Consider the following 57671-nt stretch of genomic DNA (forward strand, 5'->3'; position numbering starts at 1 on the left):
GGGTCCGCATCGTCCCGCTCAGGCCCGCCAGAAGACCGCAACGAACCCCACTTCGGCCCTTCCCGGGCAGGAACGAACCGGAGACGCACGACATGATCACGGATCGCTCGCGCTTCACGCTGGACAACCGGCTCCCGGCCGACCACCTCACCAACGCCCTGCGCAAGGACGTCACCGAGGGCCTGACGGCCCGTCCGAAGACACTGCCGCCCAAGTGGTTCTACGACGCGCAGGGGAGTGAGCTGTTCGAACAGATCACCGGGCTCCCCGAGTACTACCCGACCCGCGCCGAGCAGGAGATCCTCACCCGCCGCGCCCCCGAGATCGCCGCCCTGACCCGCGCCGCGACCCTCTTCGAACTCGGCTCCGGCTCCTCGCGCAAGACCCGGCTGCTGCTCGACGCGCTCACCGCTGCGGGAACGCTCTCCTGCTACGCACCGCTCGACGTCAGCCCCAGCGCGCTGGAGCAGGCGGGCGCGGCCCTGGTCCGCGACTACCCGGGGCTGCGCGTGGCCGCGACCGTCACCGACTTCGAGGCCGACCTCACCCTCCCGCCGGACGCGCCGGGGCCCCGGCTGATCGCGTTCCTCGGCAGCACCATCGGCAACCTCGACCCGGAGCAGCGCGCCGCCTTCTACCGCTCCCTGCGCCGCACGCTCAGCGCCGACGACGTCCTGCTCCTCGGCGCGGACCTGGTCAAGGACCCCAAGGTCCTGGTCCGCGCCTACGACGACAGCGCGGGTGTGACGGCGGAGTTCAACAAGAACGTGCTCAACGTCATCGACCGCGAGCTGGAGGCCGACTTCGACCCCGACGCCTTCGCCCACGTCGCGCTCTGGAACGACCAGGAGGAGCGCATCGAGATGCACCTGCGCTCCCTGCGCGCCCAGTCCGTCAAGGTCCCCGCCCTCGACCTCTCGGTCGACTTCGCACCGGACGAGCTGATGCGCACGGAGATCTCGTGCAAGTTCCGCCGCGACTCACTCACCACGGAGCTCGCCGCCTCGGGCCTCACCGTCCGCCACTGGTGGACCGACGAGGCCGAACGCTTCGCCCTCCTCCTGGCGGTCCCCAGCCGCTGACCGCCGCTCCGCTTCTGCACCCGCAGCAGGACAGGAAGGACCCGGCCGGACATTCCGGTCGGGTCCTCTTGTTCTCCGGGAACTGTGCAGGTCCCGTATTCCGTTTGACATCCGACTGCCCCTGTTGCCAGTGGCACACGTTTGGTAATGTACACGCCAGCGCAGTTCAACCCCCTGAACTGCGGAAACGCCGCCATGATCGCGCAACAGTCCCGGGGTTGTTTCAGTGCGCCCCCGGCAGGAGCCCAGGACCGCCGGTGGTGGAGAGCCGTGGGCACAGCGCCCGCGGCGACGGCTGGTGATCAGCCAGCGAGTGGAGCTTGGAGACCCGAGGTCGCCGCGCCACTCCTGATCGGCGGCACCCGGCTCCAGCTGACCCGTTCCGGATGCGGTGGAGATTTTCCCTGGCAGGCCACCTGGCCATGTGTCGACGTGTTCGGCCGGCGTCATCCGGACTCTGGCCGTGCGCTTGCCGGTCACGTAGGTGTGGATCGCCCTGCGGTCTTGTGCAGGTGCCGGGCGACCCCGGAAGTAGTCCACCCCCAGCGGTGGAGCGCATTCGCGCCCACGTCTTCCTCCTGAGTCAACATGAGCGGAGAGGGCTCCCTCGAACTGGCGCGTGGTCAGAGACCGCCAGTGTTCGGGGGAGCCCCGCCCGTTCTACGGGCGGGACACAGGTGGGGAGATTCACAGAGCCGGGCTGAGGAACTTCACCGGCTCTGGCCGGAAGTCCGTGAAAGGCCAGGTCAGCGGCTGGCATGCTGAATCGTTTCCTCGCGGCATCTCCTCGGTATGGGCCTACGCGCGATCGAGGATGTGCTGTTTCCCGGAGTCGATGTTGATTTGGAGCGGCTGATCGTCAGCCCGCAACTACTGCTGATCGAGGCGGCGGCACGCGGGAGGCCGCCGCGGTGCCCGGACTGCGCGACGCTCGGCCGACGCGTCCACTCGTCCTACTGGCGGATGCTGGGCGAGCGTCCCGCGATCGGCCGGAAGCTCGCGATACGCCTGCGGGTCCGCCGCTACTTCTGCGACCGCAAGCGGTGCGGCCGGCTGACCTTCGTCGAGCAGGTCGAGGGTCTGAGCGAGCGCTACCGCCGCGCCAGCCTCGGGCTCAAGCAGTGGTTGCGGGCGGTCGCGGTCGAGCTCGGCGGCCGGCCAGGCGAGCGCCTGTGTCGTGCGCTCAACCTCCAGGCTGGCCGCACCCGCCTGCTGGAACTGCTGGAGGCGCCCGAGGTCCCGGCCCGCGCGCCGCGGGTGCTCGGCGTGGACGAGTTCGCGTTCCGCAAGGGCCGCACCTACGGCACCGTGCTGGTCGACATCGAGGCCGCCACCGTGGTGGACGTGCTGCCGGACCGCACCTCGGAGACCTTCGCCGCCTGGCTCCGCGATCACCCCGGCGTCGAGGTCGTATGCAGAGACCGGGCCACCGCCTACACGAAGGCGGTCAAGGAGGCGGCACCGGACGCGATCGAGGTCGCCGATCGCTGGCATTTGCTACAGAACCTTGGTGCCGCAGTCGAGAAGACCTGCCAGCAGCATCGCGCCTGCCTGCGCAAACAGGCCGAGCAGGACGAACCGGCCGAGGCCCCGGTCGTGGTGCTGCCCATGACCGTGCTGCCGAAGACGCCGATCGTCGACCGCACCCGCGACCGGTATCAGGATGTCCACAGGCTGCTGAAACGGGGCTGGACGATCAGCACGATCGGCCGCCACCTCCAACTCGACCGCAAGACCGTCCGACGCTTCCGCGATACACCGCTGGACGAACTCCTCGCCTGTGCAAAGGACTTCGGCGCACACCGCCGCGAACAGTTGCGGCCGTTCATGCCCTACCTGCACATCCGCTTCGCCGCCGGGATCACCAGCGGCCGGCAGCTCTTCGACGAGATCGACGAACGCGGCTACACCGGCAGCATCCAAGCCCTCCGCCAGTACCTGGCCCGGCTGCGCGAAGGGACCATCGAACCGGTCCGCGCCGACCTGCCCAGCCCCCGCCGCATCACTTCCTGGATCATGCGTCTCCGTGACGCGCTCACCGAGCTGGAGGAGGAGCGCCTGCAGGACGTGAAGATCGCCTGCCCGGACATCGCCCGCGCCTGTGACCTGGCTCGTTCCTTCCACGACCTGCTCACCAACCGTCGTGGCCAGCTCCTCCCGGAGTGGATTCGCCAAGCCGAACAGAACGCTCCGGCGCCGGTCCGGTCCTTCGCAGGGTTCCTGCGCCAGGACCTCGACGCCGTCACCGCCGGCCTCACTCTTGAGTGGAGCTCCGGGAAGGTCGAAGGGCACGTCAACAAGGTCAAGATGCTCAAGCGCACCATGTTCGGTCGGGCCTCATTCAGGCTTCTGCGGATCCGCATCCTCACGCACCCGTGATCGATGGAGGCGGGGCTCGTGCAGACTCCTGTCATGGCGCACTCGCAGAAGCACATGTACGAGATGGTCGACGCCCTCGTCTCGGCAGGCAACGGCTTCCGTCCACGGCCACCGGGCCTGGGCTCAGACCCGTTCTGGCTGACTGCGGGCAACCCGGTCTGCTACCTGGATGCATCCATCGACTTCGCCGTCGCCAAGACGGTGCCAGGCCAGCCAGTGGATCTTGTAGTTGACGAGGACAACGACCTGATCTTCTGCAAGCTGTGCTGGACGGCGATCCAGGGGCCGACGCACCGCGTCGAGACGGTGTGGAATCACCCGCGCTGAGTTGACCGAACGGCGTCGGCTCGTGCGCCGGAGGCATCACGGACTTCCGGTCAGAGCCACTTCACCCGAGCGCGGTCAGCACTTCAACGCCCTGCTCCGCCGGGCCGCCCTCCGCCACATCCGGTTTCACGATCTCCGGCGCTCGGCGGCCACCCTGCTCCTGGAGCAGGGCGTCGAACTGGTCATCATCAAGGAGCTGCTGGGCCATGCCCACATCGGCGTGACCGCGACGGTCTACGCCCACGTCCGCCTCCGCCTCCAGCACGACGCCATCAACCTCCTCGGCCACGCCCTCCGCGACGCCGCCGAACCCGCCACCGTGCCGGACGGCGACAACGGCCCATCACTTTGTGCAGCACCCGTCCGCTGACGTTGCCGTCAACTACTGCCGTCAGACATATCACAGGCCCCACCGGAGACACGTCTGATGGAGCCTCTGATGCCTTACTTGCCTCAAGGAGCGAACACGGTCAATCGAGCGTAAATATTGTCAGCGTTGGCCCATATGAATCGGGGCTGGAGTCCAATGCAACCCGGAACCTCTTGGCCGGAAAAGCTTCGCGTGCCGCCGAAATCCACATATTAGCGATCTTCGGTGCAATCGCAGAAACTGCTCGATATTCTGCGTCGGATTCCAACCTGAAGAGATCCCATAGGTGCACTTCATTAACCACGCCCTCGATTGAGGCGCGATCGCCCTCCAGGCGCTCAATCCATGCATCGACGGCCTCTTCGTTAAACGCAGACTTTAGAAGCACCATTCCCTGATATTCAACGAAGTCAGGCCGGAAAATCTCAACCAGGGCAAAGGCGTGCGCCACTGGCACATGCGCTGCACAGAAGGTCTTCGGGTCGAAGTCCCCAACGATGTCAACCCAGGCTGCAATCTCTGGAAGCTCCGTCGGATCCACGCGGCTTCCCTCCTCGTTACTCACTAGCAGAATCCAACCTGAGGAATATCGCCCTCTCCCGTAGGAACCGCAGTCTTTCCTTGCACGGCATAGATCTTCCCATCAGCCCCGACATTGTGCGTGAAGGTCTGCAGATGCGGAGTTTCCACCGCAGGGTTCCCGTGTGCCGCTCCAACTAGGTCAACCCGGTACAGAATGATGCCCTGGCTGTCATAGACTGCATAGTTGGTCATTTCTCCATGGAAGCCTAGTCGATAGAGAACTCCATTTTCAGGCCCACCCGCACCAAAGGCACCTCCGACTGGGAACTTTCCTCCCCCCGTCCATTCCTGTGCATTAGACCACGGGTTCACTGGCGAGTCATTGTGGACCAAGATCGGGACACTGCCCGCCACAACATAGTACGTGTGGATGTCGGCCACGGTGAGGTTGTACGTGACGATGTGGCCGGTGTAGTTCCGGATCTTGGTCACGGTGGCGACGGCTCCGCTGGGTTCGCGAAGGTGGTCGCCGAGGCGGAGGTCTGCTGCGTTGGTCCAGCGTTGGGTGGTGTTGTCCCAGTAGGGGTGGTGCTGGGTTGAGGTAAGGCCTTGATCGCCGTGGGTCGTGTGAATGGTGAGGTCGGTGAAGTCGGTGTCGGTGAGGGTCTTGATGACTGCTGTGACGATTTCCGGCTGCGTGCGGCCGGTGAGGGGGTCGGTTGCGGTGACACTGTCGCCGACCCTGATTTGGCTGATGGGTTTGGATCCCCCGTCGGCGAGCAGTACTGGAGTGGTCGCCGGGAAGCTGTTCGTGGCGCACTCGGCGGTGGCCAGCCCCTTGAGCAGCTGACCGAGTTTGCTACTCCCCGATTCCGCCGCGGCAGTATCGGCCCCTGCAAGGGAGTCCAGCAGCCCTGCTGCCCCATCGGCCGGCCCGCATGCGAGGGCACAGTTCGCGATGTCGCATGCGCTCTGGTCTTTGTCTCCGCTGGCTGTGCACTTGTACCAGGGGATGACGATCGACATGTCTGCCAGCGCGGACAGCATCTTCTGGCCCGCGGCGTTGGACGCGTCCATCTGGGCCTGGGTCATGCAGCCTGTGAACCGGTTGCAGTAGCCCGGGGCTACGACTGGCTTGTTGTAGTAGTCCAGGATCTCCTGGAGGATCTTGTCGATCTTGGCTTGCCTGGCTGCGGCTGCCGCCGCGGCTGCAGCTGCCGCATCAGCCGCGTGTGCTTCGGCCTGGGCGGCGGGGTCGTTGTTGGCCTCCTGCCCCTCCTGCCCGATTGACTGTGCGCCCTCCTGGCCGCTGGTGACCTCGTCGTGGACGCAGGTGGCGTCGCACTCGCCGTTGTTGTCGGGGTTATAGACGTGGAGGCCGTTGGCATCGGTCGAGTTGACGGGGTCGTTGTTGGCGTAGGCGTAGCCGTTCCATTGCTGGGGGCTGGCGCTGGTGTCAAGGATCGGGTCAGGGCTGAGGAAGCGACCTGTTGAGGGCTGGTATTCGCGGGCGCCGAGGTTCGTGAGTCCAGTGGTCGGGTCCTGGGTGCCGCCGACGAAGCCCTTGTCGCTGTATCCGTTGGCCACCGTCCAGTTGGGGCTGGCAGTGCGCGGGTTGCCGAAGGGGTCCAGGTAGCGGCGGGTTTCGGCGAGGTTGCTGTTGTTGTTGAGGTCGAGGCTGGCCGTGCCGTGGGGGTCGCTGGCCTGGAAGTTGAGCAGGCTTCCTTCACGGACGATGGTCAGCCCGTTGGGCTCGTCGTAGGTCCGGGTGTCGGTCAGGACGTTGGTGCTGCTGTTGAAGGTGGCTTCGTCGGCGCCGAGGAAGATGGTGGTGCTGGTGCCCACCGTCCGCAGGAGCGGGTTACCGTCCGCGTCGTAGATGTAGGAGGTGGTGGTAGAGCTGCCGGCAGGCTTGTCGGTTTCGAGGTGGCCTTCGGGATCCCAGGTGAGGTTGGTGGTGCCGGGGGTCGAGGAGATGGCGGTGGTGTTGCCGTCCGCGTCGTACTGGTAGGCGGTTGAGCCTGGGTTGCCGGGGCCGGTGCTGGAGGTGGAGAGGAGGGCGTGGGGTCCGCCGGTGCCGCCGCCGGTGTTGGGGGCGGTGGTGGGGGTGTTGTTCTGGCCGGGCTTGAAGACCTGGTTGGTGGTGATGTCGTCCGCAGTGATGCCGGCGGTGTTGTGCTGGACGAGTGTGGTGCGGTTGCCGGTCTGGTCGTAGCCGTAGCTGGTCCAGTACGGCGCGGGTCCGCCGACAGTCGTCTTCGCTTGGCCGGTCGCGCCGGAAGTCGGCGTGGCGTTGCTGCAGTTGCCGATGCCGGCGATGGACGGTGCTGCGGCGAGGGTGACCTTGCCGGTATCGCTCCAGGCCGTGGTGAGCCGGCCGAGGTAGTCGTACCCGAAGCACTGCAGGTCGGTGCTGGCTCCGCCGTCGGCGACGTCTTGCGCCGAGGTGAGCTGCCCGGCCTGATTGTAGGTGTAGTTGTACTGGTCGACAGAGCCGTTGGTGGAGGTCTGCTTGTCGATGTAGTCGTTGACGACGCGGCCGGTGGCCTGGTCGTAGACGGCTGACGCGACGACCTGGTGGCCCCACGGGTTCAGGGTGGTGCGGACGGGGCGGCCGTAGGCGTCGTAGTCGGTCGCCTCGTCGTAGGTGGTGGTGCTGGAGCCGTTGTCGGTCATGACGCCGTTGACGTCGTAGCCGTAGTTGATGGTCTCCACGGCCTGCGCAGTCGTGGTCGTGGTGCCCACGGTGCGGGCGACTGCACCGTCCTGACCAGCTGTCAGGTTGCCGGTGATGGGGTCATAGGCGGCGCGGGTGGTGTAGGTGAAGGGTGTGCTGCCTTGCCCGACGACGCTTCCGGGGAGCGTGGTGGTGGTGCCTGTGGAGTGGTAGCTGTTGTCGTAACCGAGGGTCGTCTCGGTGTAAGCAGGACCTGTGGCTCCGGCGGTGTAGCGGGTGGCGGAAGCAGCCTGGCCGAGGCCACCGCTGACGGTGTCATAGGTCCAGCCGGCGAGCTGGTTCGCAGCGCTGACACTGCCGTTGTACTCGCCGGTCTTTCGGCCGAGCAGGTCGTAGGTGAAGGCCAGGGTCTGCTTGCGCGCGTCAGTGGTGGACGCGACCTGCCCGTCATTGTTGTAGGTGAGGCTGCTGGCCCCGGTGTCGGGGTCCTGCTGGGAGATGTCGCGGCCACGCAGGTCGTACGTGGCGGTCCAGGTGTCCTTGCCGGTCGCGTCAGTCCGGCTGGTGTTCTGCCCCGCGGCGTTGTAGCCGTACGTGGTGACGTCCGCGTTGGCCTGCACGTCGGTCGCCTTGGCAGTGGTGTACTGCCACAGCTGGCTGACGCGGCCCGCGGCGTCGGTGATCGTCGTGGTGGGTGTGGCGCCGGTGGGCGGATCGACGTCGGTCTGGTCCACGCCCAGGTAGACGGTCTGGGTGGTGTTCTGGACCTGACCCAGCGAGCGGAACGTGGAGGTGACCGGGCGGCCCTGCCCGTCGTAAGTGGTCACTGTCTGACCGGGAACCTGGGTGTCCGCGGTGGGGTAGAGCGCGGTGGAGGGCGCCTGGTCACCGTTGTACCAGGCGTTGTTGGTCTTGATCGTCCAGCCGTGCGAGTCGTAGAAGGTGTCGCTGATCAGCCGGCCGGTGTAGGCGGAGATCGCCGGCGTGGCCTGCGTCTGGACCGTCTCCCCGAAGCCGTCGAGGATTCCGATGCTGACGTTGCGGTGGACCCCGTCGCTCTGCAGCTTCCCGGTGGTCACGGTGGAGGGGGCGGTGCTGCCATTGACGGCGTAGGTGTAGAGGATGTCCGGGGCCGGGCTGGTCGAGGTGGGGTCGGCCGGGGTGGCTGCGGGGGCGCGTCCGGGCTGCCACACGGCGAGGGTCCGGCCCAGGGCGTCGTAGCTTGCCGTCGTGGTGTGGCCGTTGATGTCCGCCGCGGCGAGCGGCAGATCACGGGCGGGGTCGAAGGTGCTCTTGGTGGACCAACCGGTCGCCGACCCGGGGGCGGGCTGGGTGACTGTGACCGTGTCGGGGAGCTCGCCCGGCTTTTCGGAGCCGAAGTTCGTGGTCGTGGTCGCGCCGCTCTGGTGGGCGCTGTCGGTGGCGTTGGGGTCAGTGGTCGAAATGACGCGTCCGTAGCTGTCGTACGCCTTGGACTGGGTGGTGACGTACTGCGCCGTTCCGCTCGAGTCGTAGTGGTCCAGGACCTGCGCACCGGTCGGCGATCCGGTCGCCCCGACCTGACCGAACGGCAGGCCGTCGAAGAGGGTCCGCTGCCCGGAGACCGTGTTGGTGCTGGTGGCGGTCGCGGTGCAGGCCCCACTGCCCTGCAGGGTGAGCTGCTGATCAGCGAGCTCTTCCATCACCGGATTGCTGCCGGTGGCATAGCTGTAGAGCGTGCACGTCTCGGGCAGCCCGTCGGCTGTCGTGTCGACGCTGATGGTGCGGTTGCCGTGGGCCGGGTCGGTGGTGGTGGTGACGGTGTTGGTCCGCCACGTCTTGTCTGCCTTCAGGGCCTTGGATGTGGCCGTGGTGACGGTGGCGGCGTACCGGGCGACCAGATCGGGCATACCCGAGCCGACCACGTGCGTGGCGGTGGTGGAGGGCTGGGTCTCGCGGGTGACCGTGTAGGCGACGATGCTCCCGCCTGCCTGGTTGTAGGTGTCGGTCTCCAGGACCGAACCGGCCAGCCAGTCATCGTCCTGAACCGTCTCACCGAGCGAGTCGGTAGTGGTGACGGTCGGGCGCAGGGCCCCGGTGGCGAGGTGGTCGCCGTTCATGCCCTGCAGGTAGTGGGTGACGGTCTGGGTCTGCGGCCCGTCGGTCCCGTTGCCGGTGACCGTGGTGACTGTGTCGAATCCGCGGAAGTCGTCCCAGGTCCGGTAGCTGGGGTCGGTCAGTTCGCTGTCGTCGCGGTGCCAGGCGGCCTTGCCGTAGGTGTAACTCGTCACTCGGGGCGGGGCGTTCGCGACCAGGTCCTGGGTGCTGACGTCCTTGACGGTGTAGCGGTTGAACCAGTCCTGGACCGGCGCGGAGCCGGCTGCAGAACCCGGTGGCGACCAAAGCACCGAGTAGCAGGCCATCTGGTCGCTGTCGGGTGAGGCCGGCATGACGTTGTTGACGCGAGAACAAGCCGGAAGGTTGTAGTCGATGTGGATGGCTTCGCCGGTCTCGGTGGTGATCACCTGGATCCGGGGCCGGTTGAAGATCGGAGGCGTCGGGGTCACTGTGGTGCCGTCGACGCGGTTGGCCATCATCGCGGGGGTGAACGTCACCGCTGGCAGCGTGAGGGCGGAGCCGCTGGCCTCGCCGAGGGTGTCCTGGCCGGTGCGCTGGATGGAGTCGAGCCACAGCGGCGGCTTCGTCGTGTCGCCCGGGTCGGGGTACGACTGGCTCAGCGTGTATTTGTCGACTGGTGCGGTGGCGCCTTTGTACTGGATGGTGGTGGTGATGGTGGCCAGGCGCTGGTTGGTCCAGAAGCTGGGTCCGATATTGGAGCAGGTGCCAAGCTGCGGGCAGTTCTGGTCGTAGGGGACGTCGGGCCAGTGTGAGGAGTTGCTGCTGTCGAGCGTGGCGATGGTCGTGCCGTCGTTGCAGACGAAGCCTCCGGCGGTGGAGCAGCGTCCCTCGGGCGCAAGGTTGAGATTGACGGTGGCGGCGGGTGCTGCGGTTCCCTTTGCGGCGATTTGCCCGGCGAGGGTCTGGCCGTAGTCGATCCGGATGAGGGAGCCGCCGCGGGTGTAGAGGGTGTTGGTGCCGTTGTCGAGGTTCTGGCCTGCGCCGAGGGCGTAGTAGTTGGTCTCGTCGGCGTAGGTGTATGTCGTCAGGTTGCCGTTGGGGTCGACCGAGTAGGCGAGGTTCCAGCGCCATGGCATGGAGCACCATGAGCCCGTGCCGGACGAGGAGAGGTTGCACGGGTCGCCCGACTTCGGGGAGAACACCGGGACGGTCCATGCGGCGTCGGTGGTCGGGTCGGTGCCGTCGCCGCCGGGCAGATGGTCCAGGCCGAAGTAGTAGACCGTCCCGGAGGTCTCGGTCACCTTGACGTACTCGGTGTCCGTTCCGCCGTTGCTGGTGGGCTGCCCTCCGCTCGACGGCATGAACTCGACCTGGGTGCCGTCGTCGTCCTGCAGGTGGTAGAAGGTCGGCTGGGTCGGGTCGTTGGTGGGGTTGGAGGTGTCGTCGCGTACCAGCGCACCGGAGTGACCACCCAGGGACAGCGTCGCGTTGTAGCCGCCCCAGCACAGGTCGCCCGAGTACTGGAGACCGTCGCTGGAGCAGGGCAGGTAGGAGCGTTCGATGTAGCCGCCTGCGCCCACGTCCCAGCCGTCGCCCACGATGGACGCCTGGCTGTTGGTCGAGGAGGTGCGGCCGTCGACCGACGAGGAGTCGTAGGACAGGGAGACCTGCGGGGCGGTTCCGCCCAGGGCCGGGGGAACCTGGATCGGGTAGCTGTAGCTGAAACCGCCGCTGGAGTCGCCGGCGGTCCACTTCGAGCTCGGCAGCAGGCTGGTGGCTGCGTACGTGCCGGTACCGCCGGAGGGGGTGGAGTCCAGGGCAATGACCTGTGTCGGAGACGCCGCGGTGGCGGCACGCATGGTCACCGGAGCGGCGCCGTGCGACGTCAGGGTGGCCGGCATCTGCACGTCTGCGACCACGCGGCGGGTGGCAGAGTCGTAGTGCGAAGGAAGCGGGGTCCGCTTGAGGCAACCCTTCACGTTCGGGGTCGTCAGCGCGCACGCCGGCAGTTCGACCAGCACGGCGCGCTGCGCGGCGTTGCCGCCGAACGACTGCTCCAGGCTGCTCGCGTCCAGCCCGATCTGCATCTCACCGGCGGGTGATCCGGCGGGCCGGGTGAGCGTGACCAGCATGGCGTCGGAACCGGCCGCGCGGGTCTGGCTCGCGCCGGCAACGGTGACCGATACGGCACCTGTTGCCGGGGCCACCGCGGGCGCGGCAGTCGACCCGCCCTGCGTCGCTGCAGCGCGCTGGGTCGCATTCACGTTCCCGGCGCTGGTGGCGGGTGCGAGCCAGACCGGCAGCGATCCCACCTGCACCGGCGAGGCAGTCACCGTCGTCGTGGCCGAGGCTGTGTCAGCACCGGTCCGGCTAGGCGCCGCGTGCGGCAGAGTGACGGTCGCCTTTCCCGGATGAACCCCGCTGGTCTGCCCTGGCCCCGCCCACTGCTTGGGAACGGGGTAGTGCGGCTTCGTGCGCGCGGGCAGACCGAAGTCGTAGCCCTCGATCGACTTGGTGACCTGGAGCGGCGTGTTGGGCGGGGACCAGATCTTGTGCGGGTCGACGGGAGACCGGGCTGCCAGTGCCTGCGCGGTCGAAGGTGCCAGCAATGCGGACATCAGGGCCAGTGCGCTGGCGGGTCCCACGAAGCGTCGAACGCTGACGCTCCGCCTCGCGAGACTGATGCGCATGCTCCGCTTGAACACGATCCCCCCACAGACTTCAGCCCCGCCTGACGCGAGACCAATTCGCACACAAGAGGACTGAACCTTTGTCACACCAGGGGCACAGGTCAAGACATGTGCCCGTTCTGCACGGAAGGTCCATGTGTGTGTCCTGTGTCACATCTGTCAATGCCTCCGTTTATCTGCGGGAACACCCGATTTGACTCAACAGCAGGCAGTTGACCTGCCTTGACTCCCGGGAGAACTTGTAGGGTCCATGCTTCAATCCGGGGGGAGTCACTACCCATGCCCACCGTTCCGCCCGCCCGCCGGGCCCGTCACGCCAAGCGGCTACGCCGCCTCGGCGTGACCACCGCCCTGGCCGTACTACTCGGCGGCTTGACCACTGTGCCCGCAAGTTGGGCCGACACCTCGTCGGACGCGGATGCCCAGGTCACCGCGGCGATCACGGCACACGCCTCCGACTCCCCGCCACCGACGGCGGTTGACCAGGCTGTCGCCCAGGCCAAGGCAAGCGGTCAACCGGTGCCGGTCAACGCACTGACCACCCCCTTCAGCACGACCGTGGCCAACCCCGACGGATCGCTGACACAGCAGCAGACCACAAATCCGCAGCGCGTCCAGGTCGCCGGCGCCTGGCAGCCGCTCGACGCCACCTTGACCCCGAACAGCGACGGCACGTTCTCCCCGAAGACAGCCTTCCAGCCACTGACCCTGTCGGGTGGCGGCGCCGGTCCCCTTGCGACCTTGTCCACCTCGGACGGGAAGACCCTCGCTCTGACCGCTCCGTTCTCCCTGCCGACTCCAACCGTCAACGGGGACGAGGCCATCTACGCGGACGTCCTTCCGGGGGTCGACCTGGAGGTGCAAGCCAACGCGGTCGGCGGATTCAAGACCGTCCTGGTCGTCAAGAGCGCTGCAGCTGCCGCCAATCCGCAACTTCAGGACCTGAAGTTCTCCACCGCTGCCTCCGGGGTCACCGTCGCCGCCGACGCGGGCGGAAACCTGAGCGCCGACGATGCCAGCGGCCACGTGGACTTCCAGGCCCCCGCCCCGCAGATGTGGGACTCCAGCACCAGCAGCACCACCTCCGCTCACACGGCCGCCGTGCACACCGCAGCTGCGCTCGCGTCCACGGACAGTCCGAGCCCCTCCCCCTCCGCGACTTCCGGCGGCACCACGGACAACGCGACGACGAGCAGCGCGGACGGCCCGGGTACCGGAGCCCAGGTCGCACCGGTCGCAGCCACCGCGACCAGCGGGGCGGTCGACCTCAAGCCCGACCAGGCTCTGCTCACCGGCTCCCAGACCCACTATCCGGTCTACGTCGACCCGTCCTGGATCACCAACAGCCCCTGGCAGCAGGAATACACCTGGGTCCAGTCCGGCTACCCCACCAAGGTCAACAACAACGACAGCGACAATGCCGGGCACCCCGGGGTGGGCACCTGCGGCACCAACTACCCCAACGGAGGATCCTGCAGCGTCACCGACACTCAGCGTTCGTTCTTCCAGTACGACATCTCCGGGTACTCCGACTACGTGGTCGACTCAGCCACCCTGGACACCGTCGAGTACGAGTCAGCTGACCTGTCCTGCACCACCCAGTACACGATCTACGCGGGCGTCGCCGGCGCGATCAGCCCGACCACGGACTGGAACAACCAGCCCGGCTACACGAACTTCGCCCAGCAGAACGTGGGCGGATCCGGCGGCAGCGGCTGCTACAACAACGTCGACGCCCACTTCACAGTTACCAACCAGCTCAAAACCGCTATCAGTGACGGCTGGAACCTGCTGGACTTCTCGGTCACCGGTGACGAGAGCAACACAATGGCGTTCAAGCGGCTCACCGACGGAACCCAGCTGACCATCCAGTACGACATCGGCCCTAAGGTGCCGACCAACCTCCGTACTTCGCCGCGGGAACCCGCCACCCACGCCTCCGACGACCCGGCCAGCACGAAGACCGAGAGCTGCGGCAGCTCCACGGTGTCCAGCATGGGCTGGATCGGCGCTGACGACACGACTCTGATGGCCACCGTGACGAGCCCTGACCAGGCTCAGCTCGGCGGCTGGTTCAACATCTGGGACGACGACACTGCCAACTACCCCAGCGTTGCCTCCACCAAGACCGTGGCCATGGTCAACTCAGGAACCGACGCACAACTCGCCATACCCGCAGGCACGCTGAAGGACGGCCACTACTACACCTGGCACGTCGCCGCCGACGACACCCTCGCACCGACGGTCATATCCGCAGCCTGTTCCTTCCGGGTGGACCTGACGCCACCCACCGTCTCTTTCCCCAACGCGAGCTCAGGCCAGTTCCCGCCCGAGGGATCGGGCCAGGTCAGCAGCGTTCCCGTGGGCTCCACCGGCACCGTTGCTGTCACCCTGACCGATCCTGCGCCCGCCAACTACAGCGGCCTCACCGCAGCCCAGGTCTCCGGCGTCGACTGCGTGCGCTGGAGCTTCGACCCCCAGTTCGCAGGCGCCGCATGGCAGTGCGGGGCGAACATCCCCGCTGGCGGACTGCTGCCCGTCACCCCCGGCCACTGGGGCACCAACATCCTCTACGTCCAGGACGAGGACAACGCGGGCAACCTCTCCCAGGTCGCCACGGACGCCTTCTACGTCCCCTGGAACAGCAACGGGCCCGCCGCCCGCTACGGCGACCTCACCGGCGACGGCGTCCCTGACATCCTGCTGCCCTCCACCGACGGCAACCTCTACGCCCATTCCCTCCCCTCGACCAGCCCCTCCACCACGCAGGCCGCGAGCAGCGTCTCGTCGCCCGACGGAGACAGCTGGGCCAACTACCAGATCGCCCACCGCGGCAGTCTGCGCACCGGTATGAACGTCGACGACGTCCTGGTCCACAAGCCCGGAAACGCCAACCTGTACCTCTACAAGAACCCCGGCAACACGGCCGTGGACGGGATCCTCGACACCCATCACACCATCAGCAAGCCCACCACCTGCAACGACCTCGGCAACACCGGCTTGTGCACCAGCTACAACGGCTCCGACTGGTCCAAGACCGTGCAGATCGCCGCCACCGGTGACATCTCCACCACCAGCCTGAACGGACAGGCCTTCCAGAACCCCACAGGCCTGGTCACCGAGGAGACCAACTCCGCAGGCAACGCCGCCTTGTGGTACTACCCGGTCATCTCCGACAACACCCTCGGCGCCGCCATCCCGCTCTCCCCCACCGGCTGGAACGGCTGGGACCTGATCTCCCCCGGCGACTGGGACCACCAAGGCCGCCCCGGCCTGTGGGCCCGCAACCGCACCACCGGCGCCATCGACGCCTACACCTTCACCACCGGCACCATCAGCACCACGGACAGCTTCGGCAACGCCGTCGCCATCCCCGTCGCCACCGCCATCAGCGCCCCCACCACCCTGACAGGTACCTTCACCGCCGCCGCCTACCCCCAGATCGGCTCCGAGGGCGCCCTCACCGGCCCCACCGGCATCCCCGACCTGTGGACCCTCAACACCAGCGGCACCATCCAGGAATGGAACGGCACCACCAGCGACGGCACCGCAAACACCGCCGTCACCGGCTTCACCACCACCCCCGCCACGGTGGGCACCACCGTCTCCGGCACCGACGAATGGCTGCCCAACACATCCTCAAGCACCAGCAGCCCCTGGGCCGACACCGCAGGACTCAACACGGCCACCCCGACGGGCACCCCCACGCACGGCCCGGTCGCCGACAGCACCGGAGTGTCCCTGCAGGCCGCCACGTTCGACGGCAGCACCAACTACCTGAGCGCCGCCCAGGCCGTCGACACCAGCCACGACTACACGATCTCCGCCTGGGTCAACCTCAACGCCAGCTACAACCCCAGCGGCTACTACACCGCCCTGTGCCAACGTGACGCCACCGGCGCCCGCTGCTCCGCCTACCTGCAGTACTCCGCCGCCTTCCACGGCTGGGCCTTGGTCGCACCAAATACCGACTCCGCCAGCGCATCCAGCTACGCCCATGCCGGGGACAACCAGACCCCGAAGCCCGGCGTCTGGACCCAACTCGTCGGCGTCTACAGCGCCACCAACCACACCATGACCCTCTACATCAACGGACAGATCGCCGGAGGCGGAGCCAACACCACCCCCTGGACCGGAAGCGGCCCCTTCCTCATCGGCGGCGCTGACGGCGGCAACACCCCCGGCAGCATCGCCAACTTCCCCGGCAGCATCGCCAACGTCCGCACCTACCCCCAGGCCCTGCCCCAAGAACAGGTCTCAGCCCTGTACCAGCAGCAGTCCACCTACGGACTCCCGTAAGGCGGCTCTCAGCCGGGCCCGGCACCCGCACCCCATGCGGGACCGGGCCCAGCCCGCGCCAACCCCCATCTGAAGCCACCCACCACACCCGGGAGTCCCACCGTGCGTCGCCGCACCGCCCTACCCGTCACCGCCACGACCGCGCTGCTTGCCGCAGCGCTCCTACTGCCCGCCACCGCCGCGGCAGCAGACCCGGCCCCCACCACAGGTGCCACTCCCGGAACCAGTGCGCCCACAACCGACCCGACCGTGCAGATCACCGGACTCCAAGCGCAACAGACCAACCACGGCTACGTCCTGCGCGCCGCGGTCTCCGGCGAGGTGGACCACGTCGTCTTCACTCTCCACCAGTCGATCCCGACCGGCGGTCCAGGCCCCAGAATCTCCCTCACCGTCAGCCAGCCCTCGCCCGACGGGACCTGGCAGACCACGGGCCCGCTGGGCGTGCCCCACGGCTTCTACTGGCTCTCCGCCTACGCCTACAGCGCCGACGGAACCCCCAGCTACGAGGAGATCCTGGGCGGGAACGCGCTCCCCCTGACCCCGATCCCGGTCTTCCACAACACGGTCTTCAGCACCGGACCGCTGTCCTACGACGCCCCAGCCGAGACCGTCACGGGCAAATTGACCACCTACGACCCCGACACCGGCGACACCGGAGTCCCCTGGACCGGCCCACTCACCGTGCAGGCCAGCGCCGGGAACACCCAGGCCAGCGGCAACGTCGCCACCACAAAGACCATCGCCGCCGACGGCAGCTGGTCCATCTCCTTCCAGCCCCAGCCCAATGGCAACGGTGACCTGCCCGTGAGTGTCCAGGCGGCCCTGCCCGGCCTGCCCTGCCCCGAATGCCTCCAGGAAATCATCACCGGGCCCAGCACCTCCGTCCCGACCGCACTGAACTGGCCGACCCGGATCGTGCTCGACCACACCAGTGCCACCGCCACCGCGGGCACCAAGACCACCGTGTCCGGGGTCATGGAGTACCAGGACACCACCGGCTGGCACCCACTTCCCCACACGTGGCTGTTCCTCGGTAGTCACGACACCCACAGCTCCGTAGCGCAGGCACAGACCGATGCCGCCGGACGCTTCACCTTCACCGCGACTGTCCCGGACACCACCACCAGCTGGGCGATCAACCCGATCTCCAGCATCGCCCCTTACCTCACCCTCAACTCGGCCGACTACACCATCACCGCGGTGGCCGACCAGCCCAGCCTGCAGCTGTCCGGCGCCTCCATCGACGCCAACAGCAACCTGACCTTCCACCAGACCGTCACCAGCGCCACCGGCACCCCCAACGGAACCGTCCAACTCCAGCAATCCGCCGACGGGCACACCGGCTGGACCACCATCACCACCCTGCCGGCCACCACCGCCACCCACACCGTGCGCGTGTCCAACCCACACGGCTACTGGCGCCTGTACACCCCTACCACCCCCGGCTACACCCAAGCGGTCAGCGACACCGTCCACACCTTCCGCTACCAGAGCCGCATCACCGGCGGCCCCACCAACACCAGCGTCCGCCCCGGCACCTGGGTCCACTTCACCGGCACCCTCACCCAGCAGGGCTACGGCCCCTGGGCTCCTTGCGCGGGCCAGAGCGTCCAGCTGTGGTTCCGACCCGCCGGCTCCACGCGCACCTACCTCGAGGGCACCGCACACACCAACACCCAAGGGGCCTTCGCCCTGTGGGTCCGACCCACGACCAGCGGCACCTGGACCCTCACCTACCAGACCACCAGCCCCTGGAACACCAACGCCTCCACCAGCACCACCGTCCACGTCAGCTGACGGCCGACCGCGGCAAGGGGGTGCATCCGGTCAGGACCCGCTATGAGCGCCACCCGTCGCCCCGGAATGTCCATGCCATGTAGTCGGTCCGGCGGGCGGAGAACGGGGTACGCCGCCGTCACCGCCGCTACTGTTCGATTGGGAGCCAGCGGTGGGCGGCAGCGCGCTTGTCCGGGGTCACCCACCAGAGCTTCGCAGTGCGGTCCCATTGGGCCCCGAGCTCGCGCTTCGCCTGGTCCTTGTCAGCGAAGGGCACGTTGAGGTAAAGCCGTCCGCCTATCTCAACTCCAGGTGCCGGGCCGTCGACTGTCAGCGGGACGCCATTACTGCCCGAGTCCAAACCCGCTGCTGTGACGGCAGTCGTCTGCTCGGCGACACCACGATGACCGTCACGTCGGGTGGAGCCGGTCCGACGCTCGGGGCGGGCGCGATCGATGATGCGGCGGACGCGCTGGCACGCAGCCCCGTCAGTGATGCGCATCATGAGGTCAGTCGGTCCGGTACCGCACAAGAGGTTCAGCGAGCCATGCCAGAGAACGGTCTCGTCGACGATGAGCACCTTCTCGTGCATCCTCTCGCGCTGCTCAACCCGACAGCCGGCTGCGCGCAATTCCTCGACCAGCGCCGCCTTCCGGGGCTGGGCGGAGTGATCGCGGGTGAACACCGTCACCTGCACGCCACGGGAGGCGAGCTCGCGAAATGCACTGCTCCAGTACCTCACCGGTTGCGGGTCCAGGAAGGCACAGTAGACCTCGATCGACTTACGGGCTTGGCGGAGGTCCCAGGCGACCGCGCGCTGGACCTCATCAGAGGGGAAGAAGGCAGGCCGAGCCAGCTCATCTTCCGACAGCCCGCCCAGGTCGGAGGCTGCGCGGATGGGGACGAGGTCGTCCACAGGCAGCCGGATCGCGTGCTGTTCGAGGTGGTCCAGCATGTGCACGACTTCGCTGTGCGGAGCCAGGTTCTCGCGCAGATGCTCGGTGTCGGCAACCACGACCAGATGGTCCTGGGCCCGGCTCAGCGCGACGTTGAGCAGGCGGCAAGTCTGGGACGAGAGTCCGGTCCCCGAGTAGAAGTACCCCGGCGAACGCCCGGCTCCGGCGACGGTGTCGATGACGACCAGTGGACGCTGGCTGCCTTGAAAGCGGTGAACCGTATCGACCAGGCCCTCGTACTGCTCGCCGAAGCGTTGGGCCAGGCTCTGGTTGAGCGCCTTGACCTGATCCTTGTAGGGAGCGATGACCGCCATGCGATCGGCTGCTCGTTCGCCAGGTGGCACATCGGCCCAGTTGCGCCCCGGAAGCACGCCGTCGTACTGGAGCCCGCGCACCAGCTGGTGAATCACTGCCTCATGTACGACGTTGGACTTATGGTCGCGGCCTGGGATGCGTCGCGCGGATGTATCGACCAACACCAGTGGACCCTCCAAGAGAGGAGAGGAGGGCAGCCGAGAGCCGTCAGACCGTCCTGTACGCAAGGGCGAGTCCGGGTAGGCAACAGCATTGACGAGACCACAGATTGCCGAGTGCATGCGGTACTGGGTGTTCAGCGCCACCATCCGGGGGTCACCGATGCGCGCAGAGCCGCTGGCGGTGACGAGTCCAGCCGCGTGGAAGGCATCGCGCTCGGCCCACCGGCGCGAATGCTCGCGCTCGGGTTCGGTGGCTTTGCGGTCCTGGCTCCCCTTGGTGATCGCGGGGAGCTGGCGGAAGTCCCCGGCCAAGATCAGACGCTTGTCGGCTAGCCCCGCGACGTACCACGCCGAGGGAAGATCGACCATCCCAGCCTCGTCCAGGATGACTACGTCAACGCGGTCCAACAGTTTGCGGGACTGCACGGCCTTCGCGACCGTGGTGCCCATGACGCGGCAGCGTGACCGGACCGCATCGGCGAGGCCGCGCCGCTGCCGGTCCAGCTCCTCCAGTTCCCGCTGTAGCACGTCAGCTCGCTCGACGAGGCGGGGACGCGGCAGCAACCCCGCCAGGGTCGACTGCAACGCGGCGAGGCGCGGTCCAAGGTCGGCGATCAAGGCGCTGGTGGCGCTCTCCTCCTGCTCGGCCCAGTTCCGCTGGTGCCAGTTGTCGGAGAGCGCCTGGTCGATGGAGTTCAGCTGCCCTTGGAGTTCTTGCAGACGCGCCGCTTTCCGACTGGCCATCAGGCCTGAGGGGATGCCGATCTCGGAGATCTTCAGACGGAGGGCGGTACCTTCGGCGTCGAGCCGTAGTGCTGCTTGGGCTGCCTGCTCCATCGTGGTAATCGCGGTGGAGTTGCGCTTCCACGCTGCTGAGAGCGACTCGGTGAGTTCAGCTGCCTGGTCATGCACCTGGAGCTCATCGCGAACCGTGGTCAGCTGGGACTGCGCCACCACGATCGCCGCATCGATCTGTACCCCCATTCGCCCCGCGATGCGCACCGGGTCGACGAACTCGCCGTAGTTCTGCTCCAGGCTCGCGACCGAGATATCTCCAGCGCGCTGTACCAGCCCGTCCTCGAATCCAGATTCCCCCTGAAGGAGGTCGCAGATCCGCTCCAAGGCTTGGTCCACCGCTACGTTGGTCGGCGCCAAGAACAGCAGGTTCAGCCCCTGGCGGTAGCAGCCCTCCGCGATATGGGAGACCACATCGGTCTTGCCCGTCCCAGGCGGCCCCCAGAGGAACAGGGCACTGCTGCCGAGGGCTTGCTCCACCGCGGTTCGCTGCGCCGGGTTCAGCTTCAGGGTGCGCCAGCGGCTCACCAGGCGGTCCGGGTCCGCCGCCCGGGAAAGCGTCGGCGTGCTCAGGCCCAGCACCTGACCGCTCTTCGCCGGATCCACTGGGCTGCCGGTCTGGCCTGCGGCCTCCAGCCGCTCGGCCAGCACCACCCAGTTCGAGGCGTCGTCCTCGCGCAGCAGCACCGAACTCGGGTTCGGCCCGAGATCGGTTGACGTGGTGACGCGGATCTTGCCGTCCGGCAGTCGTGTGGCGTCAGCGGTCGCCCATGGCTGCTGGCTTCGTTCCGGGCGCACCAGCACTGGCCTCCCGTTCAGGGAGTCTCGCCATGAGCGACAGGTGAATAGGTACTCGGATCGATCCCCGCCGCTGATACGACGACCGCCCTGTAGCAGTACCTTCTCGGCACCATCCCCGGAGTCTCGGCGACACGCGGCGATCTCGGAACGAACCGCTGCGAGTAGATCCCGCAGCGGTCCAGGAAGCTGCTGTTCCATCGTCGCCCCCCATGGCGTCAACTTCCGCTACTCCAACGGATCTTAACCTGGCACAGTGCGCGGTGATGCCCATGCGACGGAGCGTGATCTCGGCCGTCCAATCCAGCGGTCCCTGTCGGTGCCTGCCCGAAGTGCGGGACATGGTCCGCCACCTGCGCAAGTCCACCGCTGTCATCCCATGGGAGTAGCGTTCCTGTCGATCGTGAACGACGCACTCGACGAAGCGAAGGAGGTTGAATGGCACAGCAGCAGAACGGATCTGACGCTCAATCCGCAACCTTGATCAACGATCACCATCTGCCAGAGCTCATGCGACGATGCAGTAACAGGCTGCTCGACGTCGTAGTCCCGGCCCCCAAGTCAGTATCCGTGCTCTGGGGCGTACACAACCGAAAGCGGAAGACCCGACTTATCCACGATGCCCACATGAGTGCTGTCACCCGGGCGGTGGTCGACTTGCAGAAGCAAGCCGGCATGGTTCAGATCGGGGCCGCCTGGTACGACATGCCCGTCACTGTCTACCGGCTGGAGCACTGCACCGGCGTCGCGGAGGAGCCGCACCTGCACACCCACCTGCTCGTCGACACCGAACTCCGAGACGGCCAGCAACGCGGCTCGCTGGACGTCTCCATCCTTCAAGATGCACTTGAACTCGTTGGACTCCAGTACCAGGTCTCTCTGGAGCAGGAACTTTGGCGCCGACTCCAGCTGGGGTTCGAGCAGAGGCGGAGGGGGACCCGCCAACTCTGCGGAATCGACGAAGATCTGATGAAGGCCTTCGCTGATGGCTCCTGCACGATAGGCCTCCGCCAGTTCACTGCAACCGCGTAGGCCTCGCCGCGGCCATCGAGCAAGACCACCGGCAGACCGGCCGCTCGCCCGACTTCAGACGGGAGAACGATCCCCAGCGAGCCGAAGCACTACAACTTCGTTGCGATGGAGGCGAATTGCTCAGAAGGCTCAGCGAAGCTTGAAGACGCCGTGCTGGTGCTGTCCGAGCTCGCGTCCAACGCGGTACGGCATGGATGCACACTGCCCGATGCGAGGCCAGGGTCTTCCTGGAGCACGTGCAGGTTGCCGCATACGTCTCGGGGCGTCACCTGCTGGTGCGCATCCGCGTCGAAGGGGGCACCATTCGTCTGGAGGTGTCCGACCCGAGTCCGGTCCTGCCCGCCCCAGCCTGCGCACTGGCTGACGACGAGGGGCGGCGCGGGCTTGTCATCGTCGATGCTCTCGCGACTCGCTGGGGTGTGCGGCACCGTCCCGTCGGCAAGACCGTGTGGGCGGTGATCGGCGCGGAGGCGCAGTGATCGGCGCGGCCGGTGGGCCGGCGCCCCGTGCCAATCCGCTGCGCTGTCCGCTGCCTCGTAAGTGACGCACGCGAATTGATCAGCGGTAGCGGATCAGCCGGATCGAGATGATCCCCTCGGCGGCGTCGAGCTCCACTGCTCCTTCGCGACTTGGGTCGAGCAGAACCAGTCCCCGCGCCGCCGTGTTGGCGGCCGTGATGAGGCGGCCGACGGACTCGCGCCCACGCCGGTCGCGGCGGCGGACCCAGGCCAACATACGGGCCCCTTGAGGGGCACCGACGACGACCGCGATCGCCGCGGACCAGTCGGGGACCTCCACGATCTCCAAGGGCTGCCCGAGTTGAGCGATCGTCGGCCCGTACCAGGCAGCTGGGCCCGGGGCGGGCGGAAGAGGAAGCTCCTCGACCCCCGGAACGCCTCCGGCCAGCCACTGGTCGAGCCAGCGCCACGGGTCGGTGTTGGGAAGCCCGAACGGAGCGCTGTCGTCCCTGGGGACCAGGACCGCCGCATCCAGCATCCCTTCGTGCCAGTCGCCTCCGGCGAGCAACGTGCGGGTGTTGCAGGCGAAGAGCCAGCCGCGACCGAGGTCGTCGGCCGGGTCCGGTGCCACCAGGGTGACCTGCCCTCGGTAGGTCTCGCCGAGCCACGCCTCCGCTTTCCGGACGGCCGAGGCCAGGTCCGGCGCGAGGCGGCGCCACTCCGGTGCTGCCAGCGGGGAGTCACCGCGCGGCCGGTGGAGGCGGGCGAGGCTGAGCCTGCGCACGCCCGTGGCGTCCAGGCGGGCGAGACCGCCGGTCTGGCCGTCGAGGACCACGACCTTGCCGCCGTCGTTGTAGGCGTAAAGCAGGTGGCCCGTGGCCTCGAAGCCGCCTAGCTCGCGCTGGACCCAGACCACGCCGCGGGTGTCGGCACCGCCTGCATCGACGGCGGCGAGGACCTGGTTCCAATCCGCACAGACCGCGACCTGCGCGCCGGAGAAGTAACGGCGGATCAGACGGCTCCACCAGCCCGGCGCCTCGTGGGCCGGTTGCCAGGGCAGCACGGTGGTGCTGGCACCGCTGATCGCCGCGTCCACGGTCACGAGGCAGCCGCGCGCGTTGACGCGGTCCTCCCAGTCGCGACGAAGACGCGGGCGCGGGTCCCGCTCCAGAGCTGCGACGTCGCCCCACGGGTCGGCGTTTCCAGGATGGAACGGGACGGACCCGTCCTTCGGAACGACGACGGAGGCGTTGAGCATCGGGGTGGTCGGGTAGCCGGGCTGCGCCAGCGGGCGCACGGCGTACCACCAAGCCTGCGCGGTCTCAGCGACTGGATCGGGAGTGGCCAGTTCGACGACCGGCCCGTAGAGCTCGTGCAACCAGGCACGAGCGCAGTCAGTGGGGGCGGCCCACGTGTTCAACGTCCCGCCCCCGGGCCGTACGGCCATACCCCGGTTTCCAGGTAACGGTCGGCCACGTCACTCGGCATCGCGCTGGGGACGAAATCGACTTCTCCGGTGTCCTTGCGGACGTAGAGTGCCCGCGACATCAGCCGTTCCATGATGTCCCCGCTGTCCAGATACTCCTGAGTGTCGAAGACGACTCGCCAGGCCCAGCCATGCTCAGTGATCCACTCGTCCCGGAGCACGATCGTCGGAGGCGCCGTCGGGTAGTGCACCTTCAGGAAGGCCCGAGCCGCTTCCATCGCTTGATGCCTGGTCATGGTTCTTGCTGCTCCTTTGGTTGCGCCAACGTGGTGCGCTTCGAGTGAGTGGGCGGATGGCCCTTATCGGTACGGGATGTACTGCAGATCCGTGATGTCGTTATTTTCGAGCATCGCTAGTTTTCCGGTCTGTCCGTCGAGGTAGATGACTCGGCCACCGTCGTTGATCACATTGAAGATGTGTGCCGTTCCGTCGCCGCGGAAGATGGCAACGGCCCCACGCGCCCCGGGGCCCCGCGCTGCGATGTCCTCGCTGACCGTGTCGTACCCGCTGACCTGACGGAACTGGGCATCCGGGTTGCCGAGCACCTTTTGGTAGAGATCCTGGGTCTCCTTCAACCCGCGGCCTTTCATCAGCGGCGCAGTGTCCACGTCCGTGCCGTCGAGCCGGCGGTCGACGGTGACAACGTTGTTGGTGCAGTTCTGGTCGAAGCCCGGCGTGCCTGCATCGAAGCGTGGCCTGTTGATCTCGTTCATCCACGGGAACTCGTTGTCGATCAGCGCCTGGCCCGCTTCGGGCGACACCGAGCCGGAATGGTAGGCCGGGTAGTTGGCGCGCGTATCCGGTCGCCAGGGCTCAGGCTGCTTGTCGAGAACGTTGTTCAGGTCGTTCAGATCCGCCGCGCTGCTGTCCAGCGCGACGTTCGCGGCTGCGTCGGTGGTGGCCGCCTCTGCGGCTCCAGCTCCGTCAGTCGCCACCGTCTGCACGATGTTGGGAACAAGGTTGCCGAAGGCCTGCGACGGGTCGGAGGTCCAGCCGGACCCGAGCATGGACGCGGTCGCCTTGATCGGGTGCGTGCTCATGTTGAGCAGCCCCGCGGCCGTCGACGAGACTCCGTCGAGATAGGAGGCGGGGTGGGTGAGGTTGTACGGGTCCATCGGGTCCAGCGAGCGCGCGAACTTGACGATCCCGAGGGTGCCCTTGGCGACACCGCCGTAGAAATGCACGTACTCGTTCGGCAGGTCCTGGGCGATGTCGTGCGCGTCGTCGTACATCTGCTGGAGGAAGCTGGGCTTCGCCGGTGCCATTGAAGTGGCGGCCGTGATCTTGGCTGCCGCCGTCTCAGCCATGCCGTCGCGCTGCCGACGGGCCTCGTCGAGCGTGGACTGTGCCGCCTCACGATCCGCTTCACCAGGGTCCTGGAACGGCCCCGGCTGCGTCGGCTTGCTGCCTGGGTTCCGGCCGTTCGCTATAGCCTGGTTGTAGGCACTAGCTTGGGAGTTGTAGGAGCTCACCTCTGCGTCGTAGGCGGTCTTGGCCGTCTGCGTCGCCTGCTGGCCCCGGTTGTAGAGCGCAACGGCTTGCTTGGCCTGACCCTGAGCCCAGGTCACGGTGGACCCGTAGTCCTCCAGGGCGCCGGCGGCATCGCTGCAAGCGTCGGACGCATGGCCCCACTGCGGCGGATGGGGAGAAAACTTCGCACGGAAGTTGTCTGCGGCCTTGCCCTGCCAGTGTTCGGTGTCGAGCTTGGTCAAGCCCTGGTGCGTCTCCTCGAACGCACCCTGGAAGGACCGCAGGTGGCCAGCGGCTGTGGAGATCGCATCGGGGTCACCCCAGATGAGCTCCTTCTCATCGTCGGTCTGGCCGAGCTCAGCTTCCTTGCCCCAGCCCGGGAATCCGGGCAGGCGACCTGCCAACGGGCCTGGGAGAGGACTCATTTGAGTTCCCCGGGGACGCTTTCGATGTCCTTGAGGTTCGACTCCGCTGCGCCCACAGGATTGACCAACGGGCTGCTGTTGGCAAAGTCCTTGCCCTCGTTCTCCCAGGTCGTCTTGGCGTCCTTGGCCGCCTTCTCGAAGGACTTGGCCGAGTAGTCGGGGGTGTTGGCCTGGGCGATCTGGGCCAGCGACATCTGCTCGGCCTGCTGGTCGGAGAGATGCGGGTCGCTCACGGCCGCCGTGACAGCGTCCTTCATCAAGCCCTTGACGTACTGCTCCTGCTCGTAATAGGCGCCGGCGGAGAGGCCGAGCTTTCCGGCGAAGGTGTTACCGTCCTGCACCAACGTGCGGACTCCCCAGCCCCAGCGGTCGCAGAAGCCGGAGAATGCCTGGTGCAGGGCATCGTGACCCATCTGCCCTGCTGAGACGTCGATGTTCCCGAAGCCGCGGCCCTCCGTCGCCTCACCGTCGAATCCGAGCGTCTTCAACTCGGTGATGGTGTCGTTCAGGCCCTTCGCCGTGTCGTTCAGCGCGTTGATGTCGACCTGGTAGTGGTCGGTCACAGCCCCACCCTCCTACGAGCCGCAATGGCCCCGTTCTTCTCATCGACAGCCACCCGATCGGGCACAATTCCCCGGACCGGTGGCAGGAGCAACGGACGGTCGCTTCCGACATCGACCGCTACCCCGCAGGGTGAGCCGGCCTCCGGGGCAGCCACGTCCAGCAAGCGCGCGCCGTCGATGCGCGCGAACTCCCATGGCGCAGCGCCGTCTCCACGTGCCACGGCCCACCGTGCCAGCGCAGCAGGGGTGGTGAAGGCGAGCAGCCAGGTGATCCCACGGTCGTCGACCGCGAGCGGCTCGCGATCCTCCGTCGGGCAGAGCAGGACGGCGCGGCGGAAGGTGTCCATGAGGCACCCAGGGGCGGTCCGTCCCGCGTACATCTCGGCGACCTCGTCCGTGAGTTCGTCGTTCCCCAGACCGTCCAAGGCTCCCCCAGGCCATCTCTCTGTCAATGTCGTCTCGCGCTCCGTGTCTGTGCGCGCACCCACCTTACGTGCCGTCAACGTGCAGGTCAGAGCCCTGCCCCCTGGAGTATCCGTCGCGGGTACGGCCCTGAGCTGCACGTTCGCAACTTGTCCGTGGTCAGGAAAATGAGTACGAATACTTATGTCGGTCCCCGCTCAGCATCCTTAACATCAAGAATCACGTGGGTCTCGTAGGCATGAGGGGGGACAGTGAGCGCACCAACGAGCACGGACCCGCTCTGGCCACTTACTACGGGCTCGGCTGCGCCGACCGCTGGGGGCGCGACGGTCAGCGTCGACCCGGCAGCGTTGGAGGCGGAGAGCAAGGTCCTCCAGGAGGTCGGTTCGGCGATCCCAGGCCAGGCGGTGCGGCTGTACGGTCCGTCCGACGACGCGGTCTTCCAGCTCTACGGGTGGCGCATCGCCGCCGCGCTGGACGCCTGCACGGAGGCGTGGGTCGACCTGCTGAAGAAGTTCGGCACCGGACTCGACCAGAGCGGCGAGAAGCTGCACGCAACGGCGACCAACTACCGCACCTCCGACACCTCGGCCTCGAAGAACTTCCAGAACCTGCTCAACGGCCCCGGCCTCGGAAACGGAGCCTGAGCGCAATGGTCACCTTCTCGGAACTCCTGGACGCCCGGTTCGCCGCCCTCGGGCACGCCGGAGACGCCTACGACGCGCTCTCGGCCGCCTTCGAGGCCCACGTGAGCGAGGTCGCCACCGTGGCTAACGGCCTCGAGCAGAACTGGACGGGACTGGCTGCCATCGAGGCCGCGGCTGCGTTAGGCAAACAGCAGAACGACCTGACAGCGGCTCACGAGGAGATGTTGAGCGTCGGCGTAATCCTCCACGAGGCGGTCGCGGCCTTCACCGCCGCGCAGACCGAGCTGACCGCCGCACTGGAGGCAGCCCGCGCGGCCAACTGCACCGTCGAGCCCGACGGAACCGTGACCGGACCGCCGATGACGGAGGCCGAGCACCACGACATAGACGCTGCGGAGCAGCGAGGCATCCTCGTCGAGCAGATCGCTGCGCGGATCAGCCAGGCCGTCCAGGCCGCCGACGAGGCCGACACCCAGTTCGCCGCCCGGCTCAACGCCCTTGCCGGGAACGGACATGACGGCAGCGGCTTGAATCTCGCCACCGCGAACTCCGACCTGAGCAGGTTGGTACCCGGGAAGTCCGGGCCCAAAGCCGTCAACTCCTGGTGGAACGGCCTCTCGGCCGCCGAGCAGCAGACCTTCATCCACGACCAGCCGGGCGTCTACGGCAACATGAACGGCATCCCGGCGGTCGCGCGGAACGAGGCGAACCGGATCTATCTCGGTCAGCTGCTCAACCAGTTCGAGTCCATGCCGCAGCCGCTGAGCGCCGCCGATCAGCAGAAGCTCGACGGGTTCCAGGCCATCCAGACCACGCTTGACAGCTGGGGGAAGGACAACCCGCCGCTGTTCCTGCTCGGGATCGGCAGCCAAGGGCAGGGTCGCGGGATTCTGGCGATCGGCAACCCGGACAGGTCGACGAACGTCTGCGCCTTCGTTCCCGGGATGACCACGACGCTCACCAGCATTGCAAACGGTGACTTGGCCAGCGCCCACCGGCTTTTTGACAGTGCCGAGCTAGTCGCCCCCTCAAGCACAACCTCGACGATCGTGTGGCTCGGCTACGACCCTCCGCCCGGTGACCCCACTGACCCCCACACGCTCGCCGTCATGGGATCGTGGCGCGGCCAGGCTGGTGGCGCTTCATACGACCAGTTCCTGGCGGGGATCCGCTCGACGCACGGTTCCACGCCGCTCCATCTCACCGCGCTGGGGCATAGCTACGGGTCGTTCACCGTCGGCCAGGCGGCGCAGCGGCCGGGCGGCACTGGGGCCGACGACATCATCCTCATCGGCAGCCCAGGCACCGGGGCGGCGAACGCGTCCCAGCTCAACGTGCCGGCCGGGCACGTATGGGACGGAGCGGCAGCCAATGACGAGGTCACGCAGCTGCCTTCCAAGTTGAACGTCGGTATGGACTCGGTGGTCGGTCCCGTGCTGGGCCCGGCCGGGACAGCCGCGCTCGACAACACCGTCGACCCGAATCAACTGTGGTTCGGCACGGACCCCGCAAGCGGCCAGTTCGGCGCCAACCGGTTCAGCGTCGCGAACGGCGCCGCATTGCCCCTGCTGCAGGCCCACTCCCAATATTTCGACCCGGGAAGTTCGTCCCTGACCAACATGGCCGCGATCGTGACGGGCGACTACGCCAAGGTCACATTGACTCAACCACGATGAACACGAACGGAAAGCCCTTGAACGCAGCAGGCGTTGCGGCGCTCGTCCTGGCAGCGGCCCCCCTCCTTGGCGGGTGCGGCTCGGTGGGTCACGACGTGACCAGCGAGCAAGTCACGCTCACTGCACCGCAGGCACACACGGAGATCGACAAGATCTATGCGGAGACCTTTACGTCGATCACCCCATCGTTGAAGTGGCGGGACGGCTGGCCACAGGTCAACCCCAACGTGTCCGGCCTCACCGGCCAGGCCGACGGGACTGCCACGGTGAGCGAGGACCGGTACAACCTGACGATCGTCGCTGCTGACAAGCGTCCGACCCTGCTCGCAGCGCTCGCGAAGAGCTGGCAGCACCTCGGCTTCTCCGTTACCAGCGACGTATCGGCCCCGATCCCGCGAGTCGACGCCACCGAGGGCGGCGGCACGCGAGCCTCGGTCCAGGTGATGCCCTCCGGCGTTGTCGATTTCACCGTCGTCGTCGGCAACATCAAGGACCCGGGCATCGGCAAAGAGAACGCCCTCTTTGGGCCAGAACCACCACAGCCGACCGATGCCAACGGTGCGCCCGACGTCACCCCGAAGTACGAGGACCCGTACTGGTCCCGCTGAGCGAACAGTCACCCACAGAGAACGCGCAGGAGAGGAGGAGCTGTGAGTCAGGGCTACGAGGTGAACCTCGATCAACTCGAAGTGGTCGTCCGCAGTCTGCGGGCGGTTGCCGACAGCTTGGAGCACCCGAAGACCAGCGCGCGCTACGACACCACCGTGCCGCCCGGCATGCTGGGCACCGGCTTCGACGGTGCCACCTCGCTGACGACCCAGCACGGGACGATGCAAGACTGGCTCGAAGGCGTCATCGGTCAGCTCCAGGACTTCATCAATACGCACGCCAACCAGACCAAGCAAGCCTCCGATGCGTATGGGGAACAGGAGTACCAGACTCGCCAGGATCTCTACTCCGCCGGCGGCAACTAAGCAACGGGACCACGCCCTACGGGGCGTCGACACCAGGGGAGAACAGACGTGGGCGGCGCGCCGTCACAGAACGGACAGTCCGCGGCGGGGAACTACTGTACGGACTTCGAGTCGTCCGGCATCGGCGGACTGATCGGTCTGCGGCAGATGATCCAGGACGCGGATCCCGCCGGGCTGGAGCGCGTCTCGTACAAGTGGCGTGTGATACATGATGCCTTGGTGGAGGCTCAACAAGCCCTGGGCGACCATACGCGAGCTGCGACGGAGCACTGGACCGGTAGTGCGTCGGACGCGTTCGCAGCGAGGGCAGGCGAGCTGTCCCAGTCCCTCGGCAACGGTGCGGGCTACGCGTTGAACGCCGCTAGCGGGACCTCCCTGGCTGCGAAGGCGCTGCGTGATGCTCAGGGCAGGATGCCCAGCGTGCCGAACGCGGTCGACGAGTTCAAGCGGTGGGCCACCAGCGAAACCTCGGACAGCCAGTTCCAGTTGGATCTGGCGAGCGGGATGAGTCGCACGGCCGCGCTCCAGCGCGACGGCAGTCAGCTCTCTCTTCTCGAAGAGCGTCACCAGCAGGCCATCGTGGTCATGCAGCAGTTGGAGGGCGAGTACGAGTCGGCTGCGGCCAAGATAGGCCAGCCGGCCCCTCCGTTGGAGGAGAAGAACTGGAGCGTCTTCCCGCCGCCCCCGAGTAACGAACCGCCTGCGAACGGTTCGCGATCATCTCTCGGCCGGGTCGAGGAGCCTCCAGCTGCTCCTGCCGAGCAGCCACCGGCAGCGTCCAACTGGGCTGGTGGCGGCCAGGCTCGGAGCCGGAACGCCGGGGCACCGGCGGAGTCGGCGACTGCGCAACTCGACGGTGCTGCGGGCAACGGAAAGCCGGCCGGGTCAGGAACATCTCACCTGGGCTCTGGGGATGTGCCCCAAGGCACCGGTCCGAGCGGGCGCCAGCCGGATTCAGTAGGCCCCGGAACGGCGGACTCTCTCGCAGAGAGGCGCGGACTCACGCAGCGCAGCAAGGATTCCCGAGACTCTTACACAGGTGAGGGACAGAAGGATGGTCAAGCACTAGGCACAGAGGAACCGAGCAACTCCTCTTCAGCAACGTCGGACAGTCCGTCCCCCATCGACGACACCGCACGTCCGAGCAATGCCTCTCCGACGGCACGCACGGAGACTTCGACTTCCACAAGTGCTACCGACCCGCTGGGCGCCGAAGGCCCAGGAGCCTCAGAGGGAATGCCCTCCGGAGCTGGTGGAGCGGGCGCGCTGGCTCCAGGCCGAACGGTCAACCGTCGTAGGAGAAGGCGACGTCGCTACGGACTGGACGAGGACGGTCCGATTGGCGAGGAGCTCAACGGCCACGACGGGATCAACGAGCGATTCGAACCTCCGACTGTGGAGCCCTGCGACGGTGTGCAAGGTGGCTCGACTTCGTATCGGCCTCTGCCGCATGACAAGGGGGAGAACTTCTACGTCCCAGTCCACACCCTTGACGGCAGGCGCTCGTCCCCTGGGCAGCGTGGTCCTCAACGGGCAACCGGCGAGGAGCCGGGAGACGGGTCCACGGCGAATCCACGTGTGATCGAATAGCACGCGATGCCAAAGCAGCTAGGGCAAGGTCCGGGCCCGCACGGAACGGCATGGACTGGTTGAGGGAGACGATGCGTAGCACCACCGCACTGGGAGCCGCTCTCGTTGGGCTGGGGCTCCTGTTTGCTGGAGCCTCGCCAGCAGGAGCGGACCAAGTCCGCAGCGCCGAGTGGCCGTTGACCGCCTTCCACGCCGCCGATCGCGTTTGGCCCCACTCCACCGGCAAAGGTGTCGTTGTAGCGGTCATCGACTCCGGTGTGCGGTCCACCCACGAAGACCTCCTCGGCCATGTCCTACCGGGCAAGGACTTCAGCACCGGAGGGGATGGCCGTACCGATCGCGACCCGGACGGCCACGGCACGGCAATGGCCAGCCTGATTGCGGGGCAGGGCCATGGGCCCAATCACAGTGAGGGCATCGAGGGGCTCGCGCCCGGCGCCGAGATCATGCCGCTGGCCGTCGACAGTACCGGGACGAGCAACCTGGACCCCCGGGGAATCCCCGACGCCGTCCTCTACGCCACGGATCACGGGGCGCAGGTCATCAGCATGAGCCTCGGGAGCCCAGCATCGGACGCTGCCCTGGCACAGGCGATCGCCTACGCCGAAGCCCGCAATGTGGTCGTTGTAGCCTCCTCCGGGAACGAAGGCGGTGACCGACTCGACTGGCCGGCTGCCTATCCCGGCGTGGTCTCCGTCGGCGCTGCGGATCGCAACGGTGCGCTCTGGGCCGACTCCAACACCGGCGCGCAGCTCACTCTCACGGCACCCGGTGTCCGAGTGGTTGGCGCCGCATCGAGCAGTGACTCCGCCTACGCGATCGCAGACGGCACAAGCGACGCCACCGCCTACGTCGCGGCGACGGTAGCCCTCGTCCGGTCGGCCTTTCCGCACCTCACAGCGGGACAGGTGATCAACCGGATGATCAAGTCGGCAATCAACCCCGACCGCGTGACCCACGACATCAAGTACGGCTACGGCATCGTCCGCCCCGACGCGGCCCTGACGTTCAACATCCCGCCCGGCCCAGCCTCTGGCCCGCTTCCCCAGGAGACTTCTGCCCCAAGCAGCGAGAGCAGTGCCCCACCATCGAATCTCACCCCAACCCGAAGCACCACGCAGCAGACGTCGGTGTGGCTCTACGCCGGACTCGGAGCTGCCGTCGTCGTGCTGGGTCTAGGCGGAGCGGCGATCGCGTGGCGTCGCACCCGACTGCTCTAGCGCGCGGGAGGGTTCCGGCGGCGATGAGCCTCCGACGGTGTAGGCGGCGCGGTTAAGGATGTCGGAGAAGCCAGTGCCTTCCGGGGCGAAGCCCCAGTTCAGACCCCGTTGTGGACGGCGTGGACAGGGTGGACGGCGATTTGCAGCCAATCTCCGGCTACCACCTCCGCTGCGCCACCTGCGGCCAACCCATGGACCCCGGCCTCACCGCCGCCGGACACCTCACCCACCCCGAGTACTGAACAGCGCCGCGCCCACTCGCTCGCTCGCTGGGCGAGTGGGCGCGGTGAGGGACGGACGAGTGTGTCTGTCTCCAGGTCACTTCCGCTTCGTGGCGGCCTTAACGAGGTCCTCCAAGACCAAACCACCCTCGAACGAGGCAAGGAGGCCACTCAGCGTCACGCCATTCACGACGGGAACCCACTTCGCGAGCAACTCCATGAGGTCGGGCAGCGAGGCTGTGAACACGTACCTCACCGGCCCCTCAAAGGGATCCACCTCGACCATGTAATTCGCTTCGCTGTGGAAGACCCTGATGGCCAGGCCGTTGGAGGTGACATCGCCGGTGGCGAAGAAGTGCTCGTACCCCGCCTTCTTGATCACCTCATCCCAGTCCTCGCCTTCCGTCCCGAACGGGTCAGCGGTCTCCGTCCATTCGCCGTCGCGGTACAGAAGTTGCGCATTTTCCATCTCGTCCCCAAGAGATCACCCGATGCCCAGCATCAGCTCAGCGAAGTAGCGCGCACAGGCGCTGTACGCACCGCTACTCCCTACCCCTTCCGCCGCGCCAGACACCCTGAACGCCCAGAGCCAGTCGCGCGATCACCCCGAAGTGCCTGGAGGACCCCGTCCTTCAGGCACTTGCCTTTTCTGCTGCGAGGAGAGCTGAGAAGTGAGCCCGCGGACCCCGAACGACCACCCCCAGAGGACACCCAGGCAGGAGCGCTACCTGACGCTCGCGCAGTTCTGCCAGCAGTTCGAGATCGCCCGATCGACCTTCTACGACTGGCGTGCCAAAAGCCGCGCGCCGCGCCGCGTGAAACTCCCCAACGGAGATCTTCGCATCAGCGAAACCGACCTCAACCGCTGGCTCGATGACCTCGGAGATGCCGCCTGATGCAGACCACGTTCGATATCCGTATTTGGAAGACCAAGGTGTACAAGGGCAAGCGGGGAACGACGTAATACCGTGCGCTGGGTCGTCGCTGGTCAGGAATTCACCGCTCCGTTCAAGACCTCGGCTCTCGCCGATGCCGAGCGGTCGAAGCTCGTCCACGCCATGAGCAAGGGCGAAGCCTTCGACATCACCTCCGGTCTGCCTGTCTCGTCACTCAGGAACGCGGCCAGCGAGACGACCTGGTACGCCTTCGCAACCGACTACGTAGACGCCAACTGGAAGCGTTGGTCCGCAAACAACCGCGAGAGTGTGGCGAAGACGTTCACGGCCGTGACCCTGGCGGCGTTGCGAACGCCCCCGCCGGACCGCTTCGACCAGTTGCCGATGCGGACGGCCCTCCGTGAGTTCGCGTTCAATTCGAAGCGCCGGAGCCAGGCGCCGGACGACATGACGGACATCCTCACGTGGGTGGATCGGAACAGCTCCGCCATGTCCACCTGGACCGACTCGGAGCGCGTTGAGGCGATCGTGACCTGCATCGACACCAAGTTGAACGGGGATCCGTGCGCCAAGTCCAGCGTGAAGCGCCATCGCCGAGTGCTTAACCCGGCGATGAAGCGGGCCGTGGCGAAGCGCATCCTCCCGAACAACCCGCTACCCAAGCTGGCGACTGGCGGAGGCAAGTCGACCCGGGGTCTGGACAAGCGCTGCTTGATCAACCCTGAGCAAGCAGGCCTGTTGCTGGGCTGGGTGCACACCCGGCCCCGCGGCGGCTCCCGCCTACATGCCTTCTTCGCCACCATGTACTACTGCGGGCTTCGCCCGGAAGAGGCTGTGGCTCTCCGCGTGCACGACGCAACTCTCCCCGAGACCGGCTGGGGTGAGGTGATCGTCCACACCGCGACGCCCGAGGTGGGCAGTCAGTGGAGCACATCCGGCTAAGTCCACGACCGGCGTTCCCTAAAGGGTCGGGATGACGGCGAGACCCGCAGCGTGCCGATCCATCCTGCCCTTGCACGGGTGCTTCGGGAGCACATCGCGGACAGCCACCTGAAGGCCAGAGATCTGCCGTTTCCGGGTGAGCGGGGCGGCATCCTCGCAGGTTCGGTGATCCGCCGGGCCTGGGGCCGCGCCCGTAAGGAAGTGCTGGCTCCTGAGCAGCACGCGTCACCGCTGGGAAGGCGGGTCTACGACCTCCGCCACACCTGCCTGACGCGCTGGCTCAACGAGGGGGGTGCCGCCGCGCAGGTCGCCGAGTGGGCGGGCGACAGTGTGGAGGTACTGCTCCGGACGTACGCCCGCGTGGTCAGGGGCCAGGCCACCAACATCATGAGGAGGATCGAGACGGCGCTCGACATCAGCGCCGAGTACCCGGCGGGGCCGTAGAACTTCTCCGCGTATTTTCCGCAGCCACCCGGAGAAACCCGTATACGCCCGGACAGTACCGGACTGCCCCTGTTGCCAGTGGCACACGTTTGGTAATGTACACGCCAGCGCAGTTCAACCCCCTGAACTGCGGAAACGCCGCCATGATCGCGTAACAGTCCCGGGGTTGTTTCAGTGCGCCCCCGGCAGGACTCGAACCTGCGGCCAAGTGCTTAGAAGGCACCTGCTCTATCCGCTGAGCTACGGGGGCTTGGCGTGGAGCCTGGCGTGGGCCGGATCCTGTCGTGGGACAGGATAAGCAGGCCAGGGCTCACCACCGAGTGCCTGCGACCGGGTCGTTCGGGCGAACCTGCCGCAGGGCGGTCTGATAATCGCAGGTGGTGTGCGGCGGGCGCAGCGGTCGCGTAGCAATGGAACGCTGCTGTTGTTCAGTCGTTACTGCGCTGCTGCCTCAGCCGTTATCCAGTCGTACGGTCGGACGAGCTCCGCTTGCCGAGCGGCAAAGTGCACCCGTTCGGGTGGCGGGGTTTTCCACAGGCGCGGGTTGTCCACAGGGCGCGCGGTCCGCCGCGCCGGATGTACCCGGCCCGGAGCAGGGTGGTCCCAACGAAGGCCCCGTCGGGGCCGTGGCCGACAACGATGCTTGGGGGCTGCACGATGATGATGAACGGCGCGATGGTCACGCTGGTCGGCGTCGCGGTGAGCCAGGTGCGGTATTCGACGACTCAGGGCGGCGTCCCGGTGGCCCACTTCCGGCTGGCGGCGACGGAGCGACGCTTCGACCGGCCCCGACAGGTCTGGGTGGAGGGTGACACCAGCTTCTTCACCGTCTGGGCCTGGCGCAGCCTCGCCGAGAACGCGCTCACCTCGATCGGCTGCGGCGATCCCGTCCTGGTCACCGGCCGGATGCGGATCCGCGAGTGGGACCGGACGGACGGCCGCCCCAAGGGTGTCGCCGCGGAGATCGAGGCCATGGCCCTCGGCCACGACCTGGTGCGCGGCACGACGATCTTCCATCGCACCGTCCGCGGCCGCCCGGAGCTGGTCGCGTCACGCACGGAGCGTGCCCGGATGAGCGAGCGCCCACAGGACCAGCAGGCGGCGGACCAGCGCATCAAGGAGACGACGGGGGCGCGGCAGAGCAGCGGCGCACGCCCCGGCCCCCGGCCCAACCGCCCTGCGACCCAGGAGTCCCGAGCATCCCGACCGGACGGGCCCGTGACGCCCGTCCTCACGTTGGCCGCGCTCGACCGACGGTCCGACGGCACCGGCGGCCCGGGCGGCGCTGGCGGCGCTGGCGGCCCCAGCCGGCAGAACGGGGAGAGCAGCCTGAGCGGATCGCCGGCGCGAGGGTCGTCCGACGAGGCGCCCGACCGCGAGCCGGTCGCCGCCGTCGGCAGCGTCGTCGGCGCCGAGCAGCCGTAGCCCGGCCCAGCCCGGCAGGGCGGGCGTTCGGGCCCGCCCGCCGGGTGCGGCACAATGGAAGGCTGTAGCCACACCCCAACGACGACGCCGGACGGTTCATCTTGGCTGAGTACATCTACACCATGCGCAAGACGCGGAAGGCGCACGGCGACAAGGTCATCCTTGACGACGTGACGCTCAGCTTCCTGCCTGGAGCGAAGATCGGCGTCGTCGGTCCCAACGGCGCCGGTAAGTCCACGGTGCTCAAGATCATGGCCGGACTGGAGCAGCCGTCCAACGGCGACGCGTTCCTCTCCCCCGGTTACTCCGTGGGCATGCTCCTGCAGGAGCCCCCGCTCGACGAGACCAAGACCGTGCTGGAGAACGTCCAGGACGGTGTCGCCGAGACCAAGAAGAAGCTGGACCGCTTCAACGAGATCGCCGAGCTGATGGCGACGGACTACTCCGACGCGCTGCTCGACGAGATGGGCAAGCTCCAGGAGGACCTGGACCACGCCAACGCCTGGGACCTCGACGCCCAGCTCGAGCAGGCCATGGACGCCCTGGGCTGCCCGCCCGGCGACTGGCAGGTCACCAACCTCTCCGGTGGCGAGAAGCGCCGCGTGGCGCTCTGCAAGCTGCTGCTCGAGGCTCCCGACCTGCTGCTCCTCGACGAGCCCACCAACCACCTGGACGCCGAGTCGGTCCAGTGGCTGGAGCAGCACCTGGAGAAGTACGCGGGCACCGTCGTGGCCGTGACCCACGACCGGTACTTCCTCGACAACGTCGCCCAGTGGATCCTCGAGCTGGACCGTGGGCGCGCGTACCCCTACGAGGGCAACTACTCCACCTACCTGGAGACCAAGCAGTCCCGCCTCAAGATCGAGGGCCAGAAGGACGCGAAGCGCGCCAAGCGCCTCAAGGACGAGCTGGAGTGGGTCCGCTCCAACGCCAAGGGCCGTCAGGCCAAGTCCAAGGCCCGTCTCGCCCGCTACGAGGAGATGGCGGCCGAGGCCGACAAGATGCGGAAGCTGGACTTCGAGGAGATCCAGATCCCGCCGGGCCCGCGTCTGGGCTCCATCGTCATCGAGGCGGAGCACCTGGCGAAGGCCTTCGGTGACAAGGTCCTCGTCGACGACCTGAGCTTCACCCTGCCGCGCAACGGCATCGTCGGCGTCATCGGCCCGAACGGCGCCGGCAAGACCACGCTGTTCAAGATGATGCTCGGTCTGGAGCCGACGGACGCCGGCAACGTCAAGGTCGGCGAGACGGTCAAGGTCTCCTACGTCGACCAGAGCCGCGCCAACATCGACCCGAACAAGACGCTCTGGGAGGTCGTCTCCGACGGCCTGGACTGGATCCAGGTCGGCCAGGTCGAGATGCCGTCCCGTGCCTACGTCTCCGCGTTCGGCTTCAAGGGCCCGGACCAGCAGAAGCCGGCCGGCGTCCTCTCCGGTGGTGAGCGCAACCGCCTCAACCTGGCGCTGACCCTCAAGGAGGGCGGCAACCTGCTCCTCCTCGACGAGCCCACCAACGACCTCGACGTCGAGACGCTGAGCTCGCTGGAGAACGCCCTGCTCGAGTTCCCGGGCTGCGCCGTGGTCATCTCCCACGACCGCTGGTTCCTGGACCGGGTCGCCACGCACATCCTCGCGTACGAGGGCGACTCCAAGTGGTTCTGGTTCGAGGGCAACTACGAGTCCTACGAGAAGAACAAGATCGAGCGGCTGGGCGCCGACGCGGCCCGTCCGCACCGCGCCACCTACAAGAAGCTGACCCGCGACTGAGCGGCGTCCGCTGAAGCACCGCCACCGCACGACAAGTGCCCCGGGGCGGGCCGGAGTTCCAGCCGGTCCGCGCTGTCCCACCCGCCCCGGGCGCTGCTACCGACGGAGACTCCGTGGCTCGCCACATATACGCCTGCCCGATGCGCTGGTCCGACATGGACGTGTTCGGGCACGTCAACAATGTGAACTTCCTCCGCTACCTGGAGGAGGCCCGGATCGACTTCACCTTCACCACGGCCGGTGAGATCGGGGAGAAGGCCTTCTCCGAGGGCTCGGTGGTGGCCCGGCACGAGATCGACTACCTGATCCCGCTGGTCTACCGGCCCGAGCCGGTGACGATCGAGACCTGGATCTCCAAGCTCGGCCGCGCCTCCTTCACCGTCACCTACGAGGTCAAGGACGTCGGCGCGGGCCCCGACGGCGCGGACAAGGTCTATGCGCGGGCGAGCACCGTCTGCGTGCCGTACGACCTGGCGGAGGCACGGCCGCGTCGGCTGACGCCGGGTGAGCGTGCGTTCCTTGCCGAGTACCTGGAATCCGAGACGGTCGCGGCATGAGCACCGCGGTCGAGCCGCTGCGCTTCGCGGAACCGCAGGAGGTCGCGCCGCTGGCGGACTTCCTCACGCGGCTGCTCCGCTACGACCGGGCCGCGGCCGTTCGACTGCAGACGGCGGGCGCGACCCTGGCCGTCTTCGCCCGCATCCCCCTCGGCGAGGCGGGCCCGCTGGTGATCCGCACGGCCCGGCTGGCCGAGGCCCATCCGCTGGACGTGACCGTGTCGGCGGGCCAGTGGCTGGAGGAGCTCGGCCGCGACGAGCCGCAGGAGGCTGCGGCTGCTGACGCGGAGGGCGACGGGGCTCTGGTGCTCCCGCCGTCGATCACCGGACCGGCCTGGGCCGGCCTGCTCCCGCCCCGCAGCGGCTGGGAGCACGTCGCCGACCTGCCGACGGCACCACTCGGCGCGGCCGTGGCGGCAGCGGTGTCGGAGTTCCGCCGCGCGGGCGAGCCGGGCGCGGGCAGCGGTGACGCCCTGGCGGAGGCCATCTGGTCCCGTCGCGTCCACCCCTCGGGCCTGACGCTGCGGGCCCTGCACGCCGCCCATCTGACCGGTCTGCTGCGCCAGGCCCCGCAGCTGGCGCTGCATCAGCACCCGGCCTGGCTGCGACTCACCGCACCGCGCGGGTCGGTGGTCGTCCGGCGTGCCTCCACGCCCGGAGCCGGCCTCGGGCTCTCCTTCGGCCCGAGCCTCGGCGGCCGGTCACCGCGCTGACGTCGCTGCGTTCCCACCTCCCCCTCGGCCTCCGTCCTTCGCCTCTCGCCTGCCCAGCCCCACCTGCGCCCCCGCTCGTTGTCAGTGGCGGGGTACAGGATGCGAGGAGACGGATCGGTTCCGAACGAAGGCAGGCGCACGTGAAATTCCGGCTCTCCCGTGAGGCACTGACCGAGGCGGTCTCCTGGGCGGCGCACGCACTGCCTGCCCGGTCCACGGTGCCGGCCCTGTCCGGGCTGCTGTTGACGGCGGAGCAGCGGGGCCACGACGGGGTGCTCACCGTGTCCGGGTTCGACTTCGAGGTGTCGGCGCGCTTCGAGAGCCAGGCGGAGGTCTTCGAGTCGGGTGCCGCGCGCGTGCCCGGGCGACTGCTCGCCGACCTGGCGAAGGCGCTGCCGGTCGGCCACGACGTCGAGCTCGCCACAGCCGGGTCGGACGCGCTGCTGACCTGCGGTCCGGCGCAGTTCGAACTCCCTTTGCTCCCACCGGAGGACGGGCCGCGGCTGCCCGAACTCCCGCCCGCGCTCGGCTCCGTGGACGGCGCGCTCTTCGCCGAGGCGGTCGCCCAGGTCGCGGTGGTGGCCGGGCGGGACGAGGCGTTGCCGTTCCTCACCGGCATCCGGCTGGAGCTTCACGCCGACATGCTGCGCCTGGTCGCCACCGACCGTTACCGGCTAGCCGTCCGCGAGATCCCCTGGCACCGATCCGCCGTTCCGGCGGGGGCCGTCTCGGACGCTCCGTCAGTAGCGCTGGTCCCGGCACGCACCCTGCACGAGATCACCCGCTCTCTGACCAAGGACGAGCAGATCCGGATCTCCCCTTCCACCGAGGAGACCAACGGCAGCGGCGGCCTGATCGGCTTCGCCGCAGGCTCCCGCGAGGCCACCACCCGGCTGCTGGCCTCGGACTTCATCCGCTACGAGGCGATCTTCCCGTCCGCGTTCAGCGGGAGCGCCCTGATCGAGCGCCGCCCGCTGCTGGACGCGGTCAAGCGCGTCGCGCTGGTGACCGAACGGCATCGCCCGCTCCGGCTCTCCTTCGAGCCGGGCCGGCTCGTCGTCGACGCGGGCGGCGGCAGCGAGGCACGCGGGCGGCAGACCCTCGACGCGCACTTCGACGCGGAGCCCGTCGTGCTCTCCGCCAACGCGGGCTATCTCCTCGACGGCCTGGGGGCGCTGACGTCCCGTTACGCCGAGCTCAGCTACACCACGCCCACCAAGCCCGCCGTCCTCACCGGCCGCGAGGACGACGCGCGCCCGGGGGAGGACACAGCCGCCCAGGACGCGCCGTCCTACCGCTACCTCTTCATGCCCCTGCGCGTCGGCTGACGGACGGTTACTTGGACTGCTCCCACTCCCTGCGGTACTCGGCGAAGATCTCCTGGAGGTGGTGGCCGATCTTCAGGTAGTCGAGGTCGTCCAGGTTGGCCAGCGAGACCCGGACCGACCACTGCGGCCCTTCGAAGCCACCACCGTTGAGGAGCACCACGCCCGTCTGCTCAGCCAGCCGGAACAGCGGCTCGGTCGGCTCGTAGTTCTCCTGGAGGTAGTCCGCGAAGGAACGCCCGCCCACCCGCTCGGCCTCCGCCAACAGGTCCAGCTCGATGTAGTAGCCGGCCCGGCCCGGGTCACTGTTGATCTTCATGGCCGAGCCCTCCAGCAGCAGGTCGAGCCGCTGCCGGACGATGCTCTGGATCTTGGCCTTGTAGTCCTGGCCCTCGGGGAGCAGGTCGAACAGGGAGAAGAGCGCCATCTGCACCTGCTGCGGCAGGCTCAGTCCGGCGGTGTGGTTGAGGGCGACCTGCCGGGAGTCGGCGACCAACCGGTCGATGAACCTGATCTTCTCGGGCTCCAGCGTCAACGTCCCGTAGCGCTTGGCCAGCCGCGCCTTCTCGTCCGCCCCGAAGGCCGCGATGGTGTCGTCGACGACGTTGTCACGGGACAGGCCGATGACGCCGAGCCGGTGGCCCGTGCAGCCGTAGTGCTTGGAGTAGGAGTAGACGAGCAGGGTGTTGCGCGGGAGGTCGGCGGCGATGGTGCGGAAGCCGTCGACGAAGGTGCCGTAGACGTCGTCAGTGACGATCATCAGGTTCGGGTTGTCGCCTGCCACGATCCGCTTGATCTGGTCGGTGACCCGCTGCGAGAGGGCCAGCGACGGCGGGTTGCTGGGGTTGACCAGGCAGAGCAGCTTGACGGCCGGGTCCGCCAGCTTGGCGACCTCCTCCTCGGGGTAGCGCCACTCGCGCACGCCGGTCTCGGCGAAGCTGCTGGCATTGACGTAGACCACGTCGAACTCGTAGTCCTCGAGCTCGGGGATCTCGATGTAGGGGGTGAACACCGGGACCATCAGCGCGATCTTGTCTCCCTTGTGGAGCACGCCGTTCTTCATCAGGGAGTCGAAGATGTAGCACATGGCGGCGGTGCCGCCCTCGGTGGCGAAGAGGTCGAGGACGTTGTCCTTCGGCGGGTGACCCTGCATCAGTTCGTCCTGGAGGTACCCGCGGACGACCCGCTCGATGTGGACCATCATCCGGTCCGGAACGGGGTAGTTGTCGCCGATGACCGAGTCGGTGAGCTCGTGGATCCACGCGTCCCGGTCGAAGCCGAAACGCTGCACCGCAAGCTCGACGCAGTCCTTGAGCAACTCGATCCCGGGCAGCTCCGGGTGGCTGCGGACGTAGGCTTCGAAGCGGCCGGAGATGCCGGCCTGCTCGGGCATGCCGCCGAGGTTGTCGGCCGTCCAGACGCGGCGGCTCTCGGTCAGCGCGAAGTAGCCGAGGGCGTAGAAGGCCTCGCGCGGACCGGTGGCGATCCAGTTCGGGTTGCCGCGCCCGGCGTTGAGCATGTGGGTGGCGGACTTCCCCTTCTGTCCCTCCGCGTACTTCTCGGCGAGGGCGATGAAGGCGCCCTTCAGTTCGAAAGGGCTGAGCGAGGACAACCGCTGCATCTCTTCGCGGCTGATGGTCGGCTTGGCCATGTCGCGCCTTTCCACGAACGGGACGGATCGAAGGGAGGTCCGCCGAGAAGCACCTTATGCAGGATTCATCGGATTTGTCCGAATGACTCAGCGGCTGGGTGACACGCCATCCGCTCACCACCCGTCCACCCGCCGGACGCGGACCGCGCCCGAACCGGTCTGTCAGTGGCGACTGCTACGTTCGCGTCAGCGAGAACCGAGACACGATCGAAGCGACAGAGACGACAGCAGGGACGAAGGCGTGGCCGAGCAGCGCATCGCGGTCGATGCGGACCAGGACGGTCCGGGCGGGCGACTGCAGCCCCTGCGCGAGGACGGACAGCCGGCCGACCGCCCCGAGCGGGTGCGCGATCTCGCCGCCGCCATGGCCGAGCGGGAGTACGCCCAGCACCCCCGGTGGGTCTGGGCCGCCACCGAGGACGTCTACCCCCGGCTGCTGCCGCGGCTGCCGGAGAGCCGACTCGGGCGCTGCCACGACGCCAAGCTGGTGGAACCGCTGCTCCTGGCCCACGAGGGCCGATACGGCGAGCCGCGCTCCCTCGGTGCGGCCTGGGCCAGGCTGCAGGGCCTGCCGGTCCCCGAGGACCTCCGGCTCGGGCTGGCCGAGGCGGAGTCCGACGCGCACGCACAGGACGCGCTCTTCGCGCCGGACCGCAGCCGCCTGGGCCCGGGCGTGGATCCGCTCACCGCCCTGGTCGCGGTCCACGCCGAGCAGCAGCGACGCCTCGCCGCGCTCCCCGAGCCGACGCGGCGCGGGCTGCGCCTGCTCAGCGCCGCCGAGTCGGCGGGCGGGCTGGTCGCGGCCGAACTCACCTACGACGGCCTGCCCTGGAGCACAGAGGTCCACGACGCCCTGCTGGAGGAGTTGCTCGGCTCCCGCCCGACCACCGCACAGGCGGCGGGCGGGGCGCGTCCGCCCAAGCTCGCCGCGCTGGCGGTCGAGCTCCAGGACGCCCTCGGCGGGCGACCGCTCAACCCCGACTCCCCCGGCCAGGTGCTGCGCGCCTTCGCCGAACAGGGCGTCAGCCTTCAGTCGACCAGGAACTACCTGCTGCGCCAGGTCGACCACCCCGCCGCACCGCTGCTGCTGCGCTACAAGGAGCTGTCGCGGATCTACGCCGCCCACGGCTGGGCCTGGCGGGACGCATGGGTGCGCGGCGGCCGGTTCCGTCCGGAGTACGTCGTCGGGGGCGTGGTCTCCGGCCGCTGGGCCAGCCGGGGCGGCGGCGCGCTGCAGATCCCGCGGATCCTGCGCGGCGCGGTGGTGGCCGATCCGGGCTGGCGTCTGGTGGTCGCCGACGCGGGCCAGCTGGAACCGCGTGTGCTGTCCGCGCTGTCGAACGACCCGGGCCTGATCCGGGCCGGCGCAGCGGGCGACCTGTACGCGGGCCTGGCCGCCGACGCCTTCGGCGGGGACCGCGCCCGCGCCAAGCTGGGTCTGCTCGGCGCGATGTACGGCCAGACCAGCGGCGAGGTCGGCCCGCTGCTGGCGGTGCTGCGCCGCCGCTTCCCGCAGGCGATGGGCCTGGTCGAGGCGGCGGCCCGGACGGGCGAGTCGGGTGGCGTCGTCGAGTCGCGGCTGGGCCGGCTCTGCCCGCCGCCGTCGGCCTCCTGGCAGGAGGCCGGTTTCGCCGAGCCCTCTCCCTCGGGCGAGCTCGGCGAGGACCGCACCGGGTCGGCTGCCCGCTCCCGCGGCCGATTCACCCGCAACTTCGTGATCCAGGCGAGCGCGGCCGACTGGGCGCTAGCGCTGATCGCGGCGCTGCGCCGCCGTCTCGGCGAAATCCCACCCGGCCCGGACGGCGCACGACCGCGGCTGGTCTTCTTCCAGCACGACGAGATCGTGGTCCACAGCCCGCTCCCGCTCACCGGCACAGTCGCGGCGGCGGTGGCGGCCTCGGCCGACGAGGCGCGCCGGCTGGTCTTCGGCGACACCCCTGTCCGCTTCCCGATGGACACCCACATCGTGGAGCGCTACGCGGACGCGAAGGACGGCGGCGACGCGCAGGACGCCGAGGCGGATGAGGACGAGGGCTACTGAGCCCTGACGTCACCCACATCACCGTCACACACATCACCGACACACACATCACCCGCACCGGGCCTCTCGCGCACCCCACTTGAGACGTGTTCGCTCCGCGTCGTACACTCACACATGTTCGTCCATCATCGAACATTCCCGAGGGGGATCCATGCGCGCCATCGCATTCGAGCAGCTCGGACAGCCCGACGTGCTCAAGGTCGTGAACGTTCCGACTCCGGAGCCGGGGCCCGGCCAGGTGGCGATCGACGTGGTCTGGTCCGGCGTCAACTTCGCGGACGCCAAGGCCCGCTCCGCCGGCTACCGGGTGCCGCAGCTCCCGTTCGTCCCGGGGTTGGAAGTCTCCGGCACGGTCCGCGCGCTGGGGCCTGGCGTGACCGGGCTGACGGTCGGTCAGCACGTCGCCGCGATGCTCCCCGGCGGCGGCTACGCCGAGACCGTGGTCGCTGCGGCTGAGGCGACCTTCGCCGTTCCGGACGCGCTCGACCTCCGCGACGCCGCCGCCCTGATCACCGTGCTCGCCACCGGGTACGGCCTGCTCCACGACGTGGCCCGGCTGCGCGAGGGCGAGACGGTGCTGGTCCAGGGCGCGGCGGGCGGCGTCGGCACGGTCACCGGACAGCTGGCCCGGGCCGCCGGGGCGGGCCGCGTGTTCGGCGTCGTCTCCAGGCCGGACAAGGCGGAGCATGCCCGGAAGTTCGGCTACGACGAGGTCCTCGTCGGCGCGGACTTCGACGAGCAGGTGCTGAAGGCGACCGACGGACGCGGCGTCGACGTCGCGCTCGACCCGGTGGGTGGCGACAGCTGGCGGCGCAGCGTCGCCTCGCTGGCCCGCTACGGCCGCGCGGTGTCCTACGGCAACGCGGGCGGGGAGGCCCCCTGGAACGCGGACTTCGCCGAGCTTTCCCCCCGTGCGATCTCGGTCGGCGCGTTCAGCGTCCTCACCCTCGGCGCCGGTGACCCCGCCGCGCTCCGCTCCCTGACCGACCGCGCCTTCCGCGAGGCCGAACGGGCCGGGATCACCCTCCCGGTCACGGCGGAGTTCCCGCTCGACGAGGCGGCCCGGGCGCACCAACTGCTGGAGAGCCGGTCCAGCACCGGCAAGCTGCTGCTGCGGGTGCGCTGACAGGGTGGGATAGTCGGCGGATGCTGCTGACCACCCCCCGCCTCCGGCTCGTTCTGGCGGCCCCTCCGTTCGACCCGTCGGTCCACGACTGGGTCGCGGAGGCACCCGGCCCCGGCGTCTGGGAGCTGGCCGGGATCACGGCCCGGGCAGCGGAGGTGGGCTGGTACGTGCCGCCGTGGGGACTGTTCGTCGTCATCCGTTCGGCTGACGACCGGGCCGTCGGCGGCGTCGGCTTCCACGGTCCGCCGGGCGCGGACGGCTCCGTCGAGATCGGCTACGAGCTGGCGCCGAGCGCGCGCGGAGCGGGCTACGCCACCGAGGCGGTCCGGGCCGTCTGCGAGCTGGCGCTGGCCGACGCCGAGGTCCGGGCGGTCACCGCCCGGACCCTGCCGGCCAACGAAGCGTCCCAGGCCGTGCTGCTCCGCTGCGGCTTCCACCGGGTCCCGGTCCCGCCCCCGGACGGGATGGTCCACTTCCGGCTGACCGCGCCCACGGCATAGCGCCGAGCCGCACACCGCGCACCCCGTCGAGCCGCCCAGCGGCTTCGCCCACCGTGAAACCCGGATAACGGTTCGACAAGCGCCGTCCCCCCTTGCGTACGCTTGTCTGCGCAATGGGAACCCAGCAGCAGAACACCGCCACCGCCCGCCCGCGCCGTCGCCGGCCTGCCCCGCCGACCGGCGAGGCCGCCGCGCTCGTCGCGCGGCTCGGCGGGATATCGCTCCGCGACGAGGACCGACTCGGGCGTCGAATCGAAGGCCTGCGCAAGGTCCGCGAGCCGGAGAAGCGCGAGCGGCTGCTCGCGACGCTCACCGACGAGGTCGACGCGGCCGAGCTGCGCCTGGAGAACCGCAGAGCGGCGATCCCGACGCCCGCCTACCCCGAGAGCCTGCCGGTCAGCGCCCGCAGGGACGACATCATCGCCGCGATCCGCGACCACCAGGTCGTGATCATCGCCGGTGAGACCGGCTCCGGGAAGACCACCCAGATCCCCAAGATGTGCCTGGAGCTGGGGCGCGGCGTACGCGGCCTGATCGGGCACACCCAGCCGCGCCGGATCGCGGCGCGCACCGTCGCCGAACGCGTGGCCGAGGAGCTCGGCACCGAGCTCGGCAGCACCGTCGGCTGGAAGGTCCGGTTCACCGACCAGGTGGGCGAGAACACCGCCGTCAAGGTGATGACGGACGGCATCCTGCTGGCCGAGATCCAGAACGACCGGCTGCTGCGCCAGTACGACACGCTGATCATCGACGAGGCCCACGAACGCAGCCTCAACATCGACTTCATCCTCGGCTACCTGCGGCAGCTGCTGCCCAAACGCCCCGACCTCAAGCTGGTCATCACCTCGGCGACCATCGACCCGGAGCGGTTCGCCCGCCACTTCGCCGACCCGGCGACCGGCAAGGACGCCCCGATCATCGAGGTCTCCGGGCGCACCTATCCCGTCGAGGTCCGCTACCGCCCGATCATCGACGACTCCGCAGGCGACGAGGACGACGAATTCGAGGAGTTCCACAAGGGCAGCCGCCCCGGCGGCGGGTACGGCGGCGGCGCGTACGGCGGTGGCGACCGGGACCGGGACCGCGACCAGGTCCAGGCGATCTGCGACGCGGTCGAGGAGCTGGGCCGCGAGGGCCAGGGCGACATCCTGGTCTTCCTCTCCGGCGAGCGGGAGATCCGCGACACCGCGGAGGCGCTGGAGAAGCAGAACCTCCGCGCAACCGAGGTCGTCCCGCTCTACGCCCGGCTCTCCTCCGCCGAGCAGCACCGGGTCTTCCAACCGCACTCCGGCCGCCGGATCGTGCTGGCCACCAACGTCGCGGAGACCTCCCTCACCGTCCCGGGCATCCGGTACGTGATCGACCCGGGCACCGCCCGCATCTCCCGCTACAGCCACCGCACGAAGGTCCAGCGGCTGCCGATCGAGGCGGTCTCGCAGGCCAGCGCCAACCAGCGCAAGGGCCGCTGCGGCCGTACCAGCGACGGCATCTGCATCCGGCTCTACTCCGAGGAGGACTTCCTCTCCCGCCCGGAGTTCACCGACCCGGAGATCCTGCGCACCAACCTGGCCTCGGTCATCCTGCAGATGACGGCCGCCGGGCTCGGCGACATCACCGCTTTCCCGTTCATCGAGCCGCCGGACCGCCGCAACATCAAGGACGGCGTCGACCTGCTCCAGGAGCTGCACGCCCTGGAGAGCGGGACCACCCAGCAGGGCATGCGGCTCACCCCGACCGGCCGCAAGTTGGCCCAGCTGCCGGTCGACCCGCGGCTGGCCCGGATGGTGCTGGAGGCCGAGAAGAACGGCGTGATCCGCGAGGTCATGGTGATCGCCGCCGCGCTCTCCATCCAGGACCCGCGCGAGCGCCCGGTCGAGAAGCGCGCCCACGCGGACCAGCTGCACGCCCGGTTCACCGACCCGACCTCGGACTTCCTCACCTACCTCAACCTCTGGCGTTATCTGAAGCAGCAGCAGAGGGCGCTCAGCAGCAGCCAGTTCCGCCGGATGTGCAAGGCGGAGTTCCTCAACTACCTGCGCATCCGCGAGTGGCAGGACATCGACGCACAGCTGCGCCAGGTGGCCAAGTCGCTCGACGTCGACCTGGGCAGTCCGCACATGGCCGAGGAGGTCGACGGCGACGCGGTGCACCGCTCGCTGCTGGCCGGTCTGCTCTCGCACGTCGGCTCCAAGGACGCCGAGAAGCAGGAGTTCTTCGGGGCGCGCGGCGCCAAGTTCGCCGTCTTCCCGGGTTCCGCCCTGTTCAAGAAGACGCCCGCCTGGGTGATGGCGGCCGAGCTGGTGGAGACCTCCCGCCTGTGGGCCCGGATCGCCGCCAAGGTCGAGCCGCAGTGGATCGAGGAGCTGGCCGACCACCTGGTCAAGCGCACCTACAGCGAGCCGCACTGGGAGAAGGACCGCGGCGAGGTGGTGGCCTTCGAACGGGTGACCCTCTACGGCGTGACGCTGGTCGCCGGGCGCAAGGTCGGCTACGGGAAGATCGACCGCGAACTCTCCCGCGAGCTGTTCATCCGCCGCGCCCTGGTCGAGGGCGACTGGCGCACGCACCACCGGTTCTTCCACGACAACCGCAAGCTGCTCGACGAGGTCGAGGAGCTGGAGAACCGCGCCCGCCGCCGCGACATCCTGGTCGACGAGGAGACCCTCTTCGACTTCTACGACCAGCGGGTGGGCCAGGAGGTCGTCTCCGCCGCGCACTTCGACAGCTGGTGGAAGAAGAACCACCGCGCCAAGCCGGACCTGCTCACCTTCACACCGGACCTGCTGGTCAACGACTCCGCCGAGGCGGTCACCGAGCGCGACTACCCCTCCGTGTGGCACCAGGGCGACCTGGAGCTGCCGCTGACCTACCAGTTCGAGCCGGGCACCGAGCAGGACGGCGTGACCGTCCACATCCCGCTCACCCTGCTCAACCAGGTGCGCCCGGTCGGCTTCGACTGGCAGATCCCTGGCCTGCGTGAGGAGTTGGTCACCGCGCTGATCCGCTCGCTGCCCAAGGCGCTGCGCCGCAACTTCGTCCCCGCGCCGGACTACGCCAAGCGGCTGATGCGCATGCTCGCCACCCGCGACCCGGAGGCGGACGACAAGCCGCTGGTGGAGCTGTTGGAGTGGCAGCTGCACGAGCTGCGCGGCCTGCCCGTCCCGCGCGACAGCTGGAACCTTCCCGCGGTCCCCGACCATCTGCGGATCACCTTCCGCGTCGAGGACGAACGCGGTCGCAAGCTGGGCGAGGGCAAGGACCTGGAGCGGCTCAAGCTCGAGCTCAAGTCCCGTACGCAGCAGGCGATCGCCAAGGCCGCCGGGGGTCTGGAGAAGCGCGGCCTGACCGACTGGACCATCGGCGAGCTACCGCACACCTTCGAGCAGAAGCGCGGCGGGCAGACCGTCAAGGGCTACCCCGCCCTGGTCGACGACGGCGACTCTGTCTCGGTTCAGCTGCTGGACTCCCCCTACGAGCAGCAGCGCGCCATGGCCGCGGGGACCAGGCGGCTGCTCCTGCTGGGCGTCAACTCCCCGATCAACTCGATCCAGTCGCGGCTCGGCAACGGCGCCAAGCTGGCGCTGGCGGCCAATCCGCACGGCTCGACCGAGGCGCTCTTCGCCGACTGCCTGACCGCCGCCGCGGACAAGTTGATCGCCGAGGCCGGCGGCCCGGCCTGGGACGGCGAGGAGTTCGCCCGGCTGCGCGACCACGTCCGGGCGGAGCTCTACGAGGCCACCGCCGACGCGGTGATCAAGACCGCCAACGTCCTGGCGGTGCACCACCGGGTCCAGGAGCGCCTCAAGGGCATCGGCAACAGCCTGGCTCTGCTGACCGGTCTCACGGACGTCCGGGCCCAGCTCAAGGAGCTGATCCACCCGGGCTTCGTCGCTGAGACCGGCCTGCGCCGCCTGCCCGACCTGCAGCGCTACCTCAAGGCCGTGGAGCGCCGACTGGTCAAGCTGTCGGAGGACCCGATCCGCGACCGCGACCGCACCAGCGCGGTGATCCGCATGCAGGACGCCTACGCCGAACTGCGCGCCAAGCTGCCGCCGGAGCGCCGGGACGAGGAGGGCGTGCTGCAGATCCGCTGGATGATCGAGGAGTTGCGGGTCAGCCTCTGGGCACAGCCGCTGGGCACCCCGTACTCGATCTCCGAGCAGCGGATCCTGCGCGCCGTCGACGCGCTGATGCCCTGACCTGGCCTGATCCGACAGGTTCGAGCTCCTGTGGCCCGGTCGGCACTGCGCGTAACGGCGCGTAACGGCGCCGACCGGGCCGCACCGCTGTGTCTCGGACCGGCCGTTCGGCCTAGGACGGGCGTCACATCGGCGGGGTTATTGAGGCGGGTTGGGTAGACTCGACCTCTTGTCTTGTCGACAAAGGGACGAGGGCCCGATGACCACCGCCACCACCGCGCAACCCGCGCCGCGCGACCTGACCGACGGCGAGGCGCCGGTCACCTCCGCGGCGCTGTTCAGCGCGGGCCCGGGGGCCGCACCGCGCACACTCGTCGACATCCTGGACGCCACCGTCCGCGCCCACCCGAACGAGCCCGCGTTGGACGACGGCCGGGCGCAGCTGAGCTACCGCGCCCTGGCCGCAGCCGTCGAGACGCAGCGCAAGCAGCTCATCGCAGCGGGCATCCGTCCCGGCGACCGGGTCGGCGTGCGGATCCCGTCCGGGACCAACGACCTCTACGTCGGCATCCTCGCCGTGCTGGCCGCCGGTGCCGCCTACGTGCCGGTGGACGCCGAGGACCCGGACGAGCGGGCCGAGTTGGTCTTCGGCGAGGCCGAGGTCCGGGCGATCCTGGGCCCCGACCGCACCCTGACGCAGCGTCATCTGCTGCGCCCGGAGTCGCGCCTGCTTCCCGACGGCCCGCGTCCCACGCCGGAGCACGACGCCTGGATCATCTTCACCTCCGGTTCCACCGGCAAGCCCAAGGGCGTCGCGGTCACCCACCGCAGCGCCGCCGCCTTCGTGGACGCCGAGGCCGCGCTCTTCCTGCGGGAGGAGCCGATCGGCCCCGGCGACCGGGTGATGGCCGGGCTCTCCGTCGCCTTCGACGCCTCCTGCGAGGAGATGTGGCTGGCCTGGCGGCACGGCGCCTGCTTGGTGCCCGTCCCGCGCTCCCAGGTGCGCAGCGGGGCCGACCTCGGCCCGTGGCTGATCGAGCAGGAGATCACCGTCGTCTCCACCGTGCCGACCCTGGCCTCGCTCTGGCCCGCCGAGGCGCTGAGCGAGGTCCGGCTGCTGATCTTCGGCGGCGAGGCCTGCCCGCCCGAGCTGGTGACCCGCCTGGTCACCGAGGGCCGCGAGGTGTGGAACACCTACGGCCCGACCGAGGCCACCGTGGTGGCCTGCGCCGCGCTGATGGACGGCGAGGGGCCGGTCAGGATCGGCCTGCCGCTCGACGGCTGGGAGCTGGCCGTGGTCGACGAGGCCGGGCGGCCGGTCCCGCTGGGCGGCAGCGGCCAGCTGGTCATCGGCGGTCTCGGCCTGGCCCGCTACCTGGACCCGGCCAAGGACGCCGAGAAGTACGCCTCACTGCCCTCGCTCGGCTGGGAGCGCGCCTACCGCAGCGGCGACCTGGTCCGCGCCGACGCCGAGGGCCTGGTCTTCCTGGGCCGCGCCGACGAGCAGATCAAGCTGGGTGGGCGGCGCATCGAGCTGGGCGAGGTCGACGCCGCGTTGCAGGCGCTGCCGGGCGTCGCCGGTGCGGCCGCCGCCGTCCGGACCGCGCGCGGCGGCAACCAGCTGCTGGTGGGCTACCTGGTCACCGACGGCAGCGACGACTGGAACAAGGCGGAGGCCGCCCTGCGGCTGCGCAAGGAGCTGCCGGCCGCGCTGGTCCCGGTCCTGGCCGTGGTGGACGACCTGCCCACCCGCACCTCGGGCAAGGTCGACCGCAACGCCCTCCCCTGGCCGCTGCCCGAGAGCGCCGACGACACCGCCACCGAGCGGTTCCAGGGCACCGAGGCGTGGCTCGCCGAGCAGTGGACCGAGATCCTCGGCGTCACGGTGACCAGCAACTCCGACGACTTCTTCGCCATCGGCGGCGGCAGCCTGGCCGCCGCCCGGCTGGCGACCCAGCTGCGCGAGCGCTACCCGGCCATCGCCGTGCTCGACGTCTACGCCTATCCGACGCTGCGCAAGCAGGCCAAGCTGCTCGACCGCTCGGCCAGCACCGGCGGCGAGCGCCGCGAGATCGCCCCGACGCCGCGTCGCGCGCAGGCGATCCAGCTGGCGCTGCTGGTCCCGCTCTTCGCCCTGGTCGGGCTGCGCTGGACGGTGGGGCTGCTGGCCCTGGCCGACGCGCTGCACTGGTTCGGCGCGTACCCGTGGGCGCCGACGGCCTCCTGGTGGCTGGTCGGCGCGGGCGCACTGGTGCTGTTCAGCCCACCCGGCCGGATCGCGATCGCGGCGGGCGGGGCCCGGCTGCTGCTGCGCGGCGTCGGACCGGGCCGCTACCCGCGCGGCGGCGGCGTGCACCTGCGGCTGTGGACGGCCGAACGGCTGGCGGAGCTGAGCGGGGCCGCCTCGCTGACCGGCTCCTGGCTGGTCCGCTACGGCCGGGCGCTGGGCGCCCGGATCGCCCAGGACGTGGACCTGCACTCGTTGCCGCCCGTCACCGGCCTGCTCAAGCTGGGCCGCGGCTGCGCGGTCGAGTCCGAGGTCGACCTGTCCGGCTGGTGGCTGGACGGCGACCGGCTGGAGATCGGCGCGATCAAGGTCGGTTCGCAGGCCGTCGTCGGCACCCGGACCGTGCTCTTCCCCGGCTCCCGGGTCGGCAAGCGGGCCGAGGTCGTGCCCGGCTCCGGCGTGGCGGGACAGATCCCGACCGGACAGCGCTGGGGCGGCGTCCCGGCGGTCAAGCTGGGCAAGGCCGACCGGTCCTGGCCCAAGCAGCGTCCCGCACGGCGTATGCGCTGGTCCGCCGCCTACGGCGCGAGCGGCGCGTTCCTGACGCTGCTGCCGCTGCTGTCCGCCGTTCCGACGGTCGCGGTCGTAGCGCAGTTCGTCGGTGCGAACGACGGCGCGGGCACGGCACTGCGCGGCGCGCTGCTCGCCGTGGTCCCGGCCGCGCTGGCGTTCGGTATCGCCTACGCGCTGCTGGTGCTGGCCGCCGTGCGGCTGCTCAGCATCGGGCTCCGCACCGGCCACCACCCCGTGCACAGCCGGATCGGCTGGCAGGCCTGGACGGTCAGCCAGCTGATGGACACGGCACGGGAGACGCTCTTCCCGCTCTATGCGGGCCTGGTCACCCCGGTCTGGCTGCGCGCCCTCGGGATGAAGGTCGGCCGCGGGGCCGAGGTCTCCACGGTGCTGGCGCTGCCCAGCCTGACCAAGGTCGGCGAGGGCGCGTTCCTCGCCGACGACACCCTGACCGCCCCGTACGAGCTGGGCGGCGGCTGGATGCGGATCGGCCGCGCCGAGATCGGCCGCCGCGCCTTCCTCGGCAACTCCGGCATGACCGGGGCCGGCCGGTCCGTCCCGGACGGCGGCCTGGTCGGCGTGCTGTCGGCGACGCCGAAGAAGGCCAAGAAGGGCTCCTCGTACCTGGGCCTGCCGCCGGTCAAGCTGCCGCGCGCGGCGGCGAAGGGCGACGAGGGCCTCACCTACGACCCGCCGGCGCACCTGCTCTGGGCCCGCGGCCTGGTCGAGCTGTGCCGCCTTGTGCCGGTCTTCTGCTCGGCCGCCCTCGCGTTGCTGACCGGCGCGGCGCTGTACGCCCTGGCCCGGGCGGGCGCCTGGGAGCTGGTCCTGCTGGCCGGACCGGTCCTGCTGGCCTCGGGCGCGGTCGCCGCCCTCGTCTCGATCGCGGCGAAGTGGCTGCTGGTGGGCCGGTTCCGGCAGGTGGACCACCCGCTGTGGAGCGGCTTCGTCTGGCGCAACGAGCTGGCCGACACCTTCGTCGAGGTGCTGGCCGTGCCGTGGCTGGTCGGCTCGGTCCCGGGCACGCCGGTGCAGACGCTGTGGCTGCGCGGACTCGGGGTGCACGTGGGCCGCGGGGTGTGGTGCGAGAGCTACTGGCTGCCCGAGTCGGACCTGATCACCCTGGGCGACGGGGTCAGCGTCAACCGGGGCTGCGTCCTGCAGACGCACCTCTTCCACGACCGGATCATGCGGATGGATACTGTGGTCCTCGATCAAGGTGCCACCCTCGGCCCGGGTGGCATCGTGCTGCCGGGCAGCCGGGTCGGCGCGCGGACCACGCTCGGTCCCGCGTCGCTGGTGATGGGCGGCGAGTCGGTCCCGGCCGACACCCGCTGGCTCGGCAACCCGATCGAGGCCTGGCAGGACTGACCGGCGGCAGCACAGCGCTGTCGCGCCGGCACGACTGCCGGGGCGGCGCGCGGTCTCACGACCAGAACGTCGGCAGCACAGAGCGCAGGACAGCACGGCACGGCACGGCACGGCAGAGCACGGAACGGCACGCACGGCGCACAGGGAGCGGAACACCGGTGAGTCCCCAGCAGGCCCGGAGACAACAGACCGCCACCGGCGCGGGCACGGTCCCCGCCACCGACCCGTACTTCCCCGCCAACGGCGACGCGCGCTACCACGTGCACCGCTACGAGCTGGCGCTCGACTACCGCCCCGCGCCCAACCGGCTCAGCGGCACCGCCCGGATCAGCGCCATAGCCGCGCCGGGCGGCGCGCCGCTGGCCGAGTTCGCCTTCGACCTCGCCGCCGGCTTCCGGATCGGCCGGGTCACCGTCGACGGTCGGGCCCCGCACTACGCCCACCGCGCGGGCAAGCTCCGCGTCCGCCCGGCCAAGCCGCTGACGCCGGGCGCGGCCTTCACCGTCGAGGTGCACTGGAGCGGCAACCCCAAGCCGGTGCGCAGCCCCTGGGGCGGCCTCGGCTGGGAGGAGCTGACCGACGGCGCCCTCGTCGCCAGCCAGCCGACCGGCGCGCCCTCCTGGTACCCGTGCAACGACCGTCCGGCCGACAAGGCGTCGTACCAGATCTCGCTGACCACCCCCTCCCCCTACGCGGTGGTCCTCGGCGGACAGTTGCTCACCCGGACGGTGAAGTCCAGCAGCACCACCTGGGTCTACGAGCAGTCCGCACCCACCTCCAGCTACCTGGTCGGCGTCGCCCTCGGCGCGCTGCAGCAGGTGCGGCTGGACGACCCGGTGGCGGACGAGGTTCCGCAGCACGGCTGGGTGCCCCACCATCTGGTTCCGGCGTTCGGAGCGACCTTCGCGCGCCAGCCGGAGATGATGCGGCTCTTCCAGGAGCTGTTCGGCCCCTACCCGTTCGACGGCTACGCGGCGGTCGTCGTCGACGAGGAGCTGGACGTCCCGGTGGAGGCCCAGGCCATGGCCACGTTCGGGGTCAACCACCTGGTCGAGGGGTGGGAGTCGGAGCGGATGGTCGCGCACGAGCTGGCCCACCAGTGGTTCGGCAACAGCGTCAGCGTGGCCGACTGGCGGCACATCTGGCTGAACGAGGGCTTCGCGAAGTACGCCGAGTGGCTCTGGTCCGAGCGCGCGGGCGGCCCCGGCGCGGCGGAGCGCGCGGCACGCTCGCACCAGCTGCTCTCGGTGCTCCCCCAGGACCTGCGTCTGGCCGATCCGGGACGCCGCTCGATGTTCGACGACCGCATCTACCAGCGCGGCGGCCTGACGGTCCATGCGCTCCGGGTCGCCCTGGGCGACGAGGCCTTCTTCCGGATGCTGCGCGACTGGACCCGCTCCCACCGGCACGGGACGGCCGGGACGGACGCGTTCGTCGCCCATGTGCAGCGCTACGCCTCGGCCCCGCTCGACGGGCTGCTCAACGCCTGGCTGTACGAGACGCTGCTGCCGCCGCTGCCCACGGCCTGAGGCGCAGCTTCGGGAGCGCGCGGTCAGACGCGCCCGGGGGCCGTCGCCCGGCTGAGCTCGGGCAGCAGCTTCTGCAGGATCCCGTGCAGCTGGTCGCGCTCGGACTCGTCGAGGAGGTCCAGCGCGTCGTGGACCACCTGCATGTCCTCGCGCACGGCGAGGAGCGCCGCCCGGCCCTCCTCGGTCGCGGTGACGATCTTGATCCGCCGGTCCTGCGGCCCCGGCTCGCGTCGGACCAGACCGCGTGACTCCAGCCGGTCCACGATGCCGGTCACGTTGGAGGCGTCGCAGACCAGGGCCTCCGCCACCGCCCGCATGGGCAGCGGGCCGCGCACCGCGGCGCCGAGCACCTTGGCCTGGACCGGCGTCAGCCCGTGCCGCGCCGCGACCACGGCGAAGTCCTGGTAGTACGCGCCGCCGACCGCCGCGATCACGTCCATCAGTTCCGCCTTACTGGTACTCATGACGGTGATTTTACGTCCGGCAAATTGAGGTGCTCAACTATCCTGGCGGAACGAAGATCATCACGAACCGATGTGACGAGGGGAACGGATCGCAGATGAGCATCATGCGCACCACCACGCTGGGGACCGACGGCCCGACGGTCGGCGTGGTCGGACTCGGCTGCATGGGCATGTCCCACGCCTACGACCCCCAGGGCCACGACGAGGCGACCTCGATCGGCGTCATCCACCAGGCGCTCGACCTGGGCGTCACGCTGATCGACACCGCCGACGCCTACGGGCCTTTCACCAACGAGGAGTTGGTCGGCCGCGCACTCGCCGGTGGACGCCGCGAGCAGGCCGTGCTGGCCACCAAGGTGGGCCTGGTGACCCCGGACAGCGGCCTCGGGGCGGGATCCGCGGCCCTGACCAGGAACGGCAGGCCGGAGCACGTCCGCGCCGGGATCGACGCGAGCCTGCGCCGCCTGGGCACCGACCACGTCGACCTCTACCAGCTGCACCGGGTCGACCCGGAGGTCCCGATCGAGGAGACCTGGGGCGCGATGGCCGAGGCCGTCGCCGCCGGCAAGGCGCGGGCCATCGGGCTCTC

The 57671-nt window shown here is 69.0% G+C and carries 38 protein-coding genes, 1 tRNA gene and 1 pseudogene (1 of these 40 cut by a window edge); 28 read left to right on the forward strand and 12 right to left on the reverse strand.

Features of this window, described 5'->3' with window-relative positions; all coding sequences use genetic code 11:
• The first annotated feature begins 92 nt into the window (after positions 1-92).
• The 4 genes and pseudogenes from egtD to I2501_RS20770 all read left to right on the forward strand — a co-directional run.
• A complete protein-coding gene (gene egtD, locus I2501_RS39540; protein WP_236046838.1) occupies positions 93-1082 on the forward strand; it encodes an L-histidine N(alpha)-methyltransferase in 990 nt (329 codons plus the stop codon).
• Between the two features lie 792 nt (positions 1083-1874).
• Positions 1875-3461 carry an ISL3 family transposase gene (locus I2501_RS20760; RefSeq protein WP_408022760.1) on the forward strand — a complete coding sequence of 529 codons (1587 nt, stop codon included), beginning with the start codon at positions 1875-1877 and terminating at the stop codon, positions 3459-3461.
• Positions 3462-3494: 33 nt separating this feature from the next.
• On the forward strand, positions 3495-3788 hold the full coding sequence (locus tag I2501_RS20765; protein ID WP_196195633.1) for a hypothetical protein: 294 nt from the start codon (positions 3495-3497) through the stop codon (positions 3786-3788).
• A gap of 82 nt (positions 3789-3870) precedes the next feature.
• Positions 3871-4158: pseudogene (locus I2501_RS20770) on the forward strand (tyrosine-type recombinase/integrase); the annotation flags it as partial.
• Positions 4159-4258: 100 nt separating this feature from the next.
• Here the strand turns inward: I2501_RS20770 and I2501_RS20775 are convergent.
• Together I2501_RS20775 and I2501_RS20780 are read right to left on the reverse strand one after the other, a co-directional pair.
• Positions 4259-4699 carry a hypothetical protein gene (locus I2501_RS20775; protein WP_196195634.1) on the reverse strand — a complete coding sequence of 147 codons (441 nt, stop codon included), beginning with the start codon at positions 4697-4699 and terminating at the stop codon, positions 4259-4261.
• Positions 4700-4722: 23 nt separating this feature from the next.
• Positions 4723-12033: a polymorphic toxin-type HINT domain-containing protein gene (locus I2501_RS20780; protein ID WP_196195635.1), complete on the reverse strand. Its 7311-nt coding sequence runs from the start codon at positions 12031-12033 to the stop codon at positions 4723-4725.
• Between the two features lie 351 nt (positions 12034-12384).
• Between I2501_RS20780 and I2501_RS40290 the strand changes: the two genes are divergently transcribed.
• Positions 12385-16404 carry a LamG domain-containing protein gene (locus I2501_RS40290; RefSeq protein ID WP_196195636.1) on the forward strand — a complete coding sequence of 1340 codons (4020 nt, stop codon included), beginning with the start codon at positions 12385-12387 and terminating at the stop codon, positions 16402-16404.
• 102 nt (positions 16405-16506) lie between these two features.
• On the forward strand, positions 16507-18204 hold the full coding sequence (locus I2501_RS20790; RefSeq protein ID WP_196195637.1) for a hypothetical protein: 1698 nt from the start codon (positions 16507-16509) through the stop codon (positions 18202-18204).
• Positions 18205-18331: 127 nt separating this feature from the next.
• Here the strand turns inward: I2501_RS20790 and I2501_RS20795 are convergent, their stop codons facing one another.
• Positions 18332-21214 (reverse strand): AAA domain-containing protein, encoded by a 2883-nt coding sequence (locus I2501_RS20795; protein ID WP_196195638.1) that lies wholly within the window; start codon positions 21212-21214, stop codon positions 18332-18334.
• Between the two features lie 504 nt (positions 21215-21718).
• Between I2501_RS20795 and I2501_RS20800 the strand changes: the two genes are divergently transcribed.
• On the forward strand, positions 21719-22240 hold the full coding sequence (locus I2501_RS20800) for a relaxase domain-containing protein (RefSeq protein ID WP_236046843.1): 522 nt from the start codon (positions 21719-21721) through the stop codon (positions 22238-22240).
• Positions 22241-22434: 194 nt separating this feature from the next.
• Complete coding sequence (locus tag I2501_RS20805; RefSeq protein WP_236046764.1) at positions 22435-22719, forward strand: ATP-binding protein; 285 nt, start codon at positions 22435-22437, stop codon at positions 22717-22719.
• A 79-nt stretch (positions 22720-22798) separates the two neighbouring features.
• Here the strand turns inward: I2501_RS20805 and I2501_RS20810 are convergent, their stop codons facing one another.
• The 5 genes from I2501_RS20810 to I2501_RS20830 form a co-directional block, all read right to left on the reverse strand.
• A complete protein-coding gene (locus I2501_RS20810; protein WP_196195640.1) occupies positions 22799-24076 on the reverse strand; it encodes a YrhB domain-containing protein in 1278 nt (425 codons plus the stop codon).
• 38 nt (positions 24077-24114) lie between these two features.
• Entirely contained in the window at positions 24115-24420 is a 306-nt protein-coding gene (locus I2501_RS20815; RefSeq protein WP_196195641.1) for a YrhB domain-containing protein, read from the reverse strand.
• A 63-nt stretch (positions 24421-24483) separates the two neighbouring features.
• Positions 24484-26058, reverse strand: coding sequence for a putative T7SS-secreted protein (locus tag I2501_RS20820; RefSeq protein WP_196195642.1), 1575 nt, complete (start codon positions 26056-26058; stop codon positions 24484-24486).
• 17 nt (positions 26059-26075) lie between these two features.
• Positions 26076-26642, reverse strand: a complete 567-nt coding sequence (locus tag I2501_RS20825; protein ID WP_196195643.1) for a hypothetical protein — start codon at positions 26640-26642, stop codon at positions 26076-26078.
• Positions 26639-27067, reverse strand: a complete 429-nt coding sequence (locus I2501_RS20830) for an SseB family protein (RefSeq protein WP_236046766.1) — start codon at positions 27065-27067, stop codon at positions 26639-26641. The genes I2501_RS20825 and I2501_RS20830 overlap by 4 nt, the downstream gene beginning before the upstream one ends.
• Before the next feature lie 249 nt (positions 27068-27316).
• Between I2501_RS20830 and I2501_RS20835 the strand changes: the two genes are divergently transcribed.
• The 5 genes from I2501_RS20835 (at position 27317) to mycP (ending at position 33172) form a co-directional block, all read left to right on the forward strand.
• Positions 27317-27712 (forward strand): hypothetical protein, encoded by a 396-nt coding sequence (locus tag I2501_RS20835; protein ID WP_196195644.1) that lies wholly within the window; start codon positions 27317-27319, stop codon positions 27710-27712.
• A gap of 101 nt (positions 27713-27813) precedes the next feature.
• Positions 27814-29388 (forward strand): alpha/beta hydrolase, encoded by a 1575-nt coding sequence (locus I2501_RS40660; protein WP_196195645.1) that lies wholly within the window; start codon positions 27814-27816, stop codon positions 29386-29388.
• Positions 29385-29996, forward strand: a complete 612-nt coding sequence (locus tag I2501_RS20845; protein ID WP_196195646.1) for a hypothetical protein — start codon at positions 29385-29387, stop codon at positions 29994-29996. Before I2501_RS40660 ends, I2501_RS20845 begins: the two co-directional genes overlap by 4 nt.
• Positions 29997-30038: 42 nt before the next feature.
• On the forward strand, positions 30039-30362 hold the full coding sequence (locus I2501_RS20850; RefSeq protein WP_196195647.1) for a hypothetical protein: 324 nt from the start codon (positions 30039-30041) through the stop codon (positions 30360-30362).
• Positions 30363-32128: 1766 nt separating this feature from the next.
• Complete coding sequence (gene mycP / locus I2501_RS20855) at positions 32129-33172, forward strand: type VII secretion-associated serine protease mycosin (RefSeq protein ID WP_196195648.1); 1044 nt, start codon at positions 32129-32131, stop codon at positions 33170-33172.
• 318 nt (positions 33173-33490) lie between these two features.
• Here the strand turns inward: mycP and I2501_RS20860 are convergent, their stop codons facing one another.
• Positions 33491-33862, reverse strand: coding sequence for a hypothetical protein (locus I2501_RS20860; RefSeq protein WP_196195649.1), 372 nt, complete (start codon positions 33860-33862; stop codon positions 33491-33493).
• Positions 33863-34064: 202 nt separating this feature from the next.
• Here I2501_RS20860 and I2501_RS20865 point away from each other — a divergent pair, with 202 nt between their 5' ends.
• The 3 genes from I2501_RS20865 (at position 34065) to I2501_RS39560 (ending at position 35675) form a co-directional block, all read left to right on the forward strand.
• On the forward strand, positions 34065-34289 hold the full coding sequence (locus tag I2501_RS20865) for a helix-turn-helix transcriptional regulator (RefSeq protein ID WP_196195650.1): 225 nt from the start codon (positions 34065-34067) through the stop codon (positions 34287-34289).
• 72 nt (positions 34290-34361) lie between these two features.
• Positions 34362-35231: a site-specific integrase gene (locus tag I2501_RS39555; RefSeq protein ID WP_236046768.1), complete on the forward strand. Its 870-nt coding sequence runs from the start codon at positions 34362-34364 to the stop codon at positions 35229-35231.
• A gap of 78 nt (positions 35232-35309) precedes the next feature.
• On the forward strand, positions 35310-35675 hold the full coding sequence (locus I2501_RS39560; RefSeq protein WP_236046770.1) for a site-specific integrase: 366 nt from the start codon (positions 35310-35312) through the stop codon (positions 35673-35675).
• A 177-nt stretch (positions 35676-35852) separates the two neighbouring features.
• On the opposite strand, the gene I2501_RS20875 is transcribed toward I2501_RS39560, so the two are convergent.
• Positions 35853-35925 (reverse strand) — tRNA-Arg (locus I2501_RS20875).
• A gap of 407 nt (positions 35926-36332) precedes the next feature.
• Between I2501_RS20875 and I2501_RS20880 the strand changes: the two genes are divergently transcribed.
• The 5 genes from I2501_RS20880 (at position 36333) to dnaN (ending at position 41464) form a co-directional block, all read left to right on the forward strand.
• Complete coding sequence (locus tag I2501_RS20880) at positions 36333-37100, forward strand: single-stranded DNA-binding protein (RefSeq protein ID WP_196195651.1); 768 nt, start codon at positions 36333-36335, stop codon at positions 37098-37100.
• A gap of 101 nt (positions 37101-37201) precedes the next feature.
• A complete protein-coding gene (gene ettA, locus I2501_RS20885) occupies positions 37202-38866 on the forward strand; it encodes an energy-dependent translational throttle protein EttA (protein WP_196195652.1) in 1665 nt (554 codons plus the stop codon).
• Positions 38867-38979: 113 nt separating this feature from the next.
• Positions 38980-39423 carry an acyl-CoA thioesterase gene (locus I2501_RS20890; RefSeq protein WP_196195653.1) on the forward strand — a complete coding sequence of 148 codons (444 nt, stop codon included), beginning with the start codon at positions 38980-38982 and terminating at the stop codon, positions 39421-39423.
• Entirely contained in the window at positions 39420-40136 is a 717-nt protein-coding gene (locus tag I2501_RS20895) for a hypothetical protein (RefSeq protein ID WP_196195654.1), read from the forward strand. Before I2501_RS20890 ends, I2501_RS20895 begins: the two co-directional genes overlap by 4 nt.
• 140 nt (positions 40137-40276) lie before the next feature.
• Positions 40277-41464: a DNA polymerase III subunit beta gene (gene dnaN, locus I2501_RS20900; RefSeq protein ID WP_196195655.1), complete on the forward strand. Its 1188-nt coding sequence runs from the start codon at positions 40277-40279 to the stop codon at positions 41462-41464.
• Positions 41465-41471: 7 nt separating this feature from the next.
• Here dnaN and I2501_RS20905 read toward each other — a convergent pair whose 3' ends face one another.
• Positions 41472-43112, reverse strand: a complete 1641-nt coding sequence (locus I2501_RS20905; RefSeq protein ID WP_196195656.1) for a bifunctional aspartate transaminase/aspartate 4-decarboxylase — start codon at positions 43110-43112, stop codon at positions 41472-41474.
• Between the two features lie 241 nt (positions 43113-43353).
• Between I2501_RS20905 and I2501_RS20910 the strand changes: the two genes are divergently transcribed.
• The 6 genes from I2501_RS20910 to I2501_RS20935 all read left to right on the forward strand — a co-directional run bounded on the left by I2501_RS20910 (position 43354) and on the right by I2501_RS20935 (position 56618).
• Positions 43354-45153, forward strand: coding sequence for a bifunctional 3'-5' exonuclease/DNA polymerase (locus I2501_RS20910; protein ID WP_328806507.1), 1800 nt, complete (start codon positions 43354-43356; stop codon positions 45151-45153).
• Between the two features lie 151 nt (positions 45154-45304).
• Positions 45305-46279 (forward strand): quinone oxidoreductase family protein, encoded by a 975-nt coding sequence (locus I2501_RS20915; protein ID WP_196195658.1) that lies wholly within the window; start codon positions 45305-45307, stop codon positions 46277-46279.
• A 20-nt stretch (positions 46280-46299) separates the two neighbouring features.
• Positions 46300-46779, forward strand: a complete 480-nt coding sequence (locus tag I2501_RS20920) for a GNAT family N-acetyltransferase (protein ID WP_196195659.1) — start codon at positions 46300-46302, stop codon at positions 46777-46779.
• A 113-nt stretch (positions 46780-46892) separates the two neighbouring features.
• Positions 46893-50978 (forward strand): ATP-dependent RNA helicase HrpA, encoded by a 4086-nt coding sequence (gene hrpA / locus I2501_RS20925; protein ID WP_196195660.1) that lies wholly within the window; start codon positions 46893-46895, stop codon positions 50976-50978.
• Between the two features lie 199 nt (positions 50979-51177).
• Positions 51178-55089 (forward strand): Pls/PosA family non-ribosomal peptide synthetase, encoded by a 3912-nt coding sequence (locus I2501_RS20930; protein WP_196195661.1) that lies wholly within the window; start codon positions 51178-51180, stop codon positions 55087-55089.
• 158 nt (positions 55090-55247) lie between these two features.
• A complete protein-coding gene (locus tag I2501_RS20935; RefSeq protein ID WP_196195662.1) occupies positions 55248-56618 on the forward strand; it encodes a M1 family metallopeptidase in 1371 nt (456 codons plus the stop codon).
• Positions 56619-56641: 23 nt separating this feature from the next.
• Here the strand turns inward: I2501_RS20935 and I2501_RS20940 are convergent, their stop codons facing one another.
• Entirely contained in the window at positions 56642-57082 is a 441-nt protein-coding gene (locus I2501_RS20940; RefSeq protein ID WP_196195663.1) for a MarR family winged helix-turn-helix transcriptional regulator, read from the reverse strand.
• A 104-nt stretch (positions 57083-57186) separates the two neighbouring features.
• Between I2501_RS20940 and I2501_RS20945 the strand changes: the two genes are divergently transcribed.
• On the forward strand, positions 57187-57671 hold the 5' portion of the coding sequence (locus tag I2501_RS20945) for an aldo/keto reductase (RefSeq protein ID WP_196195738.1). It continues 487 nt past the right edge of the window; 485 of the gene's 972 nt are visible here — the first part of the coding sequence; its start codon is at positions 57187-57189; its stop codon lies off the right edge, out of view.

It is taken from the genome of Streptacidiphilus fuscans (genome assembly GCF_015690355.1).
GTDB lineage: Bacteria > Actinomycetota > Actinomycetes > Streptomycetales > Streptomycetaceae > Streptacidiphilus > Streptacidiphilus fuscans.

What these genes read in the sequence shown, in the direction of transcription:
- egtD (WP_236046838.1), top strand. Translation starts at nt 93, where the DNA reads ATGATCACGGATCGCTCGCGCTTCACGCTGGACAACCGGCTCCCGGCC.
- I2501_RS20760 (WP_408022760.1), top strand. Translation starts at nt 1,875, where the DNA reads ATGGGCCTACGCGCGATCGAGGATGTGCTGTTTCCCGGAGTCGATGTT.
- I2501_RS20765 (WP_196195633.1), top strand. Translation starts at nt 3,495, where the DNA reads ATGGCGCACTCGCAGAAGCACATGTACGAGATGGTCGACGCCCTCGTC.
- I2501_RS20780 (WP_196195635.1), bottom strand. Translation starts at nt 12,033, where the DNA reads ATGTCCGCATTGCTGGCACCTTCGACCGCGCAGGCACTGGCAGCCCGG.
- I2501_RS40290 (WP_196195636.1), top strand. Translation starts at nt 12,385, where the DNA reads ATGCCCACCGTTCCGCCCGCCCGCCGGGCCCGTCACGCCAAGCGGCTA.
- I2501_RS20800 (WP_236046843.1), top strand. Translation starts at nt 21,719, where the DNA reads ATGCGACGATGCAGTAACAGGCTGCTCGACGTCGTAGTCCCGGCCCCC.
- I2501_RS20805 (WP_236046764.1), top strand. Translation starts at nt 22,435, where the DNA reads ATGCACACTGCCCGATGCGAGGCCAGGGTCTTCCTGGAGCACGTGCAG.
- I2501_RS20815 (WP_196195641.1), bottom strand. Translation starts at nt 24,420, where the DNA reads ATGACCAGGCATCAAGCGATGGAAGCGGCTCGGGCCTTCCTGAAGGTG.
- I2501_RS20845 (WP_196195646.1), top strand. Translation starts at nt 29,385, where the DNA reads ATGAACACGAACGGAAAGCCCTTGAACGCAGCAGGCGTTGCGGCGCTC.
- I2501_RS20860 (WP_196195649.1), bottom strand. Translation starts at nt 33,862, where the DNA reads ATGGAAAATGCGCAACTTCTGTACCGCGACGGCGAATGGACGGAGACC.
- I2501_RS20880 (WP_196195651.1), top strand. Translation starts at nt 36,333, where the DNA reads ATGATGATGAACGGCGCGATGGTCACGCTGGTCGGCGTCGCGGTGAGC.
- I2501_RS20895 (WP_196195654.1), top strand. Translation starts at nt 39,420, where the DNA reads ATGAGCACCGCGGTCGAGCCGCTGCGCTTCGCGGAACCGCAGGAGGTC.
- I2501_RS20905 (WP_196195656.1), bottom strand. Translation starts at nt 43,112, where the DNA reads ATGGCCAAGCCGACCATCAGCCGCGAAGAGATGCAGCGGTTGTCCTCG.
- I2501_RS20915 (WP_196195658.1), top strand. Translation starts at nt 45,305, where the DNA reads ATGCGCGCCATCGCATTCGAGCAGCTCGGACAGCCCGACGTGCTCAAG.
- I2501_RS20920 (WP_196195659.1), top strand. Translation starts at nt 46,300, where the DNA reads ATGCTGCTGACCACCCCCCGCCTCCGGCTCGTTCTGGCGGCCCCTCCG.
- hrpA (WP_196195660.1), top strand. Translation starts at nt 46,893, where the DNA reads ATGGGAACCCAGCAGCAGAACACCGCCACCGCCCGCCCGCGCCGTCGC.
- I2501_RS20930 (WP_196195661.1), top strand. Translation starts at nt 51,178, where the DNA reads ATGACCACCGCCACCACCGCGCAACCCGCGCCGCGCGACCTGACCGAC.
- I2501_RS20940 (WP_196195663.1), bottom strand. Translation starts at nt 57,082, where the DNA reads ATGAGTACCAGTAAGGCGGAACTGATGGACGTGATCGCGGCGGTCGGC.